The sequence below is a fragment of the Synechococcus sp. RS9916 genome, assembly GCF_000153825.1.
Lineage (GTDB): Bacteria > Cyanobacteriota > Cyanobacteriia > PCC-6307 > Cyanobiaceae > Synechococcus_C.
Genome location: NZ_DS022299.1, coordinates 107,882 through 157,002 on the forward strand (window position 1 = coordinate 107,882; position 49,121 = coordinate 157,002).

The window sequence follows — 49,121 nt, forward strand, 5'->3', positions numbered from 1 at the left end:
GTGAGGGGGCTCCATTGGCCGTAGTCACGCAATTCAGCACGCGCGAATCGATCGCTGTTGCGCCCCACGGCACGACGCATGGCGCCGTAGCGGTTGATGGCGGTTTGGGCGCGAACCAGCAGGGCGCTTTGCTGGTCGGGCTCCACCAGAAACACCCCCAGCCGCGCGGGATTGCCGTCTTGATCCTTGAGCAGGCCGCAGCCGTGCAGGTGAACAAGCGCTTCGATGCATTTCGCACCTGTACCGCCGACACCGATGGCGAAAATCGTCTTCATTTCAGCGGCTCCCCAAAAGAGTGACAGCCCCAGGCACGACCAGCCTGTAGGTGCGCGGTGATGCCAAAAGGGTTGGCAGCCAGAACAGCAAAATCACATCCAGCATCACGAAGCCCATCAGCAGCAGCCAGCCTCCTGCTGGTACGGGGTAGCTGCTGTAGCCAGGCAACGCGCTGGTGCCAGTGACTTGCCACTGGAAAATCGTGAACCAGCCGAGGCACAACCAGCCAAAGACGACCAGGATTGATGCTGCGAGCCACCACATCGGCTGCATCGCTCTGGTTTGTGATGAGCTGACAGGCCGGGCTGACCAGGTCACGGAAATCCAGATCAGCAATGCGGTGATGCACCCCCCCCAGAACACGGAGAAAGCAGGGCTGCTGCCTGTTTGTAGATAGTCATCAAGCTTCAGGCCGGGGCCCACAAGGATTCCCGGAAACAGATTCAGGAAGATCCAGTTTTGTGCGATGAATATCCACACAACACCGAGTGCTACGCACAGGGCGAGCAGGATTAATTGCAGATTTCGCATGATTTCGGGGATCGGTTACCGGCTGAAAGCCAGGCAGAGAGAGGCGGCAGGGGTCGTTCCTGATTCCACCATAAGTTTGCTCAGGCTGGTGAAGAGCAATAACAATCCGTCGGTTTGATTGGGTGCTTGTTTGGCGGTGGGGTCGGATCGGTTCCAGGCCACCCACCAGGCTTCAGGAAGTTGTCCGCGAGGAACGTTGGCACGCAGTGCGCCACCGATTTTGCTCTTGGGGATGTCAATTGCGACCGTTAAATCGGTCCCCCTGAGTTGGAATCCTGTTGTACGGATTCCTTTGATACCCGTATCGATTGCCGGCAGCGCAATCCCTCCAATATTGACCAAACCCAGGTCAGGTTGCAGGTCTGTGGCCGGATTGGTGCCGGTGCTCAGGCTCAGGCTCTCCACTCCAGACTCCAGCCTCGCGAATTGGTAGCTCGCGTTGCTGTACGGGCTGTAGGTCTGGTCTCCTAACCGCAGGGGAACCTCCCTGATCTGGTCAGCAGGGTTGGACGTCACATTTTTGGCAAGCAGCGTTGGTGCATTCGCTTGCTCATCGAGAAGTGTGAGCTGCATGGAGCTCGTGGGCACCCCTGCCAATGCCGATTTGGTCTTGATATCGCGCAGGAAGCTGTGGAGCTGGGCCTGAGGACCGGTGGCCAAGAGATAAGTCGGTCGTTCGGCCTCACCCTTGTGAATCACCGTTCCCTGGCTGTTGAAAACATTGCCTTCAAAGGGAAGACGAACCGCCAAGATCCCTATCACCGCACCCTCGGTGACATGCGGTTTGATCGCTTTCACCAGTTTGCTGATATCTCCATCGTTGACTTCCAGATCGGTGATCGCAACGCGCAGCGGTGGGGCCCCCTGGCTTAACCCAGGTTGTTCCCAGAGGGAGCCGAGGCTGGAGGTGACAGGCCGAAAGGCGCCGCAACCGCTGAAGAAGCAGGGATTAGTCGCGAGCGATGTGCTGGTGATTGGTGTGCTTTTGCCGCTGCCAATGCGCACGGGCTTCACGCTCAGTCCATTGGCGGCTGCGCTGAGTGACACGCCTTTCAGTAAGGCTTTCCAGGCGCTTTGTGCCGAGGCTGAGCCCGTCAACCCCAGCATGGAGCTGCTGCCATCAATGGCCAGTTCAAGGCTTGAACGAGGTGAGGCCGCTTCCCAGCGTTGGGTCTGCGTGGCTGTGGGGGCTGGCGTGCCTGTGACGCAATCAGGCAGTTGCGCAGAACGACCACAAGCGGTGAGAAGCGCTGCTGTGGCTGGAAGCGTCAACCAGGCGGCAGGGTGACGTCGGAACGGTGAACGGTTCAACCCAAATGCTCTGACCATCAGTCCAACCATACGTGCCTATTTGTGTGTGGCAGGGTGAAGCAAAGGCGCGGCCGGGCTTTTCCATGATTGTGAATCGCTTGTTGTTGTTGATATCTCTCGCTTTGGTTCTAACCGGGGCTCGTCACTCGCTCTCCAGTGGTGCAGCAGGTGCGAACGCGATTGCCAAGGCTGGCCTTGCCGAGCAAAGACGCCAGGAGCAATCCAGTACAGAGACAGCGCCTTCTGATTTCAAAGTGATTCCCGGAACGCGGGCTTTATTCGACAGATTGCAGCCCCTGATGACTGGTATGACCGGGGATCAAATTGTGGCAACGTTGGCTCTGCATTTTCTGGGCACGCCATATACAGCTTTTTCTCTGGATGCCGGCCCTCAAGAGCGTGTTCAGCTGGATTTGACCCGTTTTGACTGCATGCTGTTTGTCGAGCAAGTGCTCGCCTTGGCTGCTTCTGGTGGCTGGAATGGATTTGCGGAGGTGACCAGGCAGCTGCGCTATGCCGATGGAGAAGTGGGCTATTGCTCACGACACCATTATTTTCATCACTGGGGTCGTGCTGCTGAGCGCGCCGGTCTGGTGAATGACATCACCAAGGATCTGCCGGGTCAGCAGTCACGCAACTTGAAACTGAATTACATGTCGACTCATCCAGAGTTGTATTCCCCGCTGCGCAATCAATCCACTTTGGCTTGTATCACGGCATTGGAGCAGGACTACGATGTTGTACAGAATTACATCCCAAATTCAAGTCTGAATAAGGTCAGTCCCTTGTTGCGAAGTGGTGACCTGTTTGCTGTTGCCACTTCGGCTCAAGGATTAGATGTGACACACATGGGAGTGATCGTGACTGATTCTTCGGGCGTCTCTGCGGTGCATGCGGTGCCGGGTCAGGGGGTGATTCGTTCCAAGCCATTTCACCGTTATGTGCAATCTGTGCCTGAGTCGATTGGGGCTGTGATCCTCCGCCCGCGTGCTGTTGTGCAGAAGGGCGTGGGTCAGGAGCAACCCGGCACCTGAGTGCGAATGTTTTGCCAGAGCGCCACAAGTTCAGTCTGGTCTTGGTGGATGGTGCGGCCTCGCATCTGAGGAACGGCTTGATAGAAGCGATAGTCAACGACTGCATCGCATCGGCGGATTTGCTGCCATTCACGGGCTAAAGCCCCGCTTTGATTGCTGAGCTTCACTCCGTACAAGGAAGGATGTCTGCGCCAGAAAATCGCATCCGCAAGATCGTCGATTTGTTTGTCCTTAGAGCGTGCCGAACTCTGGTTCGGCACGGGTGAAGAGATCTTCTCTTTGGGCAGAGGCGCTCTGTCAACTGTGGGGCTCTCTGCCTGTTCTCTTCTGGGTTGCGGCTCGATGTTCGGCGTTGTTGGCCCTGTTGAGGTCTCCGGGCGGTTGATCAGCATCAACACGACAAAGCCTGCACTCATCAGGCCCAGCGGAAAGGCAAGGATCAGGGCCAACAGCGCATGCTGCTTGGTGAGGCCTCGGTTGGGTTCAGTCATCGACACGGGCTTGATTGATCATGTTGATCACGCCGACCACGATCAGAATCAAGAGCAAACCTCCCATCCCCAAGCCCAGAAGGGGAATGACGGGTGATGCTCCGTTGTTCAGAGGAGCGATGGGTGGTGGAGGGTTTTGTTCTGCGGTTGGTGGCGCTCCCGGGGCTTGCGCCGGAGGGAGTGGGGTGGTCGGGGGTGTCGCCGCATCACCTGGCAAGCGGAATCCTTGCTGATATCCCTGTTCAAAGGCCTGGCGGCGTTCTGCAGGGGTGCCGTGGTGATCGTGGTGGTACACCTCGTAGTCGCCGACTGCTGCAAAGGTCGCACGGGCTTCATCGATATCTCCTGGATCTAGATAGCCCTTTTGCTCGACAAAGCGGGCGAAGCCGCCGGCGAAGGTATCGGCTGCCAGTTCGCCATATTTGCCTTCTGGATGTTGCTTCCGCTTGAAGAGATAGGCATGGCCATACTCGTGGGCCAGGATCGAGAGAGCCCCGAAATCCCCAAACTTTGCGGCCACCTGATCGCCGAGCCCGGTTTCGAGGTAAATGGTGTGATCCCCAGGGCAATAGGCCGGAGCGTCAATGCCTGAGTTGGGGCAGGCACGAGAGAAGGCTGTTCCCTGGTAAACGAACAGGCGCGGAGGCGCCATCGTTGCGCCTGCCGGGAGAGTCTTGAGGTAGTCCTTGAGGAGGTCGTCAACGGCCATGGTGTGCCGCAGATCCCAAGCAGCATGGGCTGGCATTTCATGCAGAAATTGCATCGAAAATGTGCCGCTGACGCCGATTTGGAGGGCCTGGGTTCGGCGTTTAGGCTTGGTTTGTGTTGGTTGCTTGCCGAGTCCTAAGGGCCTTGTCTGCATCAGCTGATGGTCCGTCTCTGACCCTGTTCTGCGTTCCATTGTGTCGTTGCAACTCGTGGGTTTAAGCGCGAGACGTGCCCAAAGGGCTGGCTGAAGCCCTTTTGTTTGTCATTTGGCTGAGGTTCTTCCGTGAGTCGCATCAAGGTCAATCCATTCGGATCGCTTCGTCGCCTTCGGGAACGAGGGTTCAGCAATCAGCAGGCGCTGTTGTTGCTGTTGTTGGTGTTTCCGATTGGTCTGGTGGGCCTTGGTTTTGCGATTCTGCTGATCCAGAGGCAGGGGTCGATCACTCCTCAGGCTTCGTCTCCGCCCGCCCAGACTGCACCTCCCAATACGGCGGAACGACCAACCACAATTCAGCCGCTGCCGAGCCGTAAGGAGGCGTCGAGCGCGCAAGCCGGTCTGAGTCAGCGACAAGCCCGGAGCATTGTTGAAGAGTGGCTCACCGTTAAGTCGCAGATCTTTGCCCCACCTTTTAATACAGAGCTTGCTGATCAGGTGGTGGCAGCAGGCCCGCTGTGGAGAGATTTGACCAAGCCTGGTGGTTCGATTCAGTGGCTAAGAAGCAACAATAGTTACTACTCCTATCCGACAATTCGCGTCAATCGGGTCAGCAGCTATTCGCCATCACCGACGATGCCTACCATTGTTGTTTCGGTGACCGAGGCGACCACTTTGCATTCGCCAAAGGGCAATGAAACATCAACGAGCACGAAGGATTGGATCTATACACTGAAAGAGGAAGGGGGGCGTTGGAAGATCTGGGATTACAAGCCAAAGAAGTCATGATCAAGCTTGGTTTGTTGCGGATGAAGCCTGTTGCCTCGGCCTTAATGCTTTCGATCTTGGTGGGTCTGAGTGGTTGCTCGTTTCCGCCTCTTCGATGGCCTTGGCAAAGCTCGCAAACCGCTAATTCACCTGGAGCCTTGACAGGGCACGGTGATGCTGATGGCAAAGCTGATGGATCTCTCCCTGTGTTGAGTGAACTGGCAGATAGCGGCATCAAGGTGGCGAGTGTCGAGGAATTGGAAGAGTGCGTCAAAGTATTAGGCCTCGATGACGAGCTGATGAAGCTCGCTGATTCCACCAACTTCGGAACACGTGAGAGCGTCGATGATTGGGGGCGCACCTTGAAGGCCTCTCCTGAGCTGATCGTTTTGCATGAAACGGTGATCAGTGAGCCTGCAACAGTCAATCTGTTCCAAACCCCTCATCCTCGCGACGAAGATCAAGTCAGCTATCACATGTTGATTGCCACTGACGGAGCAAGGTTGCGCATCGTTCCTGATCAAAATCGGGCTTATGGGTCAGGGATGTCGGCGTTCGGTGATGCCACGCAGCGCCGTCAGCCCGGCCGTGTCGGTTCCATTAACAATGTCGCCCTTCACGTCAGCCTGGTGACGCCAGCAGATGGCCGTGGCAATACGGATGCGCATTCCGGCTACACCAATTCCCAATATCGCAGCCTTGCTGCGCAGGTGTTGTTGTGGCAAGCCAAATACGGCATTCCTCTTACGCGGGTCACCACGCACGCCGCAGTCGACCGCAGTCGTACGCGTTATGACCCACGCAGTTTCCGCTGGGATCGGTTTGACCCTCACTACAAGGAATTTGCAGGGCTTTGTGGCTTTGAACGCTTTGATAATGAGCAGGCCGGATTATGAACGAATCCCAAGATGATCTGGATTCACTTCGCTCCACAGGGGCTGAAGCAGATCGCTTCTTGAAGTCGCTTGAAGCTGATCAGGCGCGTGATCACCAGCCGCCTGTGGAGAATAAGCAGGTTCCGCAGAAGTCAGTTCCAGCTCAGCCTGTTGTCTCTCCGCAGCATCCGTCTTCCCAGCGGGCGGAGCAGGAGCAGGGGAATACGGGAATCGGATTATTAATCATCGCTATTTTCATCACGCCCTTGCTTCTTGTTTGGTTGTTCCAAACAAGCTCCCAAGAGCCTGTGAGCAGCACTCCACCATTGCGTTATTCAAAATCCTGTGGATCGCCTCCTGGGGCTGGTAAGCGTTGGTGGCCAGTGCTAGGTCGTGCGAATCGTCAGTTGTTGCAAACCATCCGTAACCGTTATTGCGGTGATGCCTACATCAATGAAGAAGGCTCTTTGCAGGTGGCCAGCTTCGATAGCCGAAATGGTGCTGAATCCTTCCGTTTGCGCTTGGAAGCTGCCACGGGATCCAGTTTCCGTGTTGGGCAGGGGCGTTATTGAGCCCATGCAAATTGACTCGAGATGTGATCTCTAAGCCGGTGGGGTGAATGCAAACGTCCCTCCGGGAAGACTCACGCGCACATCACCATCATCGTCCACAGACCATTCACCCGTGTAACGCTGGCCGTCCAGGAAAACCTCGACGGAATCGTTGTCCCAGAGGACGACGGATCGTTTCAGGCCTGAAGGTTCGATCACATCGAACACGCGATCGCCGTTGGTGTTGATGCGTGCGTTGATGATGCAGCGATCTCCGATCAAACTCCCGCCTCGCTGCATCTGGAACCAGCACGTGCTGCCCGTCGACCATGTGGATGCATTGGCCAGGGGTTTGGGCTGTGTTGTGGTTTGGGTTGGGGGGGCTTCCGCAATCGGTTGCGGGGCTGGAGTGGCTGGGGTCGCTGGTGCACTCTCAGGGGCACTGGGCTGCGTTGCTGTTGTGGTGCTCGAGCGCATGGCAAACGTGATCACCAGGCCAAGTGCCATCAGCCCGATGGGAAAAATGAGCAACAGCGCCAACAGCGCTTGCTGGTTCGAGAAACCTGAAGTGGATCGCGTCTTCGACGGGACTCCCCAGATCATCGACATGGTCTGCAGTGTGTGCTGACTGCTCAAAACCGTACCTGGGTTTTATGGATAAATCCGTTGGTGCCGCATGCAGGTGTGGGATACCAATTCCCCTGGGCTTGCCCCACGCGGATGCTTTGGCGTGTATCGAGGCTGCACAGGAATTTGCCTCCCGGCTGACGCCGCACATTGCTCGGTGGATCAAAAACAATCGCAACTCCGGGATAGCTGGCGTTTGCGGTTGGTGATGGTGAAGCCACGCTTGGAGCCGTGCCGCAAACCAGGGCAAGCATGCGTTCTGTTGCCGGTGACTGAGGTCGGTTGACCTGTCGCTCTGGGTAGCTCGTCCAGCTTTGGTCGGTGCAGTTGGCCATCGCCTGCACGGAGTCGTTGCCCAGTTGATAGGTGAATTCTCGGAACTGGGTATCGCGTTGATTGATGCTTCCCATCAGCAGCCGGATCGGCGCCCCCGTGCTGGCCTGACCGAGTTCCACCACGGATGGTTGGGGCTTCTGTGCTGTGGTGGCAGGCGCAGGTTGCCGCGATTCCTGGCTTGACGTGCTGGGTTGTGATTCCGTGGATGGTGCCGGTTGTGTCTGTTGAACCGGTGCTTCCGGGGCTGGTGCCGGTGCAGGTCTGGTTTTCATCACCACAATCAGAATCACACCAACGCCAATGATTCCGAGGGGGAACACCACCAGTAGTGCAAGCAGGGCCTGATTCTTCGTGAATCCTGCGGATCTGCTGACTTGGCTTTCGCAGGCTTCCCGGGGAATCAGCATGGACTTTCTGTCGCCACATCGATCGCGGCTCAAAGTAAGTCAGTCAAGCTTTCGTGAGGAGGAGACATGCTGAACAGGGTCGACTGGACTTTGTGTTTCGGTGTTGTGTTGGCGGCCTTCCCATGGGCAAGTGTCGCTTTGGCTGATCAGCCCGTCAGACCCCTGATCAAGGTTGGTCATTGCCCCCCGGGCTATCACACATCAGCCTCTTACTGTGTTCCTCGCTCCAGTCGAAGCCGTGGCGCACTTCCCAAGGTCGGCAGCGGCTGTCCTTCTGGGTTTTACACATCCGGCAGTTATTGCCTGAGCAATCCCAGCAATCGACGCCAGGCCATTGAAAAAACCGGTTCTAGCTGCCCCAGTGGCTGGTTCACCTCGGGCCGCTATTGCCTTCAGTCGAGGTGAATCGGCGTCAGGGCTCCAGCCGCGACTTCACAGTTTTGTATCGTTGTAAACAGTTTTTTGTTCGGCCTCCGGGCTGAATGGCTTCAGTTCTTGGAGAGCAGCTTGGATCTCAAGGCACAGTCGGTGGACGCGTTGTTCGCTCTTAGTCCCCAGAGTGCGCTCGGGCTGTTCTGGCTCCAGGCTCACTTCCCCGCTGAGGAATGGGACGTGCTTCTCAACGGGCAAGCGGTGTTCAGTGCTGACTGCTACGAGGCGATCGTTGCGGATGCCCGTGCCGCTGGTCTGGGCGTGGAGGTCCCTGCGCAAGTTCGCTCCTGAGACCGAGGGCAAGTCACTAACAGCGCACTGTCTCGTTTTGTAACGTGATGGTGCGTTTGCTTTTTTTGTGTGACGACGCAATCAGTTCTGCTTCTCTTCGGTGCCTTCGCCGGTGCCAGCTTCGCTCTTTGGATAGGGCGTTTGAACCGTTCCCAAAACCAGTCATCCGCGGTCACATCTGGCGATTAATTCAGTCGTCATCCATCACCTCAGATCGCTTAGAACAATGTCAGTCCCGAACACGGACTGCTGCAAAACCACCTAACCCCCGGGCGTGAGACACCCGGGGGTTTTTTGTGGTCAGCGCAGTTTGGCCATTCGATCGACGCTCGAGCCAACAGTCTCCACCGTGAACGCCTCCATGCCATCGGCATCGATGCAGGGTTTGAGACGAAACAGATAGGCGTTGACCCAGGCGGTTTCCCTGTTGTTGACCTCATGACCACGGTCCACAAACCCAGGTTTCTGCTGGAAGAGGTGCAGCAGCACGTCCAGCACGTTTTGCGCTGTCAGGTTGTCTGGATCAACGCTGGGTAGGCTCTCCCTGATTTCCAGGAAGGAGATCGACGCGGAGTAGTCGAAATCCCCTGTTTGCATCACACTCACTTTGCTGGTTGATTCAGTTAACTCTCTGCGGCCTGCAGTCGGGTGCGCATGCGACCGTGTGCCCGTCCGCTGCGCTGGCGTGGACGGCGGTAGAGGTCAGCATTCACCTTCAGCTGCCTTGGGTAGGGCCAGCTGCGTTTGAGGGCCGCCGAATTTGTGGTGCGCACGCACCACCAACAGTGGAGGTAGAGGGTGATCAGTCCGGTGATGATGCCGGGCATGGAAAGGACGTGCTGCAGGGTCGCTTGGTTTGATTGTCCGTTGTGAGCGGCTCGGATGCCAGGGCCGCATCTTGAAATGGAGTGATCGTGATGCCTCTGTGGTGCAGGTTTCGCTGGTGCCGAGAGATGATGTTGGGGTCAGACCAGTGAGATGACTTTCCCCCAGGTTGCACTCAGTGGAAAGCAGCAGAGGTTGATTGATCTGCTGGCGGCCAGCGACGACGAGCTCAGCGGCCAGCAGCTTCATCGCGCCTTGCTGGATTCAGATCACGGGATGGGATTGGCGACCGTGTATCGCCACCTGCGTCAGTTGCAAAAGCGTGGGCTGGTGCGCTGCCGCCATCTCCCCAATGGCGAGGCTCTTTATGCACCGGTGGGACGGGACCGGCACCATCTCACCTGTGTCAGTTGTGGTGCAACCCAGAAACTCTCCACGTGTCCGCTGCACACGATTGCAATCCCTGAGGATGAGCAAAGTGGATACTCAGTGCTCTTCCATACCCTGGAGTTCTATGGCCTTTGCGCTGCATGCAGCGCAAAGGCCGGTGATTGAGCAACGATCAGAACCGGAAGGTCAGGCCTGTGCCGAGGTGGTTTTGGAACCCTTTGCCCCACCCTTTACCGTTCTCTGTGCTGTAGATCGCTTCCCAGTGGGCGAAGGCGACCACAGAGTCTGAAATTGGGTATTCCAGGGCAATCTCACCACCCCAGTCTGTGCGCTGAGAGAGTCCGGAATAGGAGCCAGGTGTGTAAAAACGAGGTCCCCCGGTGAGCGTGACATTCAATTGGTCGTAATTGAAGCCAAAGCCTGCCCAGGTATCGGTGTAGTTGCCGATGTAGACCCCATCGCTTTCCCAGCCCGTGTGATTGCTGACTGACACAAACACACCATCGATGACGGATTCCAAGCCATCACCCAGTGCGAAGTTGACATCACCGTCACCGAAGGCATAGGTGACGCCCGCACTGACTTCATGTTTGACCCCTTGAATATCTTCCCCCTGGGACTTCGTGACGAAATAAGGAAGCCACGTGGCTGAAATCGCTAGCCGGTCATTGGGCTGATAGCGAGCCTGCAGCATGCCCTTCATGTCGATGCGGCGATAGGGCTGCCCTTGGGCATGGCCATGGCCTTCATGGGATGCGTGCCCTTCTTCGCTGTGTGCGGAGTGGTCGCTATGGCCTGCTTCGCCATGCTCGTCGTCGTCATGGTCTTCATCGCCATGGTCTTCATCGCCATGGTCTTCGTCGCCGTGGTCTTCTCCTTCCTCCTCGTCATGGTCTTCATCGCCATGCTCGTCATGGTCTGCATGGGCCGCATGGGTACTGCTGCTCTCTTCCTCGTGCTCCTCTTCCAGATGCACGCGGCCGTAGAAGTGTTCGGCCTCACCCCAAACCAGGGCGGGTCCGATGGCAGCTTCAATCGCGAAGCTGCCTTGATTGGCTAAGCCCCACTCCATCACCGCGCCAAACATCCCATCGATCGCGTAGTGGGATGGTTTTCCTTCGCTGGTGAGGTTGTTTTCGTAGCCGCCGTGCCCTTCCAGAGTGATCGCTGGCATGGAGCGGAATTCGCCCTCGTTCAGTTCTTCTTCTGATCCGCCGCCATGGTTATGGCCAGCGCCAGCCTCGGCAGGAAGGGGGGCAATGGCGCTGATCCCTAGGGGTGTCAGTAGCCCCAACAAGGCGAGTGCAGAGAGGGAAAACTTTGAGCGGGTCATGGACTTAAGAAAGGTCTAAATCTGAGAAGGGAAGGCTGGATCGTTCAGCGCACGGTTTCCCAACGCTGTTGAAGTGCTTTGGCCCCTGCTTGATCACACGTTCCGCCTTGGGCGTTCACCACGGCACAGGTGTTGGCTGTTGCTGTTTCGATCAAGCTCTTCCCAGGTGCAACTCCATCTGCGAACAGAATCTTGGAAGCAATTGGTTTGCCGGATCGCTTGCTGATCCTTCGCAGAGTTTTGCTAGGTGGTTGCTGCTCTGCGAATAACACTTTCGTGTTTGAGGCTTGAACTGCATTGCTGATGCTTTTCAAGCTGGAGGGGCGAAGTTGGCCGCCGGTGGCGTAATCGTCGATCATCGCTACCTGTTTCAGGCCGTAGCGGTCGGTGAAAAAGCCAAAGGCGAGGTGCTCAGACACCAGGGCGCGATGGGCTGAGGGAATGGTCTCGATCTGTCGACGATTCCAGGCATCAAGATCGCGAAGAATGCTGGTAACGGTTTGCTCTCGCCGCTTTAAGCCTGCTTTGGATTCAGCTGAGATGGGCAGTTGTTGAAGGGTGCGTGACACCACAACAGCCATTGCACTGGTGTTGGTGGGGCTGTGCCAAAGGTGGGGATCTTTGCTGGGGTTGCTGGGAACGGCCTGTTCCCCGACGGGCACCAAGGAGAAGGAGCCGCTCAGCCGTGCCAACGTTGGAGTCAGTCCATAGCCATTGATCAGCACAACTTTGGATTGGCTGATGTCGCGTCGGTTTGCCGGGGTGAGTCGGTAGTAGTGCGGGTCAGCGCCAGCGGCAATCAAGCACCGCACGTCGGTTGCTCCACCCGACACCGTGCGGGTGAGATCACACAACACGCCATCACCGGCCACCACTGTGGGTATCGCTGCGTGAGCAGCTGGGGTGAGCGAGCCAGCCACAAGGCCGCTGCAGAGTGCCGCCAGAAGAGAGGTTGAACGCTTCATTGGCCTGACCCACGCATTTGCATCGCGCAAATGATAATGGTTCTCATTCCCCGTGCCACCGTTCGGGTTGTCCGCTTGGCCAGGCGCGCCATGATCGTCAGGTCGACGGTCTGCGATGCAGCGATTCGCAAATGCGTGGGCGATTTTCCAGGGGTTGCTCCTGGAATCACTCCCATTCCTTTTGTTAGGCGTGGCGATTGCTGCCCTCGCCCGCTGGCTGGTGCCCCAGGCCGCTTGGGTGCGGCGGTTGCCAAGAAATCCCTTTCTTGCCCCTGTGGTTGGCGCCTTGTTGGGGTTTGCCCTTCCTGCCTGTGAGTGCGGCAACGTTCCAGTGGCACGCCGTTTGCTCGCCAGCGGTGCGCCCTTGGGCACCGGCTTCGGATTTCTGTTTGCAGCGCCGGTGCTCAATCCGATCGTGTTGGCCAGCACTTGGGCCGCTTTCCCCGATCAGCCCTGGCTGTTGGTGGCCCGTCCGCTGGGGGCGTTTCTGATCGCTCTGGCCCTCAGTGGGCTGCTGGGCTTGATGGGTGAAAGCGCTTTACTGGCGCCGGTGTTGCTCGAGGAGCGTCGCTTAAGTCAACCGCTTTCGGAGGTGGGACTGTTGGAGCGGGGAAGCGGGGTGCTGGGCGCACCTGCAGCGCAGTTGCCTCCCCCGGCGCCTGAGTCGAAACTGTCTCTCGCCGAGGTGCTGCATCACAGCAGCAGGGAATTCATCAGCCTCCTGGTGTTGCTGGTGTTGGGTTGTGCCTTGGCTGCCGCTGTTCAGGCCTGGCTTCCGAGGGCCTGGTTGCTGGCGGTGGGATCGGCGCCCACGCTCTCCGTGCTGGCCTTGATGCTGCTGGCCTTGGTGGTGTCGGTGTGCTCCAGCGTGGATGCCTTCTTGGCCTTGGGCTTTGCCGCGCAGGTCACCCCTGGGGCCTTGTTGGCTTTTCTGCTGCTGGGGCCCGTGGTCGATCTCAAGTTGGCGGGTTTGTTCACGGTGCTGCTGCGCCCGAAGGCGATCGCCGTGACTGCTGTTGCCGCCTCCTTGCTGGTGCTGCTGATGGGGCAGTGGGTCAACCTCGTGCAGTTGTGATGCCGATGTCTCTTCGTCGTCGCTGGTTGTTGTGTCGTCTTCCTCTGCAACTGATGTTGTGGGGTTGGGTGATGGTGTGGAGCACCTGGTCGGGGCGCCTCGACCTGTTGTTGCGAGCGGTCTATCACCCGGTTGTGGGAGTGGGGGGTGCGTTGTTGATGGCCCTGGGTGTGCTGCAGCTCCGGCTCGCTTGGCGGCAGCGCGCGAGCGACAGACTTGTGGCGCAGCCCCTTCCGAAAGGTTGGTTGTTGAGTGTGGTGATGGCGGTTGTGGTTCTTGCCTGGCCACCCCAGCCGTCGTTCAGTGATCTCGCCAGCAGTCGTCCGTCGAGCATTCCTGAAGCACCTCGGTTGACTTTTGTCTTGCCACCGGAGCAGCGCACTCTCACGGAGTGGGTGCGCTTGCTGCGTACGCAGCCCGACCCTTCTTTGCATGAGGGCGCTCCACTGTCGATCACGGGTTTTGTGTTCCAACCCTCTGAGGGTCCACCTCAATTGGCTCGTTTGATGGTGCGTTGTTGTTTGGCTGATGCCACGCCGACAGGGCTGCCGGTGGAATGGCGAGCAACGGATCGCTATGCCCCCGACACCTGGTTGCGCATTCGCGGAACCATGGCGGTGGATCAGGTGAATGGTGTGCAACGCAATGTGGTCAAGCCCACTGAAGTGACGGTGATTCCCCGACCGGAGAGGCCGCTGGAACCATGAGCAAGCTCCGTCTTGCGGCGCTGCCGCGCCCCCTGGGTCTGGCCTTAGCAGGCCTCGCTGCCCTTGTGCTTGTGCAACAACAGGTGTTGCTGAGGCGCCCACCCCGCCTGCGCTCTGTGGCCGTGCAGCCGCTGCGCTCGGGTGCGGCGGCACTCGATGTGCGCTTCAGTCGCCCGATGCAGCCCGGCTCAGTGCCAGCGTCCAGCCGGCTGTCGCCCAATCTGTCCCATCGCTGGTTCGGAGAGAACGACGCTTGGCGCTTGTTGCTTGATCAACCTGACCTGAGCGCCTTCCCTCTGCAGTTAGAGGTTGCTGGCCAGGATCTTCGGGGATTGGCCTTGCCGAGGCGTCGCTTGTTCTGGGATCCGCGCCCGACGCTGGTGGCGGTGGCTCAAATGGAGAACGGCCAACAGCAATTGCAACTGTTGGAGCGGGATGGCAGCTGGTTGCCCCTAACGCCCACATTGCCCAGCATCTTTCAGATCGAACCCTTGGGGAATGGCCAGGGCGTTGCCTTCGTAGCCATGGACGAACAGGGCGATCAGTTCGTCGCGATGCGGCATCTGATCCCTCGCTCCCTTGGGCTCCAGCGTTCGAAGGTGGCGAGTCCAGAGCTCGGTCGTATGGAGGCGTTGACCGGCCGCGGACAGCTCTTTGGCCATGTGAGCAGCAACTTGAACGGCGACCTGTTGGTTCAAGCCGGCCGAATGGAGCCCGGCAGTGATCAGCTCTGGTTGCGCAGGGCAGCCGGAGAGCACCGAGATCTGGAGATCCAACGCTCTGGCCCGATTCGCCTTCTGCCGGATGGCACGGGGTTGGTGGTGCCCGACTACGACGGGTTGTCGCTGCAGAGCATCGATGGCTCGACCCAGGATGCTGAGCGGACGCAAACGCTGCCTGGCCGCCGTGATCTGCGGGCCTTCTGCACCGGTTCAGGTCGCGCCCTGCTCGTGCGCCATTGGCCCGACTACCGGCGCTCCGTTGAGTTGGTGATCCCTGGGTTGTCGCCGCGTCAGATCTGGCTAGGTGATGCGGCGGTGATGGCGGTGGCTTGCGACAACGGCGGCGAACGCCTTTGGGTGGTGCTGCGTGATGGTAAGGGGGAGTTGCAGGACACGGTTTTGCAGCTGGACCGGGATGGCAAGGTTCACAAACGCCAGAGCCTGAGCCCATGGCGCTTTGCACGCAATTCCGGCTTGCATTTCGATCCGGTGAGCGATCAACTGCTGCTCACCGTGTCGCGCAGTCATCGGGCGCCACAGCGCCTGGCTTGGCTGCCTGCTCAGACGTTGACGTTGCGGGTGGATCGCAGTCGGTTTGTGACCCAAGCCGCCTGGCTCCCTGCCGCAGGCCACATCGATCGCTTTTAACAACGCTTCCTTTTAAGGTCGAGCCAACTGAGGCATGGTTTGTGGGTGATTACACCGTTGCGATTTGGGCAACTGTGGGTTTGATGGTGGTCTTCACCGTGCCGGTGGTCTGGCAGTTCCTGCAGCCGAATGATGACGACTTCGGTGATCTCACCAAGCGTCCGAAATGAGCGGTTTTGATCTGGTTTGTGGGGTGCGTGACTGATGGCGACAGTGCTGGTCACCGGTGCCAATCGCGGTATCGGCCTGGAGTATTGCCGCCAGCTCAAGGCGCGAGGTGATCAGGTCGTCGCGGTCTGCCGTCAGGCGACTCCCGAGCTTGCGGCCCTTGGGGTGCGCATCGAGGCAGGCATTGAGCTCACCGAAGAGGCCGCCATTGCTGATCTCGTGGGTCGTTTGGATGGTCTTGCGCTGGATGCGGTGATTCTCAATGCCGGCGTGCTCCAGTCCATGGGGTTGGAGGATCTCGATTCGGAGGGCATCCGCCGCCAATTTGAGGTGAACGCGCTGGCTCCGTTGCTGTTGGCGCGAGCGCTCGTGAGCCAAATGCCACGCGGCAGCAAGCTGGCGCTCATGACCAGTCGCATGGGATCGATCGACGACAACAGTTCGGGCGGCTCCTATGGCTATCGCATGTCGAAGGTGGCGCTGAATATTGCAGGCAAGTCGTTGGCGATTGATCTGGCGCCACGGGGCATTGCGGTGGCGATCCTTCATCCAGGATTGGTGCGAACGCGCATGATCAATTTCAATCCCAGTGGCATAGAGCCTGAGCAGGCCGTGCAGGGATTGCTGGCGCGGCTTGATGCCTTGACCCTGGAGACCAGCGGTGGCTTCTGGCATTCCAACGGTGAGCGGCTGCCTTGGTGAGAGCAGGGTGGTGAGGACTAGGGGTTGCCGTCACGACCCACATCGGCAATAGTACGTGCGTACTGCCGGTGACTCGCTGGTGGTTCCTCCGATGTTGTTGTGCATTTGAAGGCCATGCGTTCCGTGCCCCGAGCCTTTCCCGTTCCATCGCGTCAGGTCACCGCTCTCGACCTGGCCAATGCTCAGTTGATCGAAGCGCTGTATGAGCTCACGGCTGCCATTGAGGAGCGAGGTGATGTCGGCGGGGCCAAGCGCAAGGTGATGTTGTGGGAGCAGCAGGTGCAGCAGGTCTCCTGCTGTTTGGACTGAGGCCGGTGTTCCGCATCAACATGAGGAAGGCCGCCTTCCCTGGTGGAAAGACGGCCTAAGTCGCTCGTTCGTGCATGGTTCAACCCCGTCACGTCTTGAGGAAGAGAGGAAGGGTCGAAGCGTTCTGGCGTTGGCAACCCTGGGGCCATGACGTCCAGGTGTGGGGCTGATGGAGCTCCGGGGCACCTATGGCGAAGAACTCAGCCTGAGGCGGTGCAGTGGAGTGTCGATTCGCGTGGCGTACCGGAAAAGCAATGCCTGCGAAAGGACCAGCCTCACGGGTGGGTGGAAACTGTTGGAGCAGGGGCCAGAAGTCAGTCTGCTTCTGGGTGTTGCTCAGGTGGAGTGTCGGCTGTCATCAGCGCCTCCGATCTCGATGCAGTCACTTTGCGCTGGTTCTGGCGGCCTGCCTATCCGTGTAAAGGCGCATTGCCATTGAATGGAAAGGGCCCGAAAGTCAGAGCGGCGTGCCTGATGCCATTCCCGCTTTTGATCTCGCGCCCGTTCCGATGCTTCTTGTTGCTCGTGAGCTTGCTGCTGCTGGCGGCGTGCGGAGGGGATGGATCGGAGGCTGAGGCTGAGCGGCAACGCGCCGCGGCGCAGGCACGCATTCAGCGTTGCCTTGAAGCCACAGGGGGGCGGATGCCAACCCTGTTTGCGATCGACTCATCGGATGAGCCCGCCATTCGCCCCACCCCCGCGCCTTGCCGCGGGATAGAGCGGCAGGCGCAGCAAGCGGTGTATGCCAAAACGATGCAGGATTGCACCAAGGCCACAGAGCTTCTGTCCGACCCTGCCTCTTCGCAGCCGGAGGAACAACGCCGATGGGCGCAGCAGCAGTTGCGCCGGTGTGTCGGGAGTGATCCCAAGATCTTTTATTGGTAGCGGCCTGCGATCAGGCCCGTCAGCTAGAGCAGCCCTCTGTGCTGGATGAAGCGCTGAATCATGGCCCAGGAGCCCAGGGTCACCTTGAGGGCCACCAGCAGGTTGAGAAGGGGAATCCAGCCCCCGCTCAGCAGACTGCCGAAGCGGCCCATCCCGGGGCTTAGGCCCTCCAGGGAGAGGAAGGCCAGCACCACAAAACTGATCACGGCGGCTTCTTCCCAGCGGTTGGCGGATCCCCGTTGGTGGAGTCGATCCCGTTGCTGGCGTCCGCCGCTGATCAACACCAGGCCGATGGCGGTGCCACCGGCCACCCCAGCGGCAAATCCCCCTCCCGGACTGAGGTGACCGCGCAGAGCCGTTTCCACAGCCACCAGTGCTGCCAGGGTGGCCACCTGCTCACAGACCACCCGGGACGGAATGTCGGTGAGGGTGCGGATGCGTTGACGCACGGGTTCGGCCCCGAGCATCTGCCGCACACCGATCGAGGCCAGGGTGAACACCAGCACTTCGCCGATGGTGTCGAACAGACGGGTGTGCAGGATCACGCCCGACACCAGATTGGGGATGCCGCTCTCCTTGGCTAGCTCCTGGATCAGAGGTGCCATGCCCCCCACCGGTGCGAACGGACCCGCCAGTGGTGCCAGTAGCAGGGCTACGGCGGAGAGCACATAGAGCCAGATCATGGCGTCAGCTCCTGCTCCTGCAGTTCCAGGCTTCCCCCTGCCGATCGCCACTGCTGATGACCGGGTTGGCTGCTGAGGTGACGTTCCAGATGGCGATGACGAATCACTAGTCGACGTCCGTCCTCCAGCCATCCATGGGGTGCGGGACCATCACGCACCAGACGCAGGCGCAGATGCAGGGGTTGGATCCATTGGCGGAGCGGTTCGCTGTCGGGGTCGGGCTCCTCCTGGGGGAGTGATCCGGTTCGGCGGTCTTCGATGCGCAGGGTCATCGATGAGCGCAGGGCAATCACATAAAGCGTGGTCGACAGCAGCGTGCCCACCATCGCTTCGGTGAGTGCCACATCCGGTGCCCCCAGCAAGCCATAGAGCAACATCGCCACGGAGCCGAACACCCCGCGCAGCGGCAGGGTCTGATAGGGGTTGCTCTGGCTCACCATCAGCACCGCCACAAGTGGCATCAGGGCTGCGATCGGCAGCAGCAGTCCAAGCGAGCCGTCGAGGCTGAGCAGCGATGGATCCGTCGGCATCGTCATGGCATCAGGCCTCCGGGCGTCGATGACTGCCGGCCGCCACGACATAGCCGAAGATCGTGCTCCACAACAGCAGCCCGAACATCGTCAGCCCGAACAGGGGCCACCAGCTCGGGCGCTGCAGCATCAGGCCCATCAGCATCAGCAGTGAGCCCAGGGCATCCGCCACCGTCAGTTTGTGCAGCCGCACCAACAGAGGCTGGGTTTCCAGCAATGGCCAGCTTCCCCAGAACCAGAGGAACAGCCCCAGGGCTTCCAGCACCAGGCTGACGGTGAAGAAGGGGGATGGGGTCACTGCTTCTGCTCCTCCAGCAGCCGCGCCAGCAGCAGCATCCCCGCATCCCCGGCGCTGATCATCAGGGCGCCCACCAGGGCGAGCATGCGATCACCGCGCATCACCGCCACCACCAGGGCGAGCATCGCCACCTTGGTGCCGATGCTGCCGAAGGCAGCCAGGCGTTCCCAGGCGTTGCATTGGCGGCAGAGCAGCGCGATTGGGATTAGCAGGGCCAGCACCATGCCGGTGGTGATCAGGGTCATGGCTGGTCTCTCCCCGCCAGAGCCTTGGGAGCTGGGCGCAGGCGGTGAATGCGATAGCGCAGCTGGGGGTGGTGACCTGGACGTTCAACCCGGTGCAGATCCAGCACCAGCGTGAACGGGGTGATGGTGATGGCCAGCAGTTCGAGAAAGATCACCGCCGGTGTGGCCTTGCGGGCGGCGATGCGTTCGGTGCAATCGCATCGCTCGAGGCCTCCGGCAAGGATCAGCGCAAAGGCTTCGCCGTAGGCCATGGGAATGGCGATGGTGGCTTCGCCGAGAGCCCGAAGCAGTGGCCGAATCGGTACCCGTTGACGGTGGGCTCGTGGCAGCAGAACGGCAACGGCGAGGCCGATCAAGAGATTGAACGGCCTCAGGTCTCCGGTGAGCAGAACCCAGAGCAGCAGCCGCAGGCTGAGGCTGAACACGGTGATCATCCCGGCACCTCCAACAGGTTCAGGGCCAGCAGCATCCCTGCGCCCACCACCGTGATCGCCCCGAGCAGATCCTGGAGGCTTTCCAGCTGTGGCATCCGCCGGGCCAGCGACCGGCGATGGCTGTTGTGATCCCGGCCCAGCAGGCGGTGGAGGAGCCATCCGGCAGCGAACACCACGCCCGTTTGAAGCACGCTGGTCAGAAGGTCATTGGCCTGTAGGCCGTTGGCTTCCGCGGCGCTGACCACGGTGAGGATCAGGCCCGCGCCAACGAGGCTGATCAGGAGCAGGGCTGTGCCTGGAGGAATCCCTGGGGTGGGGGCACTGGATGGCGCCGGTGCGGGTGACCAAAGGCGGGCATAGACGGCGACGCTGCCGATGCCGATCAAGGTGAGGCTCAAGGCCCACGCAGGGGGGAGGTCGCTCCCCACGAGTTTCTTGGCGGCAAAGCCGGCCAGCCCCGGCAGGCCGGCGATCGAGAGCGAACCGAGCCACAGCGGTGTCTGCACGCTTTGCGGCAGCACCCGTTGCTCCCATCCCTCGAGCTGGCGCTCGCGGATGCGCCCGGCAGTGAGAAACAGGGGTGCTTTGGCCAGCCCGTGGGTCAGGGCTAGGGCACCACCGGCTGCTGGTGAGAGCACCACCAACCCCATCTGGGACACGGTGCTCCAGGCCAGCAGGCGTTTGAGGTCGGCGGCATTGAGAGCCTGCAGCACGCCAAGGACCGCGCTGCAGAGGCCGATCGAGCGGACCAACGGCAGCAGTGCAGGCTCAATGGCGGCCAGTCGCAGCAGGGGAGCCACCCCCGCTGTCACCACCACAGCCGAGAGCAGGGCTGAGACATCGGAAGGGGCTTCGGCATGGCTTCGGGGCAGCCAGAGGCCGGGAAGAAACAGCCCCCCTTTGGTGAACAGTCCCAGCAGCAGCAGCACCTGGGCTGCACCGATGGGCAGTCCGGAGAGGGAGGAGAAGCGGAAGCTTCCTGTGATGGCGTAGGCCAGTGCAGCTCCCACCAGGTAGAGCGTCATCGCTGTGTTGCTGATCAGCAGATAACGGAGGCCAATCCAGAGCCGCTGCGGACTGCCATCCCGCAGGATCAGCAGAAAAGCGACGATGCCCACCAATTCCAGGGCCACGTAGAGGCTGATCAGGTCGCTCACCACGAAGCAGATGTTGAGGCCACCGAGCAGCACGGCCGGCAGCAGAGGGGCGGGTCGTTCGCTGTTGCCGCGCAGCTCCAGGCGCACTGCGACCATCACTACGGCATTCAGCAGCAGAAACCAGGCGGCGAGGGGATCGAGTTGGAGCACAACGCCGTGATTCCCCAGCAGCATCAAGGTGGTGGTGCTGTCGCTCAGCAGGGTCTGCAGGGCGATCCCGCCTGTGGCGATGCAGCACAGCAGCAGCGGCAGGTCGCCGAGGATTGGCACCACGGCACCGAGAAACGCCACGGCAAAGGGGGCCTCCAGCCAGCCCACCAACAATGCATGGCTGAGGCCTTCGCTCATCGCTGTGTCCCCGTTGATGGGGCATCGCTTTCGAAGCTGGCCACATCCAGCACAGGGTCGATGCTGGCTAGGCGGCTGATCACCACCAGCAACAACGCCTGGATGGAGATGCCGATCACAATCGCGGTGAGGATCACGCCCTGGGGGATTGGATCAGCAATCGCGGCCAGGGAGACCGCCGTTTCATTGGTCGAGAGGATGGGGCTGCGAAGGCCGGTGCGGGCTGCCACCAGCACAAACAGCGCCACAACGGCACTGCCCATCACATCCATGGACAGCACCTTGAGCAGCAGATTTCTGCGCAGCAGCATGCCGAGGAATCCGCTGAGAATCGCCAGCAGGATCAGCAGCTCCAGCAGCCGGATCGCAGCCATCGAAGCTTGAACGGTTACCGCACAACTAGCTACGGCTTGGCGAGTGGGGGTGCGATGCGTTGATCAGCGATTGCGACGGCTGGTTTTGAAGTAACGGCGCCGTCCGGCGCGTTGTTTGCCGGGCTGGCGGGGGAGCTGCAGTTGGGTCTCAGCCCAGTCCATGGCCAGGGCTTCGAGCAGGGACTCACGGGTGCCAAACAGCCGCATCATGGGTTTTGCATTTGAGATTCACTCTCAATAAAGCACGGCCTTGCGGTTTTTGCAAGTGATTCTCAATAGCTGTTGCGCGGGGTTGTTGCCTGGCAATAAAAAACCCCGCTCAAGCGGGGTTCGCGGGTTCTGGGAGTCCCGCTCAGGTTGTGCGCAGCGGCTTCAGGCGGCCTGTTGGCTGACGTTGTCTTGCTCTGGGCGCGCAAAGGGCACCACCTTGTTGTCTGTGTTGTCGCGGGCCTGGATGCGGGTCGTGTACTGCCGGCCGCGGTAGGTGAGCAAGCGCGTTTCCGTTGGGAATGACTTGTTTAAGGTGTGTTTGACGAAGCGGTATTGCATGTCGCTCATGAGAATCCCCTGAAAACGTTGTCGTTTATACACAAAATAGATCTCCCTTTGTGTGGCGACCGCTACAGACATCTTTGAAGTGTCGGTTGCGGATGAGAATGGTTTCCCGTGCTGCCCTGCTTCTGCCGTGATCGCTGTGGGTGGAGGAGGTTGAGGCCGGTCTTTCTGTGTACTGACTTCAGTGCTTTTCAAAGAATAATGTTCGGTAGGGCACAGTGTTGAGTATTGGCTCGCGACTGGTCTGAGCGTGAGTGATGCGTCATGCCCTCGCTGGTGGATGAGCGCTTGATGCAAAATCCGCAAAAAAATCGCCCGCTGGCAGCGACGTGGTGCTGGCGGGCGATTTTGGTTGGTATTGGAGATCAGATCACTGATCGCGTTTGAGATAAGGCAGGTCGGTTGGCTTGGAGAGGGTGTAAACGACGGCAGCAGTGATGGCTCCGCCGAACGCGAGCATTACGTAAATCCAGATGGAGTAGTCGGTCATCAGTTCAATCCCAGAAGGCCAAAAGTGAGTTGTGAAACGATGCCGTGGCCGGTGATGGCTTCAGTCAGCACACCGATCACGAAGCCGAGCATGGCGACACGGCCGTTGAGGAGTTCAGCGCGAGACATCCGCTCGGTCTTGATCTGAGCTGCAGCGGCTTCTTGGAACCACTGGTCTTGGCTGGAGGAGGCGGAATCCATGTCGTTTCTGCGTGTAAACGAATGTTAAGGCACTTTGTAACGGATTGCAAAGTGCTGGCTCAAGTGCTGTTTAGCGCCTGCTGGGGCGGTGGCGGCTGCGGCCCAGGGGCTCCAGCCACTCTTCAGTCAGCGACTGGCGGCGTGCGCCGGGAATGCGGCAGCCCAGGTTGAGTTCGCCGCTGTCGAGCAGGCGGCCAAGGCGCAGGGCCGCGGCTTCTTCTTGCCTGTTGAAGCTGGCTTGGTGCGTGGTGAGCCAGTTCATTTCGGTTTCGGTGATCACCCCTGAGCTCAGGGACTGAAGGAAAACCTCGCCAACGGTCATGAGGAAGCGTGTAACGATTTCGTTACATCGTGCCGTCCGGGGCGTCTGACCGCGAGCAGGCACAAAAAGCTCCTGAGGAGCGCGATCCCCTCAGGAGCTGATGTCCCGTTGCGCGGGGCCTGAAACCCGCTTCAGATCGGGGTGTGGACTCGGAATGCGTCGCTTAAGCCCTTGGGTTCAGCGGGGTCCAGCTCGTCGAGTTCCCCGCGGGTGTCGTAGCGGCGCACGATTTGGGCCGTGCTCTGGTCGGCCTGGACCCAACGCAGTCCGCAGGCGGTGGCATCTCCCGTTTGGCGATCTCTGCTGTCGAGCAACAGCTGCACCCCTGGCTCGGGTTGCCAGATCGTGAAATCGCCTACGCGTTCAATCGCGCATTGGAGCGGCTGATCGGGTTCAGCGGGTTGCTGCTGGGCGAGCGTTTCAACGACATACACCACCTGGTCCAGTCCACTGCCGCCATGGCGCACGATCATGCGCCGCCGTTGCCCCGTCAGCACAACACATAATTCCGCCACCCAGTGGAAGGGGGTGATGGATGCAGGCCCGAGGGACCAGCAGCCATCTGTGGTGACCTGCATGGTGTGCGGGAGCGTGGTGAAGTTCATCGAACGCTGCTGGCCGCTGTTGCAGTAGGTCAGGCAGGTTTCGATGATGCCGCTGTTCTCCTGAACGCTCAGGGAGGTGGAGAAGCGCTCCTGCTCACGACCCTCGCCATCCATGCGGATGAAGCATCCGCTCCATTGTCCGCTGTTGTGCTTCAGCAGCGTGCTGCGGCGATCGTCGTGGGTTGTTTCGGGGGGCATCACGGGCTTCTCAACGGCCAACGATCACTGGGGGCGTTGCTCCACCCGACAGACCAGGCACGACCTGGGTTTGTCCGTCCCATTTGTCGAGGAAGAGCTTGTAGAGCACCTTCTCGTTGAGGCCCTTGTTGAGGGTTTCAAACTTGATCGCTTCTTGCTCAGCAATCTTGACTTCCGTTTCCGCTTTCAGGAGACGCTGTTCAGCAATCTGCTTCTGTTCAATGGCCGAGCGATATTCCTCGGCAATTTTCAAGCCGGTGAGGTCAAGGCCTTTGACCTCCACGTAATCGAATTTTTCAAGCTCTTTGGCAACGCTCTGTTCAACAATGGATGAGATCGTGTTCCAGTCCGTGGCGATTTCCACGAGTTCGTATTTGGAGAAGACGGATTTCAGTGATTTCAGTAGTGATGGCTGAATGATGCGGGCATAGATGCCTTCGTTGCCCGTGGAAATCGTGTTGTAGACCCTGGGTGCTTGCAGGGGTTTCACGGCATATTTCACCGTTGCGGTGGCTTCAATCACCTGAAGATCTTTGGTCAGGCTGGAGAACTCCTCCGGGCGAACTTGGGTCCTGACGTTGAAGTAATGAACCGATTGCACAAACGGCGTTTTGATGTTCAGGCCCGGGAGCCGCGGGGCATCACTCACCTTTCCGAGGGTAGTGATCACGCCCACCTCACCAGCGGGAACCACGAAAAAAGCGGCAATGGCCAGAACAAGCGCCGTGAAAATGCCAACGATGGCCAATGAGCTTCTGGTCCCTATGTCATCGGGAGTCACGTTCTGCACAGCATCTGATCACCTTCAGCTCAAATTATGGAGAGATTGCTGCCTCAACGGTTGAGCTGGTTCGATCCCACAGCAAGAAGTGCGTGCGATCACAGCGACTGAACGTTGCTGGTTGGAGGCTGATGAAACGACTATCCACGCTTCGAATCGCATGAGCTCGTTTGTTTTGAAAGCTTGGTCCCCGCTGTTGCTGCTTGCTGCCGTGGTCAGCGGCTGCAGCGAGGAGCCGTCGTTGATGCGCCTGGATTGCCTTGACTCCAAAACGGTGCGGCGCGATGTGGTGTTTGATCGCCACACCGGTCAGCTCTTTCACTTGGACCGGGTGCGTGAGGTTTATGTCCCCACACCTGTGGATCGCTTTACGGTGAAGACGCAGGGAGTGATCCAGGGCAAGGACTTGGTCATCCAAACCCGCGTTGGTGAGTGGCAAACCGTCGGTGGCAGGAAGTCACTGAAGCCACTGCATCCACCGGTGGGGGATGACTTCAGGGTGAACGTCACCACGCTGAGCAGTACCTACACGCCGTTGCTGGGTTCGCGTCCCGGCCCTGTCCCTGGCTCAGCTCCTGTGTATGGGCAATGCAAATCTGTTGCGCTGGATTCTTCGTGGGTCGAGCAGACAATCCTGGCGCAACGTCCTTCAGGGTCCTGACCTGAATAGAGGAAGGCCGCCTTCCCGGGTGGAAAGACGGCCTAAGTCGCTCGTTCGTGCATGGTTCAACCCCGTCACGTCTTGAAGAAGAGAGGAAGGGGCGAAGCGTTCTGGCGTTGGCAACCCTGGGGCCATGACGTCCAGGTGTGGGGCTGATGGAGCTCCGGGGCACCTATGGCGAAGAACTCAGCCTGAGGCGGTGCAGTGGAGTGTCGATTCACGTGGCGCACCGGAAAAGCAATGCCTGCGAAAGGACCAACCTCACGGGTGGGTGGAAACTGTTGGAGCAGGGGCCAGAAGTCAGTCTGCTTCTGGGTGTTGCTCAGGTGGAGTGTCGGCTGTCATCAGCGCCTCCGATCTCGATGCAGTCACTTTGCGCTGGTTCTGGCGGCCTGCCTATCCGTGTAAAGGCGCATTGCCATTGAATGGAAAGGGCCCGAAAGTCAGAGCGGCGTGCCTGATGGCTGATCAGCGCTCCAAGGCTTGGCGCTCCAGCGTGCAATCGCCATTGGGCTGCGCCTGTTGCTTGCGCAGGGCTTCCACATCGCTGAACCAGTGCGCGTTGCAGATGTTGCGGCTTTGGCCGTAGGCGAGTCCATGGGCCAGTAGCTCATCGCCGCGTTCCGGGGGGATGAGCTGTCGATCTGCGTTGCCCTCAGTGGGGTTGGAACTGTGCATAGTTCGGATCGCTCGAGCCGCCTTTGGCTGCCTTTTCTGATACCCATCATGTTGACTTCGGTGCGACTGCAGTGGATGCAGTTCCATGAATGAGCCTGGCTCGACTGCATTGTTGGCCTGATATTTTGCAATAAAAAAGCCCCGCAGATTGCGGGGCTTGTTGATGGATTGGACAGTTCACTCGTCGAAAACTTTGCACATCGGCGAACCGGGATGGGTGTCGCAGAGTTTGTCGAGAAGCTTGTCGCGGTGACGACTCTCAGGGTTGTTGATGCCGGCGTCGTGCTTCGGGTCGAACTCTTCAGGGCTGTGCTTTTCGTTCGTGCTGAAGGGCACTTCGTACTCGTCGTACTTGTGTTTGACAGCAGTCATTGGCTCAATCCCTCCTTGGCTGAGGATTTGCTGCCCTGACCCTAGGTCGCTCAAGCAGAAGAAGTCGCTTCTTTGGCAAGTTTTCCACTCGCGTTCTGATTTCAGAACCGTTTGATCAGTCGGGGTTGATCACCACGTCATCGCCGTAGAAATGACAAAGCTGACGCAGGGATTGGTGCGGTACATCGGTGCTCACCCACTCCTCTCCCTCGGGGCGTGTGATCCAGCAACGTGCCGTTGTGGAGTCTTTCTCGATCGGACCACTCACGGTGATGTCGTAAGCCAGATCCTGTGCAGTGATTTCCCGTTCGCTGGTGGGGATGCGATACACCTGATGCACCCAGGAGCAGCAACTCGATCGTCCTGCTGTCACGACAAAGTTGTCGATCCGGCGGATGGAAAAAAATCCTCCGTGCAGAAAGCGCCAGGCCTTTCTCTGCAGCGGGTTCACTTTGAAAATCGTTTTGGTGCAGTTCGGGCCTGCGCCGCAGTATTTCGTTTCCACAATCTCCATCAGGCCATCGCCGTCGATGTCTGCCAGGCGGCCCCTCCCCTGGGGGAATGTGGCCAGCGACTGATGGCGTTCCAGCACAGGGGCGTAAGGCGATGCATCCGAATCGCGCAGCTCCACCCTGATCGTGCGTTGCTCCGTCGCCGGGTTCTCCAGCTGGGTGAGCCGAAGCCAGGATCCGTCGCTGTTGCGCTGCTCCTGGAGCAGCGGTCGCCCCCCTGCATGCCCAGCGGTTGCGGCGCCGGTCAGGGCCATCAAGGCAGCCGGCATGAGCAGCAGGCGCATGGTCTGGCATGGGGTGGACTTTCCTGAAGCCTGGCAGTGATGGGCTGGTGAGTCAGCCTTGATGCTGTCAGTCGCAGTGGGTGCTCCACCGGCGGTAGAACGTCCGCGATGGTGATTTGCGACTGCAACGGAGGCTGAGGGTGACGATTCCGTTTGGTGATCCTGAACCGTCTGATGCACTGCTGAGAAAGTCGGTTTCGTCAACGCGAATGCGAGCGTGGATTAACACGCGCCTGCGTGAGCTCGCCCAGGCCCAACGCATCCAGGATGCGCGGGCATTGCGCAGCGAATTCCTGGTGGAGTGAGTCCATGTCGGTGTCTTCGGTGGTGGTGATCGGTGGAGGCTGGGCCGGCTGGGGTGCAGCCAAAGCCCTTTGCGAAGCGGGAGTGGCCGTCACCTTGCTGGATGGCCAGCCGGATCCCACCGGCAGCACGCCGCTCATCACCGCCAGCGGTAAACCGTTTGAGCCGGGCACCCGGGGCTTCTGGAAGGACTACCCCAACATCAATGCCCTCACCGCTGAGTTGAACCTGGGGGAGGTGTTCACTCCGTTCACCACCAGCGCGTTCTGGTCGCCCGAGGGCTTGGAGGCCACCGCCCCGGTGTTTGGCGATTCGCTCCCATTGCCGAGCCCCCTGGGCCAGATGTTCGCCACCCTCAGCAACTTCCGGCTCCTGCCGGTTGCCGATCGCCTGAGTATCGCCGGGCTGCTGGTGGCGATGCTGGATCTCAACCGCAATCCCGAGGTGTTTGCGCGTTACGACGCCATCAGCGCCCAGACCCTGTTCAACAAGCTAGGGGTCAGCGATCGGATGATCAACGACTTCCTACGCCCCATCCTGTTGGTGGGGTTGTTCAAACCGCCCGAGGAGTTGTCGGCGGCGGTGACGATGGAGTTGCTGTACTACTACGCCCTTGCCCATCAAGATGCCTTTGATGTTCGCTGGATCAAGGCCGGCAGCATCGCGGAGCAGTTGATCGCACCCTTGGCTCAGCGCCTGATCAGCACCAGGGGTTTGCAGGTGCTGGGGGGCACGCTGGCGACACGGCTAAACCTCTGCCCGGACACTGGGCAGCTGCAATCGGTGGGAACCCGCTCGGTGGTAACCGGAGAAGAGGCGGTTCTGGATCAGGTGGATGCGGTGGTGCTGGCGGTGGGTGCCAAAGGGATGCGGGCGCTGATGGCCCAGTCGCCCGCCTGCGCCACGGCGGCACCTGAACTGCAGGCTGCTGGGAGTCTTGGCGCGATTGATGTGGTGTCGGTGCGGTTGTGGCTGAACGCCTACGTGCCGGTGGTCGACCCCGCCAATGTGTTGTCGCGATTTGCGGGATTGCGCGGGGCCGGCGGCACCTTCTTCATGCTCGATCAGCTGCAGAAGGATGCGGAACGCGATCTATGGGGAGGCGGGCAGCCTCAGGGGTCGGTGGTTGCCAGCGACTTTTACAACGCATCGGCAGTGGCAGCCCTGAGCGATCAGCAGATCGTGGATCTGTTGATGCAGGAGTTGCTGCCCGTTGCCCACGCCGGCTTCCAGGCGGCGGAGGTACTCGAGGCGGAGGTGCGTCGCTATCCCGGTTCGGTGTCGTGGTTCTCTCCCGGCAGCGCCCGCAAGCGGCCACCGCTGGAAACCAGTGTGGAGTCGATTGTTTGTGCCGGCGACTGGGTGCGCATGGGCCCGCGGGAGCATGGCGCCAAGGGGCTGTGTCAGGAGCGGGCTTACGTGTGCGGGCTTGAGGCTGCCAATTCACTGCTGGAGCGGGGCATCGTTCACGGCGGTGAAGGCTTAGCTCCCCGCACCCATGCGGTGCTGCCCGTCAGACCGGATGAACCTCAGGTGCTGCTGGGCCGTGCGCTGACCGCAGCGGTGATGGACCCGCTGGAGGCCTTGGGGTTCCGCTGGCCCTGGTTGGCTTGAGACCAACAAAAAGCGCCTGGTCAATGAGGCCAGACGCTTGTTGCTACAACGAATCAGCTCGAAGAGCTGAGGTTGAAAAGTCGATCAGCCGAGGCCGATCTGGGTCAGGATGCCCTGGCCGGTCAGCAGCTCAGTGCCGAGGCCGATCACGAAGCCGAGCATGGCCAGGCGACCGTTCCAGGTCTCAGCGAAGTTGACGAAGCCAAAGCGGGTGTTGGAGTCAGCCATCGGTTGTGTGAATTGATGTGAAGCAACTGTAAAGCAATGTTGAGCCTTTGGGGAAGTCGCGGAGGGTCGGTTTTCTTCCTCACACCATCCTGGCGGTGCTCGCCACAGTCGTGCCAGTGAATGGGCGGGCCCATGGCTGAGACAACACTCTCGATGGAGCAGCGGTTCCGGGTCGAAGCGGCTTGCCGAAAGATCGATGCCTGCGACGACATCGAGGTGATCCGCACCCTCGCTAAGCAGTTGCTTCACGCCCTGGAAACCGAACGGGCCTCGACCCGGCAGGCGATTGCTGATCTCAAGCAGAAGGGAGAGCAGAAGCCGACCTTGGCCCAGCGTTTTGGGTTCAATACCGATCAGATGTGAGTGCTGTGGTGCTGGCTGGATCCCACGTTCTGATCACCGGGGCAAGTTCTGGAATCGGCCTGGAGGCGGCCCGGCATCTGGCGGCCCGTGGTCACCGGCTCACGCTGGTGTGTCGCGACAGCGAGCGCTGCGCGTCCACCCGGCAGCAGTTGATCGAGGCCGGTGCTGTGCCTGATCGCCTCGAGGGCATCGCTGCTGACCTGGCCGATCTCGCCAGCGTGGAGCAGGCCTGCCAGCGGCTGCTGGATCAAGGCCAGCCCATCGATGCGTTGGTGCTCAATGCGGGTCAGCAGAGGGCTGGTGCGTCGGAGCCTGTCTTCTCACCCCAGGGCATTGAGATCACCTTTGCCGTTAATCAGCTGGCGCATCAGCTGATGGCCAGCCGATTGCTGCCGTTGTTGCGGGCTGGGAAGCAGCCTCGCCTTGTGATCACGGCATCGGATGTGCACGATCCCGCCACGGGTGGGGGCAAGGTTGGCCAACCTGCCGATCTCGGTGATCTGGCGGGTCTGCGAGCTGGCAGGGGGTTTGTGATGCTCGATGGCAGTGGCCGTTTTGATGGCGATAAGGCTTACAAAGACAGCAAGCTCTGCAACGTGTTGTTGGCCCGTGAGCTTGCTCGTCAGCTGGAGGGGGCCATGCCGGTGATCGCCTGGAGTCCGGGCCTGGTGATCCCCCGAAGCCGTGAGGGCTTCTTCCGCTACAACCGCCAGAACAATCCGGTGGGGATGGCGCTGTTTGCTGCCGTGGCGCGGGATCTGCTGCGGGTGACCGAATCCGTGCAGACGGCCGGGCGGTTGCTGGCGGAGTTGGTCGTTGATCCCGCTTACGCAAGCCCTGGCTTCGCCTATTTCAGTAACCGGCTGATGCGGCCAGGGGTGCATCGTTTTTCAGCCCAAGCCACCAGCCCCGACGGCGCTGACCTTTCTCGCGCGGCGGAGTTATGGCGCCTGTCTGAGCAATTGATCGAAGCCTGCTGAGGTTTCTTGTGCAAACAACAGCTCAAACCTGGTGTGTGGAGTGGTCATGCGCGTGTTGTGCTTCCGCGTGTTGTTCGGCTTCCCAGGCATTCAGGACTTCTGGGAAGTGCTCCTCGATGCAGCTGTCGCAGATGCCATGGGAGAAGTGCAGATCACTGTGCTCGCCAAGGTATTGATCGAGAAAAACCCATTGCCCTCGATCATTTTTGGCTTTGCGGCAGTAGCTGCAGGTCGAAATCATCCCCAGGGGTTTGTCTGAGGAGCAGAACGATTCCATCAGCCGGAGTGAGCGTTTCCTCAGATCGAGAAACGTCATCACCTGGCGGGCGAGGGCGGTCATGATTGCCAACTGATTGTCTGACAAGTGCTTGGGTTGGCGATCTATCACGCACAGGGTGCCGATGCGCTCCTGGGTGTCATTCGTGAGCGGGAAGCCCGCATAGAAGCGAATCTTCGGGTCCCCGCAGACCAGGGGGTTGTCGTGAAAACGCTCATCCCAGAGAGCGTCGTGGACGATCAGGGGGTCGGGGGTGTGAATGGCATGGGCACAAAACGACCAATCCCTGGGTGTTTCGTCAACGTTGACGCCCACTTTGGATTTGAACCATTGCCGTTCAGCATCGACCAGGCTGAGAAGGGCGATGGGTGTCCCGCACACCAGCGATGCGATCGCGGTGATGTCGTCGTAGGAGCGCTCGGGCTTTGTTCCCAGAATTCTGTATTCGCTCAGGGCTTTGAGCCGCGCCGATTCGTTGTCAGGAATGATGGGCTTTTTCACGCATCAAGCACTGGTTCTTGAAACCTATGCAGGCTTGATTCGGTGATTCGAGAAGGCAATAAAAATTATTGCCTGTCGGTATTTTGATGCTTGAGCTTTATATTACTTCAGGATGCGCAATTGTTGTTGTTGTTGGGATGTTTTGAATGCGGTTTGGTTGTTGGTTGCTGCAGCCTTTGTCTTGTTGATTGGGTTGAGGTGCCGTTGAGTGGTTGAGGCTCGTGCTCTCAGATCGATGTTGAGAGACTGTGGCTCCATCGCGTTTGACAAAGCCACAGTCCTGGCAAAACCGTCAGCGGTTGCCGGCGATCAACGCTTCCCACTGCGTGAGAAGGGAGCGGGGAACTGGGCGCGGCAGGTAGTCGCGAGGGTCGCTGGGGCCGTGTTGCAAGACTGCGTTCACGATGACCACCGATTGGCAGCTGCGGTTGATCGCGCCGTGGGGAACGCCTGCGGGAATGCGGACCCAGGTGGCTTCGTCCTCGCGCAGCGTGATTCTGCGCAACTGACGGTTTTGCAACACGATCAGATCGAAACTGCCGCGCAGCACCATCAGTTGATCGGTTTGCCTGCGGTGGCAGAACAATTGGGGTTGTTCTGATGGGGGCACTTCAGCGATCAGGGTTGCATCGCTTGGCAAGGGGTCGCTGAAAAAGGCCACGCCGGCCTGAAGGCCGGATCGGGGCAGAATTTCAACACATCGATGGCTCAACATCGCCTTAATGGTCAAGTGATCGCACCATCGCGAAACGCTCTTTGCGTCAGGCGTGTTGGTTGGTACGAAAGCAGGCTGCTGTCAGCAAGAGCTGATCGTTGCTCTTTGGTGATGGGTGATTGGAAACCTGCGCGATGGCCTCAGTCAGAGGTTCTGCTTGTCTCGGTGATTTCTCGCACTCGGATGTCGGCCTCAGCCTGTGGTGGCGCTCACCGATGGTTGTGGCGTTATTCACGGCAGGCTCAAGGTCGTGCCGCCGCCAATGCTGGGGCTCTGATTGAGCTTGTTGCTGGCCGAACTTCTAGCGACTCGCTTCAAGACAACAAAAAGGAGCCCCTACTTCGGCAGGGGCTCCTTTTTGTTGTCTTGCTGGAATTGGATCAAAGACCAAGGAATTTGGCAGGAATGCTATCCAAGCTGTTGTTTCCCATCATTTGGAAAATAATGTTGGTGAGCATCCCCCCTAGGTGGATAGCTCCAACCAGTGCCAAGCCTCTCCAGAGCTTTTCGAAAGCTGCTGGCGGCTGATTGTTAACCCAAGTTCCGGATTCGTTGGCCATTCGGTCCGTTGAGAGTTCGTTGATCCTGGCCCAAGAGGGGGTTCGGGTCCAGCATTCGTCACTGAGATTCATGGCCGTATGGGTGGCGCCAGCGGCCTGGAGTGCTGAGCCTCATGGGAACGCCCCAGAACAGGGGCTGGGCTCTCGGATCTCTTTGGCCCTGATGCAAGGGATCGCCAGGTGGTTGGCCTCAGCCTGTGATCGCCTTCACGTCAGGAGCTGGGGTTGATGGTGCCGTTTAGCGCTTGCGTCGCCAGGTTTCAGTAGAGCCATCGGCCCCTTTGAGCTCGATGCTGTTTCCTGAGGCGGAAACGTGGCCTTCAATGCTCGATCCACTCCGGTCGGTGTAGGTGAAGCGGTCAGTGCTCGACCACTGGGCTGTGGTGTCAAATCGAGGATCAATGCGCTCCGGTTTGGGGAACATCTGGATCCAGAGACTGTTGGGTTTGCCTGTGTAAGCGAGGGTGATGCCGGCACCTGAGGAAGAGGTCCAGTAGCCGACAACGCGATCACTGCGCGGTTGCTCGGTTGGTGACACCAGCACCGGAGTGGGGGTGGCTGGGTTGGTGGGTTCCGCCGGCTTTTGCGCTTCGGTGGAGGGATTGCAGGCCGTTGTTGCCAAGGCTGCAGAGCTGAGCATGGCTGCCAGCAGTGGCACGTTCGCTTTCATGGTCGACCTGCGATCGGCGTTTTCAACGTAGCCCTGGGATTTAGGTCCGCTAGGGCAATGCCAGCGCGGTGCCCTCCCGGCGCGGGTCAGCTGCCCCTTGCCACTGGCCGTTGCTCCGTTGCACCAGGGCGGTGCCGCTGCCGATGGCTTGCAGCCGTATGGGTTGATCGTTGCTATTGAGTTGCTCCACCACGAAGGGCCAGGCCAGGGGAGGGGTGCTCTCCAGCACCAGTGTTCCGCGGCGATTGGAGAGGTGGGGTAGGCCCACGGCCCGCTCGGCGGGTTCGTTCCAGATCAGCGAAGCCAGCAGCACCCGGCTGAGTAGGTGGGGAATGGTGCGACCGCCTGGGCTGCCCAGGGCCAGCACCGGATGCCCTCCCCGGAACACCAGTGTCGGCGCCATCGACGACATCGGCCGGCGGCCCGGCAGGCGCCGGTTGGCCACCGGCAGCCCCTGCAGCGTGGGGACAAAGGCGAAGTCGGTGAGCTGATTGTTCAGCACCATGCCGGCCACCAGGTGCCGACTCCCGAAGATCGTCTCCACCGATGCGGTGTAGGCGGCGATGTTGCCGCTGGCATCCACGATCGTGATCTGGGTGGTGCCCTCTTCCTTGCTGGGTGCGGGCCGGCCAAAGGGATAGCGGCTTACGCCCGGGGGCAGACCAGGTTCGGGTGTGGCATCGCCAGCACCTTGCAGATGTGCGGCGCGCTCCTTGATGTAGGCCGGATCCAGCAGGGCCGCGGCGGGCACGCTGCCACCCACCGGGTCATGCACCCAATAGAGGCGATCGGCATCGGCCCAGGCCTGGGCTTTGCCCAGTTGCCGCCAGACCGTGGGATCGTCTGGCGCCGATTCCGCCAGGGGCGTGCTCTGGTTGAGCAAGGCCAGGGTCTGCAGCAGCCCAATCCCGCCGCTGCTGGGTGGCGGCATTGTGCAGATCCGGTGCCCCAGCTGCTGGCTGCAGAGGGGGGCGCGGCGCACCACGGCATAGCTGCTCAGATCGGATGCGCTCCAGCCCCGGAAATTGGGCGTGGTGGTCTTCAAGGCATTCACGCCGCCCAGGATCTGTTGCGCCAGCGGCCCTGCGTAGAAGGCTGGCCCGCCCTCGCGGGCCAGGGTGCTGAGGGTGCGGGCTAAGGCCGGGTTGCGGAAGGGTTGATCTGCTGGTGGCGGTTGACCGCTTGGGAGATAGAGGGCCTGAAAGGCGGGGCTATGGGCCACCCCAAAGCGCTTGGCCAGGTGCAGGGAACGCAGAAAGCGGGGACTGGGCTTGAACCCATCGGTGGCTGTGCGGATGGCTGGTGCCAGGGTCTGGGCCCAGGGCAATTGTCCATGGCGTTGGTGGGCGTCCCACAGCAGGGCCACCGTTCCTGGGATGCCGATGGCCTGGGGGGTGCTGGTGGCATCACGCCAGGGCAACGGTGCCCCCGACGTGCTGAGCAAGTCGCTGTGCTGGCTGCGCTGCGGGGCCACTTCCCGGCCATCGAGCACCGCCAGGGTTTTCGCGTTGGCATCCCAGTAGAGAAGGAATCCGCCACCCCCCAGCCCGGAGCTCTGGGGTTCCACCACCGCCAGCACCGCCTGGGCGCTCACCAGGGCATCGATGGCACTGCCACCCGCTTGCAATGCAGCGATTCCCGCTTCTGTGGCGAGGGGATTGGCGGTCACCACCACCGCGCGGCCGCTGGCGGTGACACTTCGTTTGCGGCCGAGATCAGCGGTTTCCGGATCGTCGCGGCTGATCGGTGCTGCTGTGGCTGGAGCGGTGCCGCCGAGGGTCAGCACCAGCGCCAGTGCGTTGAGGATTGGGAAACGCGGGCGCAAGCGGAGCGGGTTGCTGGCTCCAAGTTTGAAGGGAGTCGCCAACGCCCGGGGATCTCAGCAAGATGACATTGTCTGGCTGGCAGCGGTGTCGATGAAGCCCATCAGTGCGTTTGGCTGGTCGTTGGGCATCGCACTGCTCTGCGGGTCCCAGGCCTTGGCCCAAACGAACCAACAGCTTTTGCAAGACGGCTTGATCAGCCCACTGGTGTTTGAGCTGTTGGAGCGACGTGGTGCCAAGACTCCTGAGCAGCGCTTCGCTGTGATCCGAGAAGCCTGCAGCGCGCGTCAGCTGCCCGACATCGACTGTGGGACTTCGAGGCGCCGAAGGAGCGATTGATCACCCGGCGGCCTGAAGGGCTGTGGGCCATGGGAAAGCCCCACCAAGGGGCGGGGCTCTCAGATCTCTCTGGCGCTTATAAAACGGCGATGACGTTTTTTGGGTTGTCCTTCACCGTGATTTCACGATCGCCCGGTTGCTGCGTTGAGCCTGTGATCGCGCTCACGGATGGTTGTGGGGTTGGTCACAGCAGCATCAGAGCAGCGGATCAGCCGTTGAAGCAAAAAAAGACCCCTGGAATCCCACTTCCAGAGGTCTCGTTCCTCTTCATGACTCGACTGCATCAGCATCCTGCCGGTGGTTGCTGGCGAGAAGCAGGAGAACCGCCCTGCTTGGTTCGGTCGAGACCACTCACCCCAGAAAACCGCCCGTTTCGGATTCCAATGCAGACGGCCCCGGCTAACGGCAACAGTCGTTAACCTTTCTTCATGTTTGGTTGGGTGGTCTGTGCTTTTCTCTCTTGCTTACGCCGCGGTCCTGGCATGCCTGCTTCTGCAAGCATTCAGGATGATGCGTTTGTCGTCTGCTTCAACAGCCAGCGCGAAGAGCGATCGCACTGGGCTTAAAACCGTTCACCCAGAATTGTTGGACGAGAATGGTTTGGTGACGACTGAAGAGCTTTGGTCTGTGCGCTTCTCAGACAACGAAGGCGTTGTGGTTCCGGAGGCCTGAACATGACCATCGATTCCCGTTGCCAGGAGCAAAAAAACATCGCCGACAAGATGTTTATGGACTTCAAGTACACGAAGCCAGGGTCTGATGCTCAGCTCAAAGCCCTCAAGACCTTGAGTTTTCTGATCGGCATGTGGGGCGACTTTCTGTCCCATGAAGAACGGCGCATGGCGTCTGCCCTCACCCTCGAATCCAGCAGTTGAACAGCACACCCTCGCTTAGGCCTGAACAAGGGAAAGCCTCAGTTCAGCCACCTGAAGCGCCATGCCTATGAAGGACAGACCCCTTGTTGACTGGACCCCGCAGTGGAACCGGGAAGGCTTGCTGCTATCGGCTCGGCACCGTGATCACATCAACGCAACGCCCCGCAATCCGCGGGGTTTTTTATTGCCCGATCCGTAGACAGAGGTCATCACCCCGTCTAGCCAATAAAGCGGGGGTGATGACCAAAGCGGTGGGGCGTTTCGACGCAACCGCACCAGACGACCCGGTGTCCCACCTCGGTCGCCTTCACTTCCTAGCCACGGCTGCTCAGGACGTCAGCATCGACGGCTATCGGCAATGCGCCAGTCGATCTTCCCATTGCCGAATCGCATTGAGCTTCTCAAAGCTGCTTTTCGACCGAGGTCAGTGACTCCGGGACATTGCGACTTAGATCCATGGCCTCTGCCCTGAGGCCTGAACAAGGGAAAGCCCCGCCACTGGGGCGGGGCTCTCGGATATCTCTGGCGCTGATGGAACGGCGATGACGTTTTTTTGGTTGTCCTTCACCGTGTTTTCACGATTGCCCGGTTGTTGAGCAGAACCTGTGATCGGGCTCACGGCTGGCTGTGAGGTTGGTCAATTCCCGCATTGACAGCTTCAAGGCCATAGGAGGCCATTTCACCACTGGGCCTGACATTGGAGACACAGCATGTGGTGCTTTCATCACCCATGAGGAGAACATTCAGCAAGTCACGCCCAGGGCTCGTGCCTGAAAGTGATGGGGACTCAGGCACTGGCTTCCTGAGTTGATCCGGTGAGTAGGAGCGTTCCACCACGCTTCTGCTCTCCTCCGGGTGATGCAGAAGCGGTTCACACAGCGCCTTTGCTTTCCCCGGGTGATGGGTTGTGAGCTGTTAGTTCTTTGAAGAGGGCGCTAACAGTTCATCACTCGTGAGTTTGTGCTGGTGAGGGCTTGGATGGGTTTCACCAGTACGACTTTCTTTCAGATCCACAAATTGTTGGCTAAGGCCAATCAAGCAACGCGAGATCAGATGATTACTGCATCGAGGACCATTTCTCTTTGGCGGATCTAGCCCTTGAGGGCGTTGTGGCGGAGCATCCCCTTAGGGGAGATGGGCGATTCGTAGCCAATGGCTCCAGGCATTGCTACCTACAAAAAAGTGAAACACCAAGCCATGGCTTCAAGCAGCATCGCCGGGAGCATGCTTGCCATCGCAGCAACCCTCTCACTGTTGGCAGGTCCGGCCTTCGCTGAGCCGGCACAGCATTGCGAATCCAATATTGGCTCTCCAGACAATCTCAAAGAGTTGAAGCATGGCTTGGTGGAGGGATACCTGCCCCCGAGCTCACAGCCGAATTCACTTGAATTGCTTCCCGCCCCACCACAAGCAGGCTCTACTGCTTATGCGCTCGATGTAGAGACAGCAGAAGCCACATTTCCCCTTCGAGGCACGCCGCGTTGGGACCTGGCGGCACGCGATGCCAACTTGAATTTTCCAGCTGCCGCATCGATCTATTCCTGCGCCTTGGGCGTTCCAATCTCCAAGGAGGAAACGCCGCGTCTCTACACCCTGTTGCACCGAACGCTCACCGATGCCGGTCTGGCAACTTATAGCGCCAAAAATCACTACCAACGACCTCGCCCCTTCACTGTCAACAATCAGCCCATGTGCACACCTGAGGATGATGAACTCCTCCGAAATGATGGGTCTTATCCATCAGGGCACACCGCCGCAGGCTGGGCGTGGGCATTGGTGTTGAGTGAAGTGGCGCCCGAACGGCGTGATCAATTGGTGGCACGCGGTATTGACTATGGCAAGAGCCGCAGCATCTGCAATGTGCATTGGCTCAGTGATGTGCAGGCCAGTCAGATTATTGGGTCTGCTGCCGTGGCACAGCTCCACGCTGATCCTGTCTTCAGAGCCGATCTACGTGCAGCGGCCTTGGAAGTGAAGGCTTTGCGTGAACAAGGCCGCAAGCCTGATAGCACCTACTGCTCACTGGAGATCAAGGCATTAAGTCAATAACAACAACAAGCGATCTGGTTTGGATGGCTCGCAAGTGATTTTTATTTTTTGAAGATGGTTTTGAGCCTGTGTTGAGCGGTGCAGGCTTGTGCACTCGTCATGGTGCGAACATGACGGGTGGCTAGCCAGGCACCGCTGATCAACGTGTCGGTTATGGCCTTGAGGCCTGAACAAGGGAAAGCCCCACCACTGGGGCGGGGCTCTCGGATATCTCTGGCGCTGATGGAACGGCGATGACGTTTTTGTGGTTGTCCTTCACCGTGTTTTCACGATTGCCCGGTTGTTGAGCAGAACCTGTGATCGGGCTCACGGCTGGCTGTGAGGTTGGTCATGCGCTGATCACTGAGCTGAGGGATCAGCTCGCTTGGGGCCATTCGTTGCAGAGGGTGCGGTAAAGCTCCTGCTCGATGGTCATGCCGGCATGCCCAGCGCCTGGGCCACATGGGTTTCCCAAAGCGTTTCTGCATTGGCGGGAGACAGATCGAACCAGCGGCTGGTGGGAGTTAAGTCTTTCAGGCGCCGGTAGGGGCAGTGCGGCACCGGTCGCCAGTGCGGTCTCTGGTGCAACGGCACGCTTTGGTTGCCGTAGGTAATCGAGCTCATCGCAAGGTCAGCGGTCATGGCGTTCGGGGTAGCTATTGGCCCACTGCTCGGCGTTGGATCCAGCCGGAATCAGGTGTTGATAGGCGTTGCTGCTGAGGATTTCGCTCACTGCTTCCCCCAGCCGTTCCACTGATCGGCTGCTGGGGAGGCGCTTCTCCAGCGCCTGATGCATCTGCAGCAGATACCAGGCACTGCCATCGAGGCCGGCATTGAACTTGCTCCACATGGCTGGATCACGCCGCGCATCCAGCACCATGTCGCCGGCGTTGTGGGCCTTATCGGCGGCGGTCACCAGAAGGGAGCTGATCGGTTTGCTGGCCAGGGAGTCGAGGTAGCGGGTTTTGCGCAGCAACCAGGGTTCTTTCGCGCCCGGTCTGGCCTCGGGGGAGGTGTCGGTGCAGTCGCGCACGATGTCGGCCACTGCCACCCCAAAGCGCTCGGCGATTGATGCATGGGTCTGGCCCGCGTCTTCGATGGCGTCGTGTAGAAGGGCTCCGATTGCCTGATCTTCATTGCCGCCGTCTTCCCACACCAAGGCGCTGACGCTGATCAAATGCGCGATGTAGGGAATCGGCTTGCCTTTGCGTCGCTGCTGGCGATGCAGCTCCTCGGCCCATTGCAGTGCTTCGCCGTAGCGGGGAGTGGTCATCACTGGCTTGCTATTGAACCCATCGGCGCGCTCCTCCACTGTCAAGCCAACCCGTCTGCACGCAAACCCTCAGTTGAGGGATTGAGGCCGAGCGATGCCTCCCTCAGTTGAGGGATTTGGATTTCCGCTGGTTCCGTATGCCTGAAGCAAGGCAATTTGGTGCTCTTGGGCACATCAAGTGGCCACCGCGACGATTTACGAGTGACTTGCTGATTGCCTTCTGGTGATGTCTTTCGACAAGCTTGACCGCACCACTCAGTACATCGTCAACGCAAAAACGCGTGCCTCTGCGCTGCTGCATGAGAAAGAGCCAAAGCTCACGGCTTTGGAGAAAGCGTTGTGGCTGAAATTGAAGCGGGGGCAGCACACCTCAGGCTTAAAGAGAGGTCGCTCCGGTGACCGCTTTGGCGCATGACGCTCTGCCATGAAATAGCTGTCTTCCTGTGAAGATGCTTGCGCTAAGTGGAATCACCTAACGCATCAGGCCTGTGTTGTTTGCAACATCACTGGCTGGTGAGCTGAGGCCATAACCAAAGTTCTGTTGTCCTCAGTGATGGATTCGTTAACTGCATTTGCGGCTGTTGGCTTGGCCGCTGTGTCTTGGGATAGCCATTTCACCCCAGCGGGCACGCGGGCATTTCGCCATGCCTTGGATTACCGCGAGCCGTTCTGCCAGATGAGCGATGGCGAAATGATTGCCCTTCTGGACGATCTTTTGGACTTGCGACGCTCCTTAGGGGCTCACGAGATGATGCTGAAGGCCGCGAAATGTCTCACGAATGCGCAGTGCATGACGGCCTATGCCATGGCCTCCGAATTGATGCGCTCCGATGGCCCCTTCGAGCCAGAAGAGCGCCGCTTTCTGGATCACCTTGCGGTGGTTTTGGAGATTTCAAAATTCGAAGCGCAGCGTATCGATGCGGTGTTTGAAATCTTTCATGCCCGGCTCACCCTCAGCAGCACGCTTGAGCTGAATCCTGTTGTCTCTGTCTGAATCACTGCGCTGCTTGCTTCTGCTGATTCAGGAGCTCAGCCAGCAGGGCGGTGTCGATGCAGCTGACCATTTGCTCGATGCATCCATAGGTGTGCCCGTGGCCGATTTCAAACCGCTCGGCAAAGGCCTCGGCATCGAGGTTGTCTTGCCAGTGCAGCGCGTTCTGGCGACCCCAACGCTCCACCGCTTCGGCTGAAGCGCAGTTCAGCGCCTCTTCATCACTGGTTGGTTCGCGTGCGTTGAGTAGATCCAGCCCGCAGCGATGGGTGGCGGGCTCGATCTCGCCCTGCTCCAGCAGTTGATCGAGGCGGTGTCGGGCTTGGCTGCAATCCATTTCGTCAGTCTGCCGGGGGCTTGAGAGGCCTTGGCTGCAGGCGTGTTTGCCCACCCTGCGCACCTCCTCCCGCAAATACCTGCAGGTGATCGAGCGCGAACAGCCGGTGATGGTGGTGAAGGTGGCAGACCTCAAAGGCGTGAGCCTCGGCGATTCCATTCCCGCCTGGCGCTGGCGCGGTGGCGAGTACTTCCAGTACCCGGTGCTGGAACGCAAAGCCGCCTCACACAGCGGTGCTGCCGTTGGTTAGAAGGGCGCCATGACCCAGTTCGAGCGCAACCAGATCCGCTCCCGGCTCTACCGGTTGGAGCTTGATGAGCAGTTTGTGGAGCGCTACCTCGCCAAGCTCGACCGCAATTGCGAGTGCTACGCAATGGCGTGCCGCACCATCGATCGCTGGGAGAAACCCGACCCCGCCGCCACCGTGCTCCAGGCGCTGGTGTGCGGTCTGTTGGCAGCAGGGTTTGGGGCCTGGCTGGCGCTTGTGGGTTAGGTCAGCCGTCCATGGATGGGAGCATGCCTTGCGGCCCGGTCGGCAACGGGTCGGGCTTGCCATCAGCGATGGCTTTGGCCCGTTGATAGAAGCCACTTTCGGTGACGCCACTCTTTTCCAGCTCTGCGGCGATTCTGGCCCAGTTGTCGCGTTCAACTTGATCCATGGGCTCTTCTCTGGAAGGCCCATTGTCTTGGTTTCAATCCGTGGCTGACGTGCCAATTCACACTGCGGCGTCCCATGCGCTGTGCTGGGTTTGAAGGTCCTGACGATGGCCAACAAAAAAGCCCCGCCATCAGGCAGGGCTCCGAAGCTTGGAAGCAACAGAGGCTTCCTGTCGTGCAGAGGCTCAGTCGTCGAACACTTTGCACATCGGCGAACCGGGATGGGTGTCGCAGATCTGATCGAGAATCTTGTCGCGGTGGCGGCTCTCGGGGTTGTTGATTCCGGCATCGTGCTCAGCATCAAACTCTTCTTTGCCGTGCTTTTCGAGGGTGTGGAACGGCACCTCGTACTTGCCGTATTTGTCGTCGGTGTTCGACGGTGACTCAAATTCGTCGTACTGCTGAGTGTTTTCACTCATCGTTCAACGTCCCCGCGGAAGTTTTACGTCTTTTCGAAGTTAAACCGTTCTGAGCACTAATGAAGGGTTTGGGCGGACAGTTCTGAACATCACCCGTGCCCAGGCCAGTTGTTGCGGTGAAGCGGTGAGCAGTTGCTGACATGGCCAAGGGCCGAGCTCAGGTCAACGCATCACCAGCCATGTCAGAGAAGCTCCCAGCCCCAAACCCTTGAAGAACTGCGCCCAGGTCAGCCCGTAGGTGTCCAGCCCCAGGCTGCGCATCATCCAATTCAGCACCTCTTTGTGCTTGCGAACCAGCAAGGAGCTGTCGGCGGTGTTCAGCTGTTGAAAACGCTTCAGGTTCAGTTCCGCCAGCTTGGCCATCGCCTCTCATCCCGGTTGCTCCGGACTGTAAGGACGCTGGCTGAGGCGTCAGCTGTTGAGAGTGCCGATGCCGTTGTGCACCCGGAACAGGTTGCTGGGATCCACCCGCCGTTTGATCGCTTGCAGCCGCTTCAGGTGCGGCCCCCACTGGGCCGGGCCCGCCTGCTTGAGGAAGAAATCGGTTTCATTGCTGTAGGTGCCCGCCTCGGGGAAAAGCTGGCGCAGGGTGGCCAGCACCTGCTGCACTTGATTGGCGTCTCGCCGCCCCTGCGCGATGTCGGGTTCATGACCCGCCAGGCCCGGGTAGCGGTATTGCTGAGCTGAAGCGCAGATCACCAGCGCTGCGGCCTCGTAGCAATCCGGATGCAGGGCGGTATCTAGATCGCGCTGCCGGGCTTCCGTGGCTTCCCCTGAAAGGCCCTTGTTGATCTGGAACGTGAAGCCGCGATGGCGTGAGGCGTTAAAGAAGGCATCCGCCACCTGATCTGGTCGTTGCTTCAGCGCCTGGGTCGGAATCCAGAGCGAGTCGTAGCTGTTCCAGAAAGCGCCCACTTCCCCCTGATTGCCGTCCCACCAGAACCGCCCTTGCGGGGCCCCTGGTTGGTCGTCGCGGGTCACCATTCCCGGCTTCATGCGCTCCCAGGCCTCGGCATTCCAGATATCTGCAAAGGGCATGAAGGTGAACTCCGGTGCCACGCGGAAGCGGTCGGGCTGGGCCCGGAACGGGGCCAGCAGCGTCTCCAGACTGCTGCGCACCTGCGCGTCCGGCAGATCGAGGGCGGTGAGCAGGAAGCCCAATCTGTTGTCGGGGTTGAACTGGATCTGCTCTCCCCAGTGGGGATTGTCGAGATGGCTTGGGTAGAAGCGCAGCACCGCTTCGATCAGCTCGCGGTAGGCCGCGTCATCGCTGGCCTGCACCCCACCGGTTACCAGCCCCAGCCGTGTGGGGATCGGGTGGCTCAGGAGCGTGATCGAGCTCAGCACAGCGAAACTGCAGGCGCCGCCGCCGCGCAACGCAAAAAACAGATCGGGATCCTGGTGACTGTTCACCCGCCGGATCTGGCCGTCGGCGGTGACCACTTCCGCTTCCAGTAACCCGGCGGCACCACTCCCGTAGCGCTTCGAGAAGCTGCCGAAGCCACTGCCGAGGATGAAGCCACCGCAGGCCCCCACGCTGGTGCAACCGCCCCCCTGCACATAACGCCCCGCTGCGGTTGCGGCGGCATACACATCCAGCCAGCGCACGCCTGCCTGCACCGTGATCGCTTGCAGCGGAGCCGTTCCCGCTGGTGCTCCCTGGGGCATAAATGCCTCGTGCACCCTGATGCCCTGCATCGGCTGCGTCCACAGCAGCAGCGAATCGGGAGCGCAGTTGCGGCCCAGGTAGTCGTGTCCGGCGCCTTTCACCACCAGCCGCAGTCGATGCTGCCGGGCAAATCGCACCCCAGCGGCGAGATCAGCAGCTGATTCTGCGGCGATGGCGCGGGTGCTGGCCACTGCTGTCCAGCCCCCGAGCCAGCCGGTGGATTGCAGCCCCTCCGGCTGCTCCTGGATCCAGAAGGGATTGCGTAGTTTCTTCAGCACGGCTGCGGTGGCGTTGCGCCACGGCAGCTGGGGGGTCAGCAGTCGGCCCTGCAGCTGCTGCTCCAATGCGGCCCAGGCCCCGCGCCCCGGTTGGCTGCCCGCGTGCGCCGCCCGGGGCAGGATGCGCACTGCGCTGGCGGTGGCCAGAGTCGTCCCCACCAGTTGCAGCAGCGCTCGCCGCGTCCATCGGCCCTGCCTGGTCATCGCGCTACGACTGGATCCTTGCCATCAGTGTTGGCAGCATCAGCGCTGCTGGCCACTGACGCCTGCGCAATCGCAATGCCTGATCGCTCAGCGCACAGGCCCATGCACGCGCTGCCAGCCGCCCTGCTGCAGCGTTGACCAGCGATCAAGGGCTTGCGTCAGGGGGATCACCTGCCGTCCCTGAGGCTCAGGGAGATGGGGCGGCACCCAGTGAAAACGTCGCACCTCGATCAAGGCGTCGCCACGCGGTGTGCTGTGGGCGCGAAAGTGGAGCAGCTGGTTGTTCTGGCCGTGGGCCAGCCAGTCCCCCGAGGCTGCAAATCCCCCGTGTTGGCTTGGTGCTGGGATAAGCATTGCCATGTCTGCATGCTCGCCAACCCAGTCGCGGACGGTGGTCCCGTTTGTGCATTGTTTGGATGTCACGACCGCTGCATTCGGTTCGTAGCGTCGTGGCCAATCGCGATCACTTGTGGCGGTGCCCAATTCCGTGAATGTGGCGGCCCTGTCCGATCAAGACCTGGATCGAGTGATTGAGATGGCCTGGGAAGACCGCACCAGCTTTGAGGCGATCCACTACCAGTTCGGTCTTTCGGAAGCGCAGGTGATTGCCCTGATGCGCGCTGAGCTCAAGGCGTCGTCGTTTCGAGCTTGGCGCAAGCGGGTGAGTGGGCGCCCCACCAAGCACGCCATCACCAATCCGTCCAACCGCTTTCGGGCCAGCTGCCAGCGCTGATCAGCATTTCTGGGGGAACTCCACCAGCAGGTTGGCGTTGCCTTCAGCAGAAGCGATCGTCGAGCGAGCACAGCTTCTGATTGGCAAACCAGGCGCGCCAGGTTTCCTGGGGCCGCCGGTAGATCAGCTTTAGCGGCCAGAGCACCAGGGTGAGCAGGGTTTGGATCAGAGTGGTCTCAAGCCAGCAAGCCAGACGGATCCCTAGGCCGGGGGCCGCGGCAGAGCCGGCGGTTGTGGAGGGATGCAGCACTGCAGTGGCCCTGGTGTCTTGTTTTTAATTAGCCGTCTTTTTCGGGAGCGGCATCGGTGCTTTCACTCTGATTTCAACGTGAAAACAACCTGATTTCAGCGTTGAAGCGCGAGTCTCTGGGATCAGTCGTCGAAGGCGAAGCGACTTTGTGGTTCCAGGTTGTTGCTATTGCGGCTCAGGTATTGGGCGTTGCTCCAACCTTTCACGATCATGCAGCCCTTGTTCCCGCAGACGCGGAAGTGGTTGTCGCCAAGGGCTTCGATGCTGCAGGCCGCGGAGCGTGGTGGACGGGTTTGCATTGGCCTCCTAATGAATTCAGCCATTTAGTTAGCTAACACGAACCGTTGGTCCCATTGGGTCTTGGGAGAAGAATCGCAAGGTGGGAATCGGCGTGGCAGCGTGTTGTTGTTGCCTGAGGTGTGATGGCGTCGACCGCCAGCAGCTGGCTGATGCCCACGCGCCTCTGGGATGCGCTGGTGCGTCAACGCATGATCGGCCGCTGAGCTCTGTCAGCCCCCAGTCGTATTGAGTCGTATTTCAGTGCTTCCCTTGATCCCGGGTGGGGCCCTATGAAGGTGGGCGGAAGGGCCCGAGCAGGGCTTTTCTCCTCACACCCCCCAAGAGGCTGCCGGAAGGGGCCTCTTTTTTTTGCCCTGGTGTTGATGCCTCGTCAGCAGCGCTGGCACCAGGGCAAAAAGAAACCCCCGCCGAAGGCAGGGGTTCCGAAAGCTGCTCAGGAGTGTGACCTTGTTTCCACCCCGAGAAGCTTTATCTCCTCACGAACGAATACTAGCCAGACGAACTGGCACTGTGACAGTTGGGTCTGGACCAGAAGCTGGGTTGGCACAGCTGCTGGTGGGGCTTTGTTGCAGGCCGTGCAACTCCCGCCATCCTCGCCAGGATGGCGTCAGCGCTTCCGCTTCAGCATGCGACGTTCCCATCCGTTCGCAGCCCTGGCCTTGGCGGCTGTGCTGGCAGGTTGCAGTGGTGACAAGACTGCGGCAGAGGGTCCCTCGGCGTTGAGCGGCCCGATCACCATCGCCATTGATCTCAAGGCGCCTGGCAAGAGTGAAGGCGAGATCCTCCGGGGTGATCAGCGCACCGCGTTTCAGGTGGGCTTTGGGCGCTACGGCGTCACCTGCGCAGGCACCCGCTTTGAGGAGGGATACACCCCCCTAGGGCGTTTCAAGGTGAACGCAATCCTGAGTAAGGATCAGTTCGTGATGGATCCGAACTTGATCAAGCAGTCCGGTAAGAGCGAAGCCGAGCTCAAGGCCAGTCTGTTCAAGAACATGAATGCCATCGATTTCAGTGGTGATGGCGAGACAGGCGAATATGGGATTGGTTACATCAGTCTGGAGCCGATCGATAGCGTCAAGCAGCCGTTCAAGTTCAACACCTACGACGGCAAGTTTCGTTGGTATAGCTTTGCGATCCATGGCAGCAACAATGAGAAGCGCATCGGTGAGAAGGTCACCGGTGGCTGTCTCAATGTCAAGGAGTCTGTGCTCCGGGAGTTGCTCGAGACCTTGAAGTTGGGGGATGAAGTGGTGGTGACCGCCAACGGTCCCTGCACGCCGTGATCGCAGCGCTCCGCCTTGCACTGTTGATAAGCCAATGTTGATCAGTCGTTAATCTTCAAGCGGCGAATCTTCTCTCCTGAACTGTCGTCATTGCTGCAGTCGGTTGTGGGTTTTGTGTAGTGTTTTTGGGATAGGATTGCTTAGAAATTAGATGTCGCGTGCAACACGTCTGATCAAACGCCTCGATCGAGCCCTCGAGGCTTACGACAGTTTCGGCGATTCCCCTGAAGCGTTTGTGGATGCGGTCTATGCCGAAGTTGAAGACGATGTTGAAACCCTGGTGGGCAAATCCAAGCCGTCCCACTGGGCTGAGCTGTATGTGGAACGGGATCGGGCGCTGATCAAGCAGCAGGTGCTCAACCGGGCCATGTCGCTTGGTGCCTACGGCCAGAAGTAAGTCGGGGCAAGCTGGCGCTCAGTTTCATCCGTGCAACGGACGCCCACAGCCATCACCGTGATGCGCGATCCGTTCTGCCCTGTTGCCAAGCCAGGAAATCGTTCACCAGGCTGCCGATTGATTCCACAATCACGCCTGCGCTGAGCAAGGCCATGGCGAACTGCAGGATGGGATCGAGCCGCCATCCCTGGAAAAACAGAATGCCACCGACCAGTGGCAACGCCAGGGCGCGGCCCAAGCCCTGCACCACGGTGGTCAGGGTGTTGAACACCACCTGGGGGGTGAGATCGGCCCGGCGCTGAAGTTTGAAGATCAATTGGGGCACGGTGAGAGCCGCAGCCACCACCCCATAGCCAAAGCAGACGATCCCGATCAGGGACGCCCAGTTGAGGCTTGCGTTGACCATCGCTTCAGCGTGCTGCTCGCCTCACTGTGCTTGGGCTGCAACGTTTTGCCCACGGCGCTACATCTGAGTTCGCGACAATTCACGCAATCGATCGACGCCTGGGCGATGTTGCTCAATCCGTTTTGCCCCATCAGCGCTGCCAAGATCGCAAGCCTGAAGGCCACCGTGGCGCTGTTGTTGCTGCTCCTGATCAAGAGCAAGCTGCTGCGCGTAAAGATGTCGTTATTCGGCAGTCTCCTTGCCCTTCACATGTTGGTGGGTTTCCTGATCACCTCAGGGCTGCTCACGCTCGTGGCCGGTGGTGCTGTGGCCTATGCGGCGACCCAGCGCAAAACCGCTTGAGCAAGCCCTGGCTAGTTCTGGTGAAGCGGTGGATGAGCTATGCGTTGTCGATCTGTGCCTGGTTGGGGCGTCACCATTGGATGCCTGAGCCTTTTGACAGGCTGTATGGGAGGCGAGCTGCTCCATCGCTTTACGTTTTCACCCGAGGCGATTGAGGCTCAGCAAACGAGCCTCAGCTTGCGCAAGGGAGAACGCTTGCAGTTCTGGAACAGTCTCGATGTCAGTTACCAGAAGGGAACAGCGCTGACCTTCAAGATCGAGGTGAAACCTGACAACGGCAAAGAAGAGTCGACCGTTATCTGCGATGCCCTGAATCCCTCGCTCACGATCATGAGCGCAACGGTGGAACACAACAGCAGCATCAGCAAGTCGTGGAAGCAGGCGCGGATGAATTGCAGTTTTGGTCCTCTCTCGGAAACCCAAACCGTCTCGATCACTGCATTGCCAGCCGCCTCAGGGCCGGTCCAAGTCAAGCGTTTGATCCTGGAGGTGAAGCGCTGAATGATCGCTCGCAGATCAGCGGTTCGCTGCAGGTTTGGAGGCGGGTTTTGCAGCTAAGGCTGCTTCCAGTCGCTGAAGTTCGGCTTCGCGTTTGGAGGTGGCTGTGCTGGATTGAGCCATGGATTGGCGTTCCCGCTGCTTGGCCAGAGGCCTAGGCGTTGGGAGGGGGGCCACTTCGTTAGAGACCCGCAAACCCTACTGACCTGTCAGGGAATGGCAAGTGTTTTTGGCCTTTTGAAGTCCGTCTCCCTGGAGTGGGGGATCACACAGCCCGCGATCGCACCCAGCTGGCGGTGATGGCCCTGCTCTATGGCCTGATCGATCCCTCGGGTAAGGGGCTTCTAGCCTGAACCGATGGGACTCCAACTGCATTCCGCCGACTTCCTCCACGACGACGGCATCACTTATTGCATCAAGCGCGACGCGCTGGACCAGGACTTCACGATCTATGAGTTGCGCGACGGCGAGTGGGTCGACAGCGGTTTGGATCAGGCTGTGCAGGACATGAACTTCGCTGAGTTCAAACGCCTGGGTCTGTTGATCAAACGGATCATGGA

The 49,121-nt window shown here is 59.9% G+C and carries 77 protein-coding genes (2 of these 77 running past the window's edge); 32 read left to right on the forward strand and 45 right to left on the reverse strand.

The features are described from left to right. The 3 genes in view from RS9916_RS00620 to RS9916_RS00630 are tightly spaced (at most 15 nt apart) and all read right to left on the reverse strand, a layout consistent with a single transcriptional unit that may run on beyond the window. A protein-coding gene (locus tag RS9916_RS00620; RefSeq protein ID WP_007097199.1) for a hypothetical protein crosses the window boundary here: on the reverse strand, nucleotides 1-275 show its start. Its footprint begins 1,225 nt before the window's first position; 275 of the gene's 1,500 nt are visible here — the first part of the coding sequence; the start codon lies at nucleotides 273-275; the stop codon falls past the left edge of the window. Between the two features lies 1 nt (nucleotide 276). Next, complete coding sequence (locus RS9916_RS00625) at nucleotides 277-807, reverse strand: hypothetical protein (protein WP_007097200.1); 531 nt, start codon at nucleotides 805-807, stop codon at nucleotides 277-279. Between the two features lie 15 nt (nucleotides 808-822). After that, nucleotides 823-2,118, reverse strand: coding sequence for a hypothetical protein (locus tag RS9916_RS00630; protein ID WP_156777437.1), 1,296 nt, complete (start codon nucleotides 2,116-2,118; stop codon nucleotides 823-825). A gap of 44 nt (nucleotides 2,119-2,162) precedes the next feature. Between RS9916_RS00630 and RS9916_RS13440 the strand changes: the two genes are divergently transcribed. Further along, nucleotides 2,163-3,152: an N-acetylmuramoyl-L-alanine amidase-like domain-containing protein gene (locus RS9916_RS13440; RefSeq protein ID WP_007097202.1), complete on the forward strand. Its 990-nt coding sequence runs from the start codon at nucleotides 2,163-2,165 to the stop codon at nucleotides 3,150-3,152. Here RS9916_RS13440 and RS9916_RS00640 read toward each other — a convergent pair. Together RS9916_RS00640 and RS9916_RS13445 are read right to left on the reverse strand one after the other, a co-directional pair. Then, complete coding sequence (locus RS9916_RS00640; protein ID WP_156777439.1) at nucleotides 3,131-3,601, reverse strand: hypothetical protein; 471 nt, start codon at nucleotides 3,599-3,601, stop codon at nucleotides 3,131-3,133. The two genes, RS9916_RS13440 and RS9916_RS00640, sit on opposite strands and share 22 nt — an antisense overlap. A 34-nt stretch (nucleotides 3,602-3,635) precedes the next feature. Then, nucleotides 3,636-4,406 (reverse strand): neutral zinc metallopeptidase, encoded by a 771-nt coding sequence (locus RS9916_RS13445; protein WP_050752222.1) that lies wholly within the window; start codon nucleotides 4,404-4,406, stop codon nucleotides 3,636-3,638. Between the two features lie 306 nt (nucleotides 4,407-4,712). Here RS9916_RS13445 and RS9916_RS13450 point away from each other — a divergent pair, with 306 nt between their 5' ends. From RS9916_RS13450 to RS9916_RS00660, 3 genes are all read left to right on the forward strand, one after another. Continuing rightward, complete coding sequence (locus tag RS9916_RS13450) at nucleotides 4,713-5,294, forward strand: ARC6/PARC6 family protein (protein WP_232199485.1); 582 nt, start codon at nucleotides 4,713-4,715, stop codon at nucleotides 5,292-5,294. Nucleotides 5,295-5,431: 137 nt separating this feature from the next. Then, a complete protein-coding gene (locus RS9916_RS13455; protein WP_198003366.1) occupies nucleotides 5,432-6,169 on the forward strand; it encodes a peptidoglycan recognition family protein in 738 nt (245 codons plus the stop codon). After that, nucleotides 6,166-6,720 (forward strand): hypothetical protein, encoded by a 555-nt coding sequence (locus tag RS9916_RS00660; protein WP_007097207.1) that lies wholly within the window; start codon nucleotides 6,166-6,168, stop codon nucleotides 6,718-6,720. Before RS9916_RS13455 ends, RS9916_RS00660 begins: the two co-directional genes overlap by 4 nt. 30 nt (nucleotides 6,721-6,750) lie before the next feature. Here the strand turns inward: RS9916_RS00660 and RS9916_RS00665 are convergent, their stop codons facing one another. Then, nucleotides 6,751-7,308 (reverse strand): hypothetical protein, encoded by a 558-nt coding sequence (locus RS9916_RS00665; protein WP_038022979.1) that lies wholly within the window; start codon nucleotides 7,306-7,308, stop codon nucleotides 6,751-6,753. A 23-nt stretch (nucleotides 7,309-7,331) separates the two neighbouring features. Then, complete coding sequence (locus tag RS9916_RS14055; protein ID WP_007097209.1) at nucleotides 7,332-8,069, reverse strand: hypothetical protein; 738 nt, start codon at nucleotides 8,067-8,069, stop codon at nucleotides 7,332-7,334. Between the two features lie 495 nt (nucleotides 8,070-8,564). On the opposite strand from RS9916_RS14055, the gene RS9916_RS00680 reads away from it, so the two are divergent. Next, nucleotides 8,565-8,792: a hypothetical protein gene (locus RS9916_RS00680; protein WP_232199486.1), complete on the forward strand. Its 228-nt coding sequence runs from the start codon at nucleotides 8,565-8,567 to the stop codon at nucleotides 8,790-8,792. Nucleotides 8,793-9,092: 300 nt separating this feature from the next. On the opposite strand, the gene RS9916_RS00685 is transcribed toward RS9916_RS00680, so the two are convergent. Then, nucleotides 9,093-9,389 carry a hypothetical protein gene (locus tag RS9916_RS00685; RefSeq protein WP_007097212.1) on the reverse strand — a complete coding sequence of 99 codons (297 nt, stop codon included), beginning with the start codon at nucleotides 9,387-9,389 and terminating at the stop codon, nucleotides 9,093-9,095. A 26-nt stretch (nucleotides 9,390-9,415) separates the two neighbouring features. Then, nucleotides 9,416-9,619 (reverse strand): hypothetical protein, encoded by a 204-nt coding sequence (locus RS9916_RS00690; RefSeq protein ID WP_007097213.1) that lies wholly within the window; start codon nucleotides 9,617-9,619, stop codon nucleotides 9,416-9,418. Between the two features lie 151 nt (nucleotides 9,620-9,770). Between RS9916_RS00690 and RS9916_RS00695 the strand changes: the two genes are divergently transcribed. Beyond that, nucleotides 9,771-10,172, forward strand: a complete 402-nt coding sequence (locus tag RS9916_RS00695; protein WP_007097214.1) for a transcriptional repressor — start codon at nucleotides 9,771-9,773, stop codon at nucleotides 10,170-10,172. Nucleotides 10,173-10,179: 7 nt separating this feature from the next. Here the strand turns inward: RS9916_RS00695 and RS9916_RS00700 are convergent, their stop codons facing one another. Next, nucleotides 10,180-11,340: a hypothetical protein gene (locus RS9916_RS00700; protein WP_007097216.1), complete on the reverse strand. Its 1,161-nt coding sequence runs from the start codon at nucleotides 11,338-11,340 to the stop codon at nucleotides 10,180-10,182. A 44-nt stretch (nucleotides 11,341-11,384) separates the two neighbouring features. Next, entirely contained in the window at nucleotides 11,385-12,305 is a 921-nt protein-coding gene (locus RS9916_RS00705; RefSeq protein WP_007097217.1) for a metal ABC transporter substrate-binding protein, read from the reverse strand. Nucleotides 12,306-12,420: 115 nt separating this feature from the next. Here RS9916_RS00705 and RS9916_RS00710 point away from each other — a divergent pair, with 115 nt between their 5' ends. The 7 genes from RS9916_RS00710 to RS9916_RS00735 all read left to right on the forward strand — a co-directional run bounded on the left by RS9916_RS00710 (nucleotide 12,421) and on the right by RS9916_RS00735 (nucleotide 17,521). Continuing rightward, complete coding sequence (locus tag RS9916_RS00710; protein WP_007097218.1) at nucleotides 12,421-13,380, forward strand: permease; 960 nt, start codon at nucleotides 12,421-12,423, stop codon at nucleotides 13,378-13,380. Continuing rightward, a complete protein-coding gene (locus RS9916_RS00715) occupies nucleotides 13,380-14,087 on the forward strand; it encodes a TIGR03943 family protein (protein WP_369791586.1) in 708 nt (235 codons plus the stop codon). The genes RS9916_RS00710 and RS9916_RS00715 overlap by 1 nt, the downstream gene beginning before the upstream one ends. Continuing rightward, entirely contained in the window at nucleotides 14,084-15,457 is a 1,374-nt protein-coding gene (locus RS9916_RS00720; protein WP_007097220.1) for a hypothetical protein, read from the forward strand. Before RS9916_RS00715 ends, RS9916_RS00720 begins: the two co-directional genes overlap by 4 nt. 41 nt (nucleotides 15,458-15,498) lie before the next feature. Beyond that, nucleotides 15,499-15,627, forward strand: a complete 129-nt coding sequence (locus RS9916_RS15225; protein ID WP_007097221.1) for a hypothetical protein — start codon at nucleotides 15,499-15,501, stop codon at nucleotides 15,625-15,627. 34 nt (nucleotides 15,628-15,661) lie between these two features. Then, on the forward strand, nucleotides 15,662-16,327 hold the full coding sequence (locus RS9916_RS00725; protein WP_007097222.1) for an SDR family oxidoreductase: 666 nt from the start codon (nucleotides 15,662-15,664) through the stop codon (nucleotides 16,325-16,327). A gap of 114 nt (nucleotides 16,328-16,441) precedes the next feature. Beyond that, entirely contained in the window at nucleotides 16,442-16,636 is a 195-nt protein-coding gene (locus RS9916_RS00730; RefSeq protein ID WP_038022982.1) for a hypothetical protein, read from the forward strand. A 474-nt stretch (nucleotides 16,637-17,110) separates the two neighbouring features. Continuing rightward, nucleotides 17,111-17,521, forward strand: a complete 411-nt coding sequence (locus RS9916_RS00735; RefSeq protein WP_038022984.1) for a hypothetical protein — start codon at nucleotides 17,111-17,113, stop codon at nucleotides 17,519-17,521. Between the two features lie 23 nt (nucleotides 17,522-17,544). Here RS9916_RS00735 and RS9916_RS00740 read toward each other — a convergent pair whose 3' ends face one another. The 9 genes from RS9916_RS00740 to RS9916_RS00775 all read right to left on the reverse strand — a co-directional run bounded on the left by RS9916_RS00740 (nucleotide 17,545) and on the right by RS9916_RS00775 (nucleotide 22,148). Next, on the reverse strand, nucleotides 17,545-18,204 hold the full coding sequence (locus RS9916_RS00740; RefSeq protein WP_007097226.1) for a Na(+)/H(+) antiporter subunit B: 660 nt from the start codon (nucleotides 18,202-18,204) through the stop codon (nucleotides 17,545-17,547). Beyond that, complete coding sequence (locus RS9916_RS00745) at nucleotides 18,201-18,740, reverse strand: hydrogenase subunit MbhD domain-containing protein (protein WP_007097227.1); 540 nt, start codon at nucleotides 18,738-18,740, stop codon at nucleotides 18,201-18,203. The genes RS9916_RS00740 and RS9916_RS00745 overlap by 4 nt, the downstream gene beginning before the upstream one ends. Before the next feature lie 4 nt (nucleotides 18,741-18,744). Then, on the reverse strand, nucleotides 18,745-19,032 hold the full coding sequence (locus RS9916_RS00750) for a monovalent cation/H(+) antiporter subunit G (RefSeq protein WP_007097228.1): 288 nt from the start codon (nucleotides 19,030-19,032) through the stop codon (nucleotides 18,745-18,747). After that, a complete protein-coding gene (locus RS9916_RS00755) occupies nucleotides 19,029-19,277 on the reverse strand; it encodes a hypothetical protein (RefSeq protein ID WP_007097229.1) in 249 nt (82 codons plus the stop codon). The genes RS9916_RS00750 and RS9916_RS00755 overlap by 4 nt, the downstream gene beginning before the upstream one ends. Next, nucleotides 19,274-19,711 (reverse strand): Na+/H+ antiporter subunit E, encoded by a 438-nt coding sequence (locus RS9916_RS00760; RefSeq protein WP_007097230.1) that lies wholly within the window; start codon nucleotides 19,709-19,711, stop codon nucleotides 19,274-19,276. The genes RS9916_RS00755 and RS9916_RS00760 overlap by 4 nt, the downstream gene beginning before the upstream one ends. Then, nucleotides 19,708-21,216, reverse strand: coding sequence for a proton-conducting transporter membrane subunit (locus RS9916_RS00765; RefSeq protein ID WP_007097231.1), 1,509 nt, complete (start codon nucleotides 21,214-21,216; stop codon nucleotides 19,708-19,710). Before RS9916_RS00765 ends, RS9916_RS00760 begins: the two co-directional genes overlap by 4 nt. Continuing rightward, a complete protein-coding gene (locus tag RS9916_RS00770; RefSeq protein ID WP_007097232.1) occupies nucleotides 21,213-21,590 on the reverse strand; it encodes a cation:proton antiporter subunit C in 378 nt (125 codons plus the stop codon). Before RS9916_RS00770 ends, RS9916_RS00765 begins: the two co-directional genes overlap by 4 nt. Before the next feature lie 63 nt (nucleotides 21,591-21,653). Next, the gene (locus tag RS9916_RS14210) at nucleotides 21,654-21,800 is read right to left on the reverse strand and encodes a hypothetical protein (RefSeq protein ID WP_007097233.1); all 147 of its coding nucleotides are present in this window, start codon (nucleotides 21,798-21,800) and stop codon (nucleotides 21,654-21,656) included. Nucleotides 21,801-21,962: 162 nt separating this feature from the next. Then, nucleotides 21,963-22,148 (reverse strand): hypothetical protein, encoded by a 186-nt coding sequence (locus tag RS9916_RS00775; protein ID WP_007097234.1) that lies wholly within the window; start codon nucleotides 22,146-22,148, stop codon nucleotides 21,963-21,965. A 261-nt stretch (nucleotides 22,149-22,409) separates the two neighbouring features. Here RS9916_RS00775 and RS9916_RS15230 point away from each other — a divergent pair, with 261 nt between their 5' ends. Then, the gene (locus tag RS9916_RS15230) at nucleotides 22,410-22,532 is read left to right on the forward strand and encodes a hypothetical protein (RefSeq protein ID WP_255346321.1); all 123 of its coding nucleotides are present in this window, start codon (nucleotides 22,410-22,412) and stop codon (nucleotides 22,530-22,532) included. A gap of 102 nt (nucleotides 22,533-22,634) precedes the next feature. Here the strand turns inward: RS9916_RS15230 and RS9916_RS00780 are convergent, their stop codons facing one another. The 4 genes from RS9916_RS00780 to RS9916_RS00795 all read right to left on the reverse strand — a co-directional run bounded on the left by RS9916_RS00780 (nucleotide 22,635) and on the right by RS9916_RS00795 (nucleotide 24,708). Continuing rightward, the gene (locus RS9916_RS00780; protein WP_007097236.1) at nucleotides 22,635-22,835 is read right to left on the reverse strand and encodes a chlorophyll a/b-binding protein; all 201 of its coding nucleotides are present in this window, start codon (nucleotides 22,833-22,835) and stop codon (nucleotides 22,635-22,637) included. Between the two features lie 70 nt (nucleotides 22,836-22,905). Continuing rightward, nucleotides 22,906-23,157, reverse strand: coding sequence for a hypothetical protein (locus RS9916_RS00785; RefSeq protein ID WP_007097237.1), 252 nt, complete (start codon nucleotides 23,155-23,157; stop codon nucleotides 22,906-22,908). Between the two features lie 131 nt (nucleotides 23,158-23,288). Next, a complete protein-coding gene (locus RS9916_RS00790; protein ID WP_007097238.1) occupies nucleotides 23,289-23,981 on the reverse strand; it encodes a DUF3598 family protein in 693 nt (230 codons plus the stop codon). After that, entirely contained in the window at nucleotides 23,971-24,708 is a 738-nt protein-coding gene (locus RS9916_RS00795) for a prohibitin family protein (RefSeq protein WP_007097239.1), read from the reverse strand. The genes RS9916_RS00790 and RS9916_RS00795 overlap by 11 nt, the downstream gene beginning before the upstream one ends. Before the next feature lie 208 nt (nucleotides 24,709-24,916). Here RS9916_RS00795 and RS9916_RS00800 point away from each other — a divergent pair, with 208 nt between their 5' ends. Continuing rightward, complete coding sequence (locus RS9916_RS00800) at nucleotides 24,917-25,402, forward strand: hypothetical protein (RefSeq protein WP_156777441.1); 486 nt, start codon at nucleotides 24,917-24,919, stop codon at nucleotides 25,400-25,402. A 468-nt stretch (nucleotides 25,403-25,870) separates the two neighbouring features. Here the strand turns inward: RS9916_RS00800 and RS9916_RS00805 are convergent, their stop codons facing one another. The 3 genes from RS9916_RS00805 to RS9916_RS00815 all read right to left on the reverse strand — a co-directional run bounded on the left by RS9916_RS00805 (nucleotide 25,871) and on the right by RS9916_RS00815 (nucleotide 27,248). Further along, nucleotides 25,871-26,080, reverse strand: a complete 210-nt coding sequence (locus tag RS9916_RS00805) for a hypothetical protein (RefSeq protein ID WP_007097242.1) — start codon at nucleotides 26,078-26,080, stop codon at nucleotides 25,871-25,873. Between the two features lie 177 nt (nucleotides 26,081-26,257). Continuing rightward, on the reverse strand, nucleotides 26,258-26,452 hold the full coding sequence (locus RS9916_RS00810) for a hypothetical protein (protein WP_038022989.1): 195 nt from the start codon (nucleotides 26,450-26,452) through the stop codon (nucleotides 26,258-26,260). Nucleotides 26,453-26,567: 115 nt separating this feature from the next. Beyond that, complete coding sequence (locus tag RS9916_RS00815) at nucleotides 26,568-27,248, reverse strand: hypothetical protein (RefSeq protein ID WP_007097244.1); 681 nt, start codon at nucleotides 27,246-27,248, stop codon at nucleotides 26,568-26,570. Nucleotides 27,249-27,557: 309 nt separating this feature from the next. Here RS9916_RS00815 and RS9916_RS00820 point away from each other — a divergent pair, with 309 nt between their 5' ends. Then, complete coding sequence (locus RS9916_RS00820) at nucleotides 27,558-29,165, forward strand: FAD-dependent oxidoreductase (RefSeq protein ID WP_007097246.1); 1,608 nt, start codon at nucleotides 27,558-27,560, stop codon at nucleotides 29,163-29,165. Nucleotides 29,166-29,249: 84 nt separating this feature from the next. Here the strand turns inward: RS9916_RS00820 and RS9916_RS00825 are convergent, their stop codons facing one another. Then, the gene (locus tag RS9916_RS00825) at nucleotides 29,250-29,393 is read right to left on the reverse strand and encodes a chlorophyll a/b-binding protein (protein WP_007097247.1); all 144 of its coding nucleotides are present in this window, start codon (nucleotides 29,391-29,393) and stop codon (nucleotides 29,250-29,252) included. A gap of 132 nt (nucleotides 29,394-29,525) precedes the next feature. Here RS9916_RS00825 and RS9916_RS00830 point away from each other — a divergent pair, with 132 nt between their 5' ends. Further along, nucleotides 29,526-29,756 carry a hypothetical protein gene (locus tag RS9916_RS00830; RefSeq protein WP_156777442.1) on the forward strand — a complete coding sequence of 77 codons (231 nt, stop codon included), beginning with the start codon at nucleotides 29,526-29,528 and terminating at the stop codon, nucleotides 29,754-29,756. A gap of 8 nt (nucleotides 29,757-29,764) precedes the next feature. Further along, entirely contained in the window at nucleotides 29,765-30,736 is a 972-nt protein-coding gene (locus tag RS9916_RS00835; protein ID WP_198003370.1) for an SDR family NAD(P)-dependent oxidoreductase, read from the forward strand. Nucleotides 30,737-30,758: 22 nt separating this feature from the next. On the opposite strand, the gene RS9916_RS00840 is transcribed toward RS9916_RS00835, so the two are convergent. From RS9916_RS00840 to RS9916_RS00860, 5 genes are all read right to left on the reverse strand, one after another. Beyond that, nucleotides 30,759-31,514, reverse strand: coding sequence for a GAF domain-containing protein (locus RS9916_RS00840; RefSeq protein WP_007097250.1), 756 nt, complete (start codon nucleotides 31,512-31,514; stop codon nucleotides 30,759-30,761). A 292-nt stretch (nucleotides 31,515-31,806) separates the two neighbouring features. Beyond that, the gene (locus tag RS9916_RS00845; RefSeq protein WP_232199487.1) at nucleotides 31,807-32,175 is read right to left on the reverse strand and encodes a cupin domain-containing protein; all 369 of its coding nucleotides are present in this window, start codon (nucleotides 32,173-32,175) and stop codon (nucleotides 31,807-31,809) included. A gap of 434 nt (nucleotides 32,176-32,609) precedes the next feature. Further along, nucleotides 32,610-32,789 carry a hypothetical protein gene (locus RS9916_RS00850; RefSeq protein WP_156777443.1) on the reverse strand — a complete coding sequence of 60 codons (180 nt, stop codon included), beginning with the start codon at nucleotides 32,787-32,789 and terminating at the stop codon, nucleotides 32,610-32,612. Nucleotides 32,790-33,027: 238 nt separating this feature from the next. Beyond that, complete coding sequence (locus RS9916_RS00855) at nucleotides 33,028-33,459, reverse strand: hypothetical protein (protein ID WP_007097254.1); 432 nt, start codon at nucleotides 33,457-33,459, stop codon at nucleotides 33,028-33,030. 49 nt (nucleotides 33,460-33,508) lie between these two features. Then, a complete protein-coding gene (locus tag RS9916_RS00860) occupies nucleotides 33,509-35,284 on the reverse strand; it encodes a gamma-glutamyltransferase family protein (RefSeq protein ID WP_007097255.1) in 1,776 nt (591 codons plus the stop codon). A gap of 91 nt (nucleotides 35,285-35,375) precedes the next feature. On the opposite strand from RS9916_RS00860, the gene RS9916_RS00865 reads away from it, so the two are divergent. The 4 genes from RS9916_RS00865 to RS9916_RS00885 all read left to right on the forward strand — a co-directional run bounded on the left by RS9916_RS00865 (nucleotide 35,376) and on the right by RS9916_RS00885 (nucleotide 38,545). Next, the gene (locus RS9916_RS00865; protein ID WP_156777567.1) at nucleotides 35,376-35,621 is read left to right on the forward strand and encodes a hypothetical protein; all 246 of its coding nucleotides are present in this window, start codon (nucleotides 35,376-35,378) and stop codon (nucleotides 35,619-35,621) included. A gap of 447 nt (nucleotides 35,622-36,068) precedes the next feature. Further along, complete coding sequence (locus RS9916_RS00870) at nucleotides 36,069-36,293, forward strand: DUF2973 domain-containing protein (RefSeq protein WP_007097258.1); 225 nt, start codon at nucleotides 36,069-36,071, stop codon at nucleotides 36,291-36,293. Between the two features lie 2 nt (nucleotides 36,294-36,295). Then, on the forward strand, nucleotides 36,296-36,496 hold the full coding sequence (locus RS9916_RS00875; RefSeq protein WP_007097259.1) for a hypothetical protein: 201 nt from the start codon (nucleotides 36,296-36,298) through the stop codon (nucleotides 36,494-36,496). A gap of 1,197 nt (nucleotides 36,497-37,693) precedes the next feature. After that, on the forward strand, nucleotides 37,694-38,545 hold the full coding sequence (locus RS9916_RS00885; RefSeq protein ID WP_038023960.1) for a phosphatase PAP2 family protein: 852 nt from the start codon (nucleotides 37,694-37,696) through the stop codon (nucleotides 38,543-38,545). Between the two features lie 411 nt (nucleotides 38,546-38,956). On the opposite strand, the gene RS9916_RS00890 is transcribed toward RS9916_RS00885, so the two are convergent. Both RS9916_RS00890 and RS9916_RS00895 read right to left on the reverse strand, forming a co-directional pair. After that, nucleotides 38,957-39,166 carry a hypothetical protein gene (locus RS9916_RS00890; protein WP_007097263.1) on the reverse strand — a complete coding sequence of 70 codons (210 nt, stop codon included), beginning with the start codon at nucleotides 39,164-39,166 and terminating at the stop codon, nucleotides 38,957-38,959. After that, complete coding sequence (locus tag RS9916_RS00895) at nucleotides 39,156-39,797, reverse strand: HD domain-containing protein (RefSeq protein WP_038023963.1); 642 nt, start codon at nucleotides 39,795-39,797, stop codon at nucleotides 39,156-39,158. The genes RS9916_RS00890 and RS9916_RS00895 overlap by 11 nt, the downstream gene beginning before the upstream one ends. A gap of 226 nt (nucleotides 39,798-40,023) precedes the next feature. Between RS9916_RS00895 and RS9916_RS14675 the strand changes: the two genes are divergently transcribed. After that, nucleotides 40,024-40,212: a hypothetical protein gene (locus RS9916_RS14675; protein WP_007097265.1), complete on the forward strand. Its 189-nt coding sequence runs from the start codon at nucleotides 40,024-40,026 to the stop codon at nucleotides 40,210-40,212. Nucleotides 40,213-40,446: 234 nt separating this feature from the next. After that, on the forward strand, nucleotides 40,447-40,791 hold the full coding sequence (locus tag RS9916_RS00905; protein ID WP_232199488.1) for a tellurite resistance TerB family protein: 345 nt from the start codon (nucleotides 40,447-40,449) through the stop codon (nucleotides 40,789-40,791). 1 nt (nucleotide 40,792) lies between these two features. Here RS9916_RS00905 and RS9916_RS00910 read toward each other — a convergent pair whose 3' ends face one another. Next, a complete protein-coding gene (locus RS9916_RS00910) occupies nucleotides 40,793-41,125 on the reverse strand; it encodes a hypothetical protein (RefSeq protein ID WP_007097267.1) in 333 nt (110 codons plus the stop codon). 46 nt (nucleotides 41,126-41,171) lie between these two features. Between RS9916_RS00910 and RS9916_RS00915 the strand changes: the two genes are divergently transcribed. Next, a complete protein-coding gene (locus tag RS9916_RS00915; RefSeq protein WP_007097268.1) occupies nucleotides 41,172-41,375 on the forward strand; it encodes a hypothetical protein in 204 nt (67 codons plus the stop codon). Nucleotides 41,376-41,384: 9 nt separating this feature from the next. Further along, nucleotides 41,385-41,618: a hypothetical protein gene (locus tag RS9916_RS00920; RefSeq protein WP_007097269.1), complete on the forward strand. Its 234-nt coding sequence runs from the start codon at nucleotides 41,385-41,387 to the stop codon at nucleotides 41,616-41,618. A 1-nt stretch (nucleotide 41,619) separates the two neighbouring features. Here RS9916_RS00920 and RS9916_RS14680 read toward each other — a convergent pair whose 3' ends face one another. The 5 genes from RS9916_RS14680 to RS9916_RS00940 form a co-directional block, all read right to left on the reverse strand. Beyond that, a complete protein-coding gene (locus tag RS9916_RS14680; protein WP_007097270.1) occupies nucleotides 41,620-41,784 on the reverse strand; it encodes a hypothetical protein in 165 nt (54 codons plus the stop codon). Nucleotides 41,785-41,967: 183 nt separating this feature from the next. Then, nucleotides 41,968-42,201, reverse strand: a complete 234-nt coding sequence (locus tag RS9916_RS00925; RefSeq protein ID WP_007097271.1) for a hypothetical protein — start codon at nucleotides 42,199-42,201, stop codon at nucleotides 41,968-41,970. A gap of 162 nt (nucleotides 42,202-42,363) precedes the next feature. After that, nucleotides 42,364-42,564: a hypothetical protein gene (locus RS9916_RS00930; protein WP_007097272.1), complete on the reverse strand. Its 201-nt coding sequence runs from the start codon at nucleotides 42,562-42,564 to the stop codon at nucleotides 42,364-42,366. A gap of 48 nt (nucleotides 42,565-42,612) precedes the next feature. Beyond that, nucleotides 42,613-44,352, reverse strand: coding sequence for an FAD-binding oxidoreductase (locus RS9916_RS00935; protein ID WP_007097273.1), 1,740 nt, complete (start codon nucleotides 44,350-44,352; stop codon nucleotides 42,613-42,615). Nucleotides 44,353-44,439: 87 nt separating this feature from the next. Next, entirely contained in the window at nucleotides 44,440-44,712 is a 273-nt protein-coding gene (locus RS9916_RS00940) for a DUF1651 domain-containing protein (RefSeq protein ID WP_156777444.1), read from the reverse strand. Between the two features lie 115 nt (nucleotides 44,713-44,827). Here RS9916_RS00940 and RS9916_RS00945 point away from each other — a divergent pair, with 115 nt between their 5' ends. After that, on the forward strand, nucleotides 44,828-45,085 hold the full coding sequence (locus tag RS9916_RS00945) for a TIGR03643 family protein (protein ID WP_369791587.1): 258 nt from the start codon (nucleotides 44,828-44,830) through the stop codon (nucleotides 45,083-45,085). Nucleotides 45,086-45,128: 43 nt separating this feature from the next. Here the strand turns inward: RS9916_RS00945 and RS9916_RS00950 are convergent, their stop codons facing one another. Both RS9916_RS00950 and RS9916_RS14215 read right to left on the reverse strand, forming a co-directional pair. Beyond that, nucleotides 45,129-45,335, reverse strand: coding sequence for a hypothetical protein (locus RS9916_RS00950; RefSeq protein ID WP_007097276.1), 207 nt, complete (start codon nucleotides 45,333-45,335; stop codon nucleotides 45,129-45,131). 122 nt (nucleotides 45,336-45,457) lie between these two features. Beyond that, a complete protein-coding gene (locus RS9916_RS14215) occupies nucleotides 45,458-45,634 on the reverse strand; it encodes a hypothetical protein (RefSeq protein ID WP_007097277.1) in 177 nt (58 codons plus the stop codon). 627 nt (nucleotides 45,635-46,261) lie between these two features. Between RS9916_RS14215 and RS9916_RS00955 the strand changes: the two genes are divergently transcribed. Both RS9916_RS00955 and RS9916_RS00960 read left to right on the forward strand, forming a co-directional pair. Beyond that, complete coding sequence (locus RS9916_RS00955) at nucleotides 46,262-46,918, forward strand: L,D-transpeptidase (protein ID WP_038023967.1); 657 nt, start codon at nucleotides 46,262-46,264, stop codon at nucleotides 46,916-46,918. A gap of 151 nt (nucleotides 46,919-47,069) precedes the next feature. Continuing rightward, nucleotides 47,070-47,315: a hypothetical protein gene (locus tag RS9916_RS00960; RefSeq protein ID WP_007097280.1), complete on the forward strand. Its 246-nt coding sequence runs from the start codon at nucleotides 47,070-47,072 to the stop codon at nucleotides 47,313-47,315. Between the two features lie 52 nt (nucleotides 47,316-47,367). Here RS9916_RS00960 and RS9916_RS00965 read toward each other — a convergent pair whose 3' ends face one another. Next, nucleotides 47,368-47,721, reverse strand: coding sequence for a hypothetical protein (locus RS9916_RS00965; RefSeq protein WP_007097281.1), 354 nt, complete (start codon nucleotides 47,719-47,721; stop codon nucleotides 47,368-47,370). 105 nt (nucleotides 47,722-47,826) lie between these two features. Here RS9916_RS00965 and RS9916_RS00970 point away from each other — a divergent pair, with 105 nt between their 5' ends. Both RS9916_RS00970 and RS9916_RS00975 read left to right on the forward strand, forming a co-directional pair. After that, a complete protein-coding gene (locus RS9916_RS00970) occupies nucleotides 47,827-48,063 on the forward strand; it encodes a hypothetical protein (protein ID WP_038023970.1) in 237 nt (78 codons plus the stop codon). Nucleotides 48,064-48,168: 105 nt separating this feature from the next. Further along, the gene (locus RS9916_RS00975; RefSeq protein WP_007097283.1) at nucleotides 48,169-48,564 is read left to right on the forward strand and encodes a hypothetical protein; all 396 of its coding nucleotides are present in this window, start codon (nucleotides 48,169-48,171) and stop codon (nucleotides 48,562-48,564) included. Nucleotides 48,565-48,579: 15 nt separating this feature from the next. On the opposite strand, the gene RS9916_RS14220 is transcribed toward RS9916_RS00975, so the two are convergent. Beyond that, the gene (locus RS9916_RS14220) at nucleotides 48,580-48,738 is read right to left on the reverse strand and encodes a hypothetical protein (RefSeq protein WP_007097284.1); all 159 of its coding nucleotides are present in this window, start codon (nucleotides 48,736-48,738) and stop codon (nucleotides 48,580-48,582) included. 180 nt (nucleotides 48,739-48,918) lie between these two features. Between RS9916_RS14220 and RS9916_RS00980 the strand changes: the two genes are divergently transcribed. After that, nucleotides 48,919-49,121 carry the 5' portion of a hypothetical protein gene (locus RS9916_RS00980; protein ID WP_007097286.1) on the forward strand. Its footprint extends 22 nt past the window's final position, so the window shows 203 of its 225 coding nt (coding positions 1-203); it begins with the start codon at nucleotides 48,919-48,921; its stop codon lies off the right edge, out of view.

What these genes read in the sequence shown, in the direction of transcription:
- RS9916_RS00920 (WP_007097269.1), top strand. Translation starts at nt 41,385, where the DNA reads ATGACCCAGTTCGAGCGCAACCAGATCCGCTCCCGGCTCTACCGGTTG.
- RS9916_RS00965 (WP_007097281.1), bottom strand. Translation starts at nt 47,721, where the DNA reads ATGGTCAACGCAAGCCTCAACTGGGCGTCCCTGATCGGGATCGTCTGC.
- RS9916_RS15230 (WP_255346321.1), top strand. Translation starts at nt 22,410, where the DNA reads ATGCCCTCGCTGGTGGATGAGCGCTTGATGCAAAATCCGCAAAAAAAT.
- RS9916_RS14675 (WP_007097265.1), top strand. Translation starts at nt 40,024, where the DNA reads ATGTCTTTCGACAAGCTTGACCGCACCACTCAGTACATCGTCAACGCA.
- RS9916_RS14680 (WP_007097270.1), bottom strand. Translation starts at nt 41,784, where the DNA reads ATGGATCAAGTTGAACGCGACAACTGGGCCAGAATCGCCGCAGAGCTG.
- RS9916_RS00805 (WP_007097242.1), bottom strand. Translation starts at nt 26,080, where the DNA reads ATGCACAGTTCCAACCCCACTGAGGGCAACGCAGATCGACAGCTCATC.
- RS9916_RS00820 (WP_007097246.1), top strand. Translation starts at nt 27,558, where the DNA reads ATGTCGGTGTCTTCGGTGGTGGTGATCGGTGGAGGCTGGGCCGGCTGG.
- RS9916_RS00970 (WP_038023970.1), top strand. Translation starts at nt 47,827, where the DNA reads ATGTTGCTCAATCCGTTTTGCCCCATCAGCGCTGCCAAGATCGCAAGC.
- RS9916_RS00910 (WP_007097267.1), bottom strand. Translation starts at nt 41,125, where the DNA reads ATGGATTGCAGCCAAGCCCGACACCGCCTCGATCAACTGCTGGAGCAG.
- RS9916_RS00665 (WP_038022979.1), bottom strand. Translation starts at nt 7,308, where the DNA reads ATGTCGATGATCTGGGGAGTCCCGTCGAAGACGCGATCCACTTCAGGT.
- RS9916_RS00740 (WP_007097226.1), bottom strand. Translation starts at nt 18,204, where the DNA reads ATGATCTGGCTCTATGTGCTCTCCGCCGTAGCCCTGCTACTGGCACCA.
- RS9916_RS00830 (WP_156777442.1), top strand. Translation starts at nt 29,526, where the DNA reads ATGGCTGAGACAACACTCTCGATGGAGCAGCGGTTCCGGGTCGAAGCG.
- RS9916_RS00875 (WP_007097259.1), top strand. Translation starts at nt 36,296, where the DNA reads ATGACCATCGATTCCCGTTGCCAGGAGCAAAAAAACATCGCCGACAAG.
- RS9916_RS00735 (WP_038022984.1), top strand. Translation starts at nt 17,111, where the DNA reads ATGCCATTCCCGCTTTTGATCTCGCGCCCGTTCCGATGCTTCTTGTTG.
- RS9916_RS00825 (WP_007097247.1), bottom strand. Translation starts at nt 29,393, where the DNA reads ATGGCTGACTCCAACACCCGCTTTGGCTTCGTCAACTTCGCTGAGACC.
- RS9916_RS00625 (WP_007097200.1), bottom strand. Translation starts at nt 807, where the DNA reads ATGCGAAATCTGCAATTAATCCTGCTCGCCCTGTGCGTAGCACTCGGT.
- RS9916_RS00730 (WP_038022982.1), top strand. Translation starts at nt 16,442, where the DNA reads ATGCGTTCCGTGCCCCGAGCCTTTCCCGTTCCATCGCGTCAGGTCACC.
- RS9916_RS00855 (WP_007097254.1), bottom strand. Translation starts at nt 33,459, where the DNA reads ATGAAAGCGAACGTGCCACTGCTGGCAGCCATGCTCAGCTCTGCAGCC.
- RS9916_RS00815 (WP_007097244.1), bottom strand. Translation starts at nt 27,248, where the DNA reads ATGCGCCTGCTGCTCATGCCGGCTGCCTTGATGGCCCTGACCGGCGCC.
- RS9916_RS00960 (WP_007097280.1), top strand. Translation starts at nt 47,070, where the DNA reads ATGTCGCGTGCAACACGTCTGATCAAACGCCTCGATCGAGCCCTCGAG.
- RS9916_RS00690 (WP_007097213.1), bottom strand. Translation starts at nt 9,619, where the DNA reads ATGCCCGGCATCATCACCGGACTGATCACCCTCTACCTCCACTGTTGG.
- RS9916_RS00935 (WP_007097273.1), bottom strand. Translation starts at nt 44,352, where the DNA reads ATGACCAGGCAGGGCCGATGGACGCGGCGAGCGCTGCTGCAACTGGTG.
- RS9916_RS00925 (WP_007097271.1), bottom strand. Translation starts at nt 42,201, where the DNA reads ATGAGTGAAAACACTCAGCAGTACGACGAATTTGAGTCACCGTCGAAC.
- RS9916_RS00930 (WP_007097272.1), bottom strand. Translation starts at nt 42,564, where the DNA reads ATGGCCAAGCTGGCGGAACTGAACCTGAAGCGTTTTCAACAGCTGAAC.
- RS9916_RS00775 (WP_007097234.1), bottom strand. Translation starts at nt 22,148, where the DNA reads ATGAGCGACATGCAATACCGCTTCGTCAAACACACCTTAAACAAGTCA.
- RS9916_RS00745 (WP_007097227.1), bottom strand. Translation starts at nt 18,740, where the DNA reads ATGACGATGCCGACGGATCCATCGCTGCTCAGCCTCGACGGCTCGCTT.
- RS9916_RS00885 (WP_038023960.1), top strand. Translation starts at nt 37,694, where the DNA reads ATGGCTTCAAGCAGCATCGCCGGGAGCATGCTTGCCATCGCAGCAACC.
- RS9916_RS14055 (WP_007097209.1), bottom strand. Translation starts at nt 8,069, where the DNA reads ATGCTGATTCCCCGGGAAGCCTGCGAAAGCCAAGTCAGCAGATCCGCA.
- RS9916_RS00720 (WP_007097220.1), top strand. Translation starts at nt 14,084, where the DNA reads ATGAGCAAGCTCCGTCTTGCGGCGCTGCCGCGCCCCCTGGGTCTGGCC.
- RS9916_RS00715 (WP_369791586.1), top strand. Translation starts at nt 13,380, where the DNA reads ATGCCGATGTCTCTTCGTCGTCGCTGGTTGTTGTGTCGTCTTCCTCTG.
- RS9916_RS00890 (WP_007097263.1), bottom strand. Translation starts at nt 39,166, where the DNA reads ATGACCGCTGACCTTGCGATGAGCTCGATTACCTACGGCAACCAAAGC.
- RS9916_RS00850 (WP_156777443.1), bottom strand. Translation starts at nt 32,789, where the DNA reads ATGGCCAACGAATCCGGAACTTGGGTTAACAATCAGCCGCCAGCAGCT.
- RS9916_RS00760 (WP_007097230.1), bottom strand. Translation starts at nt 19,711, where the DNA reads ATGATCACCGTGTTCAGCCTCAGCCTGCGGCTGCTGCTCTGGGTTCTG.
- RS9916_RS00895 (WP_038023963.1), bottom strand. Translation starts at nt 39,797, where the DNA reads ATGACCACTCCCCGCTACGGCGAAGCACTGCAATGGGCCGAGGAGCTG.
- RS9916_RS00725 (WP_007097222.1), top strand. Translation starts at nt 15,662, where the DNA reads ATGGCGACAGTGCTGGTCACCGGTGCCAATCGCGGTATCGGCCTGGAG.
- RS9916_RS00865 (WP_156777567.1), top strand. Translation starts at nt 35,376, where the DNA reads ATGAAGCCCATCAGTGCGTTTGGCTGGTCGTTGGGCATCGCACTGCTC.
- RS9916_RS00695 (WP_007097214.1), top strand. Translation starts at nt 9,771, where the DNA reads ATGACTTTCCCCCAGGTTGCACTCAGTGGAAAGCAGCAGAGGTTGATT.
- RS9916_RS00660 (WP_007097207.1), top strand. Translation starts at nt 6,166, where the DNA reads ATGAACGAATCCCAAGATGATCTGGATTCACTTCGCTCCACAGGGGCT.
- RS9916_RS14210 (WP_007097233.1), bottom strand. Translation starts at nt 21,800, where the DNA reads ATGATGCGGCTGTTTGGCACCCGTGAGTCCCTGCTCGAAGCCCTGGCC.
- RS9916_RS00940 (WP_156777444.1), bottom strand. Translation starts at nt 44,712, where the DNA reads ATGGCAATGCTTATCCCAGCACCAAGCCAACACGGGGGATTTGCAGCC.
- RS9916_RS00780 (WP_007097236.1), bottom strand. Translation starts at nt 22,835, where the DNA reads ATGGATTCCGCCTCCTCCAGCCAAGACCAGTGGTTCCAAGAAGCCGCT.
- RS9916_RS00955 (WP_038023967.1), top strand. Translation starts at nt 46,262, where the DNA reads ATGCGACGTTCCCATCCGTTCGCAGCCCTGGCCTTGGCGGCTGTGCTG.
- RS9916_RS00785 (WP_007097237.1), bottom strand. Translation starts at nt 23,157, where the DNA reads ATGACCGTTGGCGAGGTTTTCCTTCAGTCCCTGAGCTCAGGGGTGATC.
- RS9916_RS13445 (WP_050752222.1), bottom strand. Translation starts at nt 4,406, where the DNA reads ATGCAATTTCTGCATGAAATGCCAGCCCATGCTGCTTGGGATCTGCGG.
- RS9916_RS00705 (WP_007097217.1), bottom strand. Translation starts at nt 12,305, where the DNA reads ATGAAGCGTTCAACCTCTCTTCTGGCGGCACTCTGCAGCGGCCTTGTG.
- RS9916_RS00975 (WP_007097283.1), top strand. Translation starts at nt 48,169, where the DNA reads ATGGGAGGCGAGCTGCTCCATCGCTTTACGTTTTCACCCGAGGCGATT.
- RS9916_RS00685 (WP_007097212.1), bottom strand. Translation starts at nt 9,389, where the DNA reads ATGCAAACAGGGGATTTCGACTACTCCGCGTCGATCTCCTTCCTGGAA.
- RS9916_RS00765 (WP_007097231.1), bottom strand. Translation starts at nt 21,216, where the DNA reads ATGAGCGAAGGCCTCAGCCATGCATTGTTGGTGGGCTGGCTGGAGGCC.
- RS9916_RS00810 (WP_038022989.1), bottom strand. Translation starts at nt 26,452, where the DNA reads ATGACTGCTGTCAAACACAAGTACGACGAGTACGAAGTGCCCTTCAGC.
- RS9916_RS00770 (WP_007097232.1), bottom strand. Translation starts at nt 21,590, where the DNA reads ATGGCTGCGATCCGGCTGCTGGAGCTGCTGATCCTGCTGGCGATTCTC.
- RS9916_RS00710 (WP_007097218.1), top strand. Translation starts at nt 12,421, where the DNA reads ATGCAGCGATTCGCAAATGCGTGGGCGATTTTCCAGGGGTTGCTCCTG.
- RS9916_RS00700 (WP_007097216.1), bottom strand. Translation starts at nt 11,340, where the DNA reads ATGACCCGCTCAAAGTTTTCCCTCTCTGCACTCGCCTTGTTGGGGCTA.
- RS9916_RS14215 (WP_007097277.1), bottom strand. Translation starts at nt 45,634, where the DNA reads ATGCAAACCCGTCCACCACGCTCCGCGGCCTGCAGCATCGAAGCCCTT.
- RS9916_RS00755 (WP_007097229.1), bottom strand. Translation starts at nt 19,277, where the DNA reads ATGACCCTGATCACCACCGGCATGGTGCTGGCCCTGCTAATCCCAATC.